General features: G+C 55.5%; 49 protein-coding genes, 5 tRNA genes, 1 pseudogene and 1 riboswitch (2 of these 56 running past the window's edge). Of the genes and pseudogenes, 32 read left to right on the forward strand and 23 right to left on the reverse strand.

Features of this window, described 5'->3' with window-relative positions; genetic code table 11:
- From xylB to AC4IC4_RS00775, 3 genes are all read left to right on the forward strand, one after another.
- Window positions 1-989 carry the 3' portion of a xylulokinase gene (gene xylB / locus AC4IC4_RS00765; RefSeq protein WP_290094261.1) on the forward strand. 466 nt of this gene lie to the left of the window's left edge, so 989 of the gene's 1,455 nt are visible here — the last part of the coding sequence; the start codon falls outside the window, past its left edge; it ends in the stop codon at window positions 987-989.
- Window positions 990-1,092: 103 nt separating this feature from the next.
- Window positions 1,093-1,632, forward strand: a complete 540-nt coding sequence (locus AC4IC4_RS00770; protein ID WP_463727243.1) for an isochorismatase family protein — start codon at window positions 1,093-1,095, stop codon at window positions 1,630-1,632.
- Window positions 1,632-2,552, forward strand: a complete 921-nt coding sequence (locus AC4IC4_RS00775) for a GlxA family transcriptional regulator (protein WP_491472000.1) — start codon at window positions 1,632-1,634, stop codon at window positions 2,550-2,552. The genes AC4IC4_RS00770 and AC4IC4_RS00775 overlap by 1 nt, the downstream gene beginning before the upstream one ends.
- On the opposite strand, the gene AC4IC4_RS00780 is transcribed toward AC4IC4_RS00775, so the two are convergent.
- Window positions 2,545-3,540, reverse strand: a complete 996-nt coding sequence (locus AC4IC4_RS00780; protein WP_491472001.1) for an acyltransferase — start codon at window positions 3,538-3,540, stop codon at window positions 2,545-2,547. The two genes, AC4IC4_RS00775 and AC4IC4_RS00780, sit on opposite strands and share 8 nt — an antisense overlap.
- Before the next feature lie 183 nt (window positions 3,541-3,723).
- On the opposite strand from AC4IC4_RS00780, the gene AC4IC4_RS00785 reads away from it, so the two are divergent.
- The 3 genes from AC4IC4_RS00785 (at window position 3,724) to glyS (ending at window position 7,180) form a co-directional block, all read left to right on the forward strand.
- A complete protein-coding gene (locus AC4IC4_RS00785) occupies window positions 3,724-4,029 on the forward strand; it encodes a YsaB family lipoprotein (RefSeq protein ID WP_024909071.1) in 306 nt (101 codons plus the stop codon).
- A gap of 160 nt (window positions 4,030-4,189) precedes the next feature.
- Window positions 4,190-5,101, forward strand: coding sequence for a glycine--tRNA ligase subunit alpha (glyQ, locus tag AC4IC4_RS00790; protein WP_003860141.1), 912 nt, complete (start codon window positions 4,190-4,192; stop codon window positions 5,099-5,101).
- 9 nt (window positions 5,102-5,110) lie between these two features.
- The gene (glyS, locus tag AC4IC4_RS00795; RefSeq protein ID WP_157188454.1) at window positions 5,111-7,180 is read left to right on the forward strand and encodes a glycine--tRNA ligase subunit beta; all 2,070 of its coding nucleotides are present in this window, start codon (window positions 5,111-5,113) and stop codon (window positions 7,178-7,180) included.
- A 93-nt stretch (window positions 7,181-7,273) separates the two neighbouring features.
- Here the strand turns inward: glyS and AC4IC4_RS00800 are convergent, their stop codons facing one another.
- From AC4IC4_RS00800 to AC4IC4_RS00810, 3 genes and pseudogenes are all read right to left on the reverse strand, one after another.
- Window positions 7,274-7,684: a hypothetical protein gene (locus AC4IC4_RS00800; RefSeq protein ID WP_491472858.1), complete on the reverse strand. Its 411-nt coding sequence runs from the start codon at window positions 7,682-7,684 to the stop codon at window positions 7,274-7,276.
- Window positions 7,612-7,791 (reverse strand): annotated as a pseudogene (locus AC4IC4_RS00805) (hypothetical protein); the annotation flags it as partial. The gene AC4IC4_RS00800 and the pseudogene AC4IC4_RS00805, both read right to left, overlap by 73 nt.
- Window positions 7,792-8,305: 514 nt before the next feature.
- A protein-coding gene (locus AC4IC4_RS00810; protein WP_491471184.1) for an IS3 family transposase occupies window positions 8,306-9,660 on the reverse strand; the annotation gives its coding sequence in 2 pieces (ribosomal slippage) (window positions 8,306-9,210 and window positions 9,210-9,660; 1,356 coding nt in all).
- 414 nt (window positions 9,661-10,074) lie between these two features.
- On the opposite strand from AC4IC4_RS00810, the gene AC4IC4_RS00815 reads away from it, so the two are divergent.
- Window positions 10,075-11,694 carry an ABC-F family ATP-binding cassette domain-containing protein gene (locus AC4IC4_RS00815; protein ID WP_491472002.1) on the forward strand — a complete coding sequence of 540 codons (1,620 nt, stop codon included), beginning with the start codon at window positions 10,075-10,077 and terminating at the stop codon, window positions 11,692-11,694.
- 39 nt (window positions 11,695-11,733) lie between these two features.
- On the opposite strand, the gene AC4IC4_RS00820 is transcribed toward AC4IC4_RS00815, so the two are convergent.
- Window positions 11,734-12,021, reverse strand: a complete 288-nt coding sequence (locus AC4IC4_RS00820) for an HTH-type transcriptional regulator (protein ID WP_008502755.1) — start codon at window positions 12,019-12,021, stop codon at window positions 11,734-11,736.
- Between the two features lie 331 nt (window positions 12,022-12,352).
- Here AC4IC4_RS00820 and AC4IC4_RS00825 point away from each other — a divergent pair, with 331 nt between their 5' ends.
- The gene (locus AC4IC4_RS00825) at window positions 12,353-13,063 is read left to right on the forward strand and encodes a DUF3053 domain-containing protein (RefSeq protein WP_417928011.1); all 711 of its coding nucleotides are present in this window, start codon (window positions 12,353-12,355) and stop codon (window positions 13,061-13,063) included.
- Window positions 13,064-13,308: 245 nt separating this feature from the next.
- The gene (gene cspE, locus AC4IC4_RS00830) at window positions 13,309-13,521 is read left to right on the forward strand and encodes a transcription antiterminator/RNA stability regulator CspE (protein WP_003860775.1); all 213 of its coding nucleotides are present in this window, start codon (window positions 13,309-13,311) and stop codon (window positions 13,519-13,521) included.
- A 58-nt stretch (window positions 13,522-13,579) separates the two neighbouring features.
- Here cspE and ghrB read toward each other — a convergent pair whose 3' ends face one another.
- The 6 genes from ghrB to AC4IC4_RS00860 form a co-directional block, all read right to left on the reverse strand.
- Complete coding sequence (gene ghrB, locus AC4IC4_RS00835) at window positions 13,580-14,554, reverse strand: glyoxylate/hydroxypyruvate reductase GhrB (RefSeq protein WP_491472003.1); 975 nt, start codon at window positions 14,552-14,554, stop codon at window positions 13,580-13,582.
- A gap of 26 nt (window positions 14,555-14,580) precedes the next feature.
- Window positions 14,581-15,861, reverse strand: coding sequence for an MFS transporter (locus tag AC4IC4_RS00840; RefSeq protein WP_024909077.1), 1,281 nt, complete (start codon window positions 15,859-15,861; stop codon window positions 14,581-14,583).
- 117 nt (window positions 15,862-15,978) lie between these two features.
- Window positions 15,979-16,917, reverse strand: coding sequence for a sugar kinase (locus AC4IC4_RS00845; RefSeq protein ID WP_032650801.1), 939 nt, complete (start codon window positions 16,915-16,917; stop codon window positions 15,979-15,981).
- 3 nt (window positions 16,918-16,920) lie between these two features.
- Window positions 16,921-17,670 carry a sugar phosphate isomerase/epimerase family protein gene (locus AC4IC4_RS00850; protein ID WP_491472004.1) on the reverse strand — a complete coding sequence of 250 codons (750 nt, stop codon included), beginning with the start codon at window positions 17,668-17,670 and terminating at the stop codon, window positions 16,921-16,923.
- 103 nt (window positions 17,671-17,773) lie between these two features.
- Entirely contained in the window at window positions 17,774-18,790 is a 1,017-nt protein-coding gene (locus AC4IC4_RS00855) for a LacI family DNA-binding transcriptional regulator (protein ID WP_008502761.1), read from the reverse strand.
- Window positions 18,791-18,935: 145 nt separating this feature from the next.
- Complete coding sequence (locus AC4IC4_RS00860) at window positions 18,936-19,598, reverse strand: OmpA family lipoprotein (RefSeq protein ID WP_024909080.1); 663 nt, start codon at window positions 19,596-19,598, stop codon at window positions 18,936-18,938.
- Window positions 19,599-19,810: 212 nt separating this feature from the next.
- Between AC4IC4_RS00860 and AC4IC4_RS00865 the strand changes: the two genes are divergently transcribed.
- Window positions 19,811-22,090, forward strand: coding sequence for a molybdopterin guanine dinucleotide-containing S/N-oxide reductase (locus AC4IC4_RS00865; RefSeq protein ID WP_491472859.1), 2,280 nt, complete (start codon window positions 19,811-19,813; stop codon window positions 22,088-22,090).
- Here the strand turns inward: AC4IC4_RS00865 and AC4IC4_RS00870 are convergent.
- Entirely contained in the window at window positions 22,053-22,499 is a 447-nt protein-coding gene (locus tag AC4IC4_RS00870; protein WP_024909082.1) for an N-acetyltransferase, read from the reverse strand. The genes AC4IC4_RS00865 and AC4IC4_RS00870 overlap by 38 nt on opposite strands.
- Window positions 22,477-23,058, reverse strand: a complete 582-nt coding sequence (gene tag / locus AC4IC4_RS00875; RefSeq protein ID WP_032650807.1) for a DNA-3-methyladenine glycosylase I — start codon at window positions 23,056-23,058, stop codon at window positions 22,477-22,479. Before tag ends, AC4IC4_RS00870 begins: the two co-directional genes overlap by 23 nt.
- 162 nt (window positions 23,059-23,220) lie before the next feature.
- Here tag and AC4IC4_RS00880 point away from each other — a divergent pair, with 162 nt between their 5' ends.
- The 9 genes from AC4IC4_RS00880 to dppF all read left to right on the forward strand — a co-directional run bounded on the left by AC4IC4_RS00880 (window position 23,221) and on the right by dppF (window position 33,800).
- On the forward strand, window positions 23,221-23,919 hold the full coding sequence (locus AC4IC4_RS00880; RefSeq protein WP_491472005.1) for an autotransporter domain-containing protein: 699 nt from the start codon (window positions 23,221-23,223) through the stop codon (window positions 23,917-23,919).
- A 238-nt stretch (window positions 23,920-24,157) separates the two neighbouring features.
- On the forward strand, window positions 24,158-25,360 hold the full coding sequence (locus AC4IC4_RS00885; protein ID WP_473701891.1) for an L-lactate MFS transporter: 1,203 nt from the start codon (window positions 24,158-24,160) through the stop codon (window positions 25,358-25,360).
- 236 nt (window positions 25,361-25,596) lie between these two features.
- Window positions 25,597-27,291 (forward strand): kdo(2)-lipid A phosphoethanolamine 7''-transferase, encoded by a 1,695-nt coding sequence (gene eptB, locus AC4IC4_RS00890; protein ID WP_032650810.1) that lies wholly within the window; start codon window positions 25,597-25,599, stop codon window positions 27,289-27,291.
- A gap of 91 nt (window positions 27,292-27,382) precedes the next feature.
- Window positions 27,383-27,459: transfer RNA gene (locus AC4IC4_RS00895), tRNA-Pro, on the forward strand.
- A 620-nt stretch (window positions 27,460-28,079) separates the two neighbouring features.
- Complete coding sequence (dppA, locus tag AC4IC4_RS00900; RefSeq protein ID WP_023334096.1) at window positions 28,080-29,687, forward strand: dipeptide ABC transporter periplasmic-binding protein DppA; 1,608 nt, start codon at window positions 28,080-28,082, stop codon at window positions 29,685-29,687.
- A 177-nt stretch (window positions 29,688-29,864) separates the two neighbouring features.
- Entirely contained in the window at window positions 29,865-30,884 is a 1,020-nt protein-coding gene (dppB, locus tag AC4IC4_RS00905) for a dipeptide ABC transporter permease DppB (RefSeq protein ID WP_024909087.1), read from the forward strand.
- A gap of 9 nt (window positions 30,885-30,893) precedes the next feature.
- Window positions 30,894-31,796 (forward strand): dipeptide ABC transporter permease DppC, encoded by a 903-nt coding sequence (gene dppC / locus AC4IC4_RS00910; protein ID WP_024909088.1) that lies wholly within the window; start codon window positions 30,894-30,896, stop codon window positions 31,794-31,796.
- Between the two features lie 10 nt (window positions 31,797-31,806).
- Window positions 31,807-32,790, forward strand: coding sequence for a dipeptide ABC transporter ATP-binding protein (gene dppD / locus AC4IC4_RS00915; RefSeq protein ID WP_008502772.1), 984 nt, complete (start codon window positions 31,807-31,809; stop codon window positions 32,788-32,790).
- On the forward strand, window positions 32,787-33,800 hold the full coding sequence (dppF, locus tag AC4IC4_RS00920) for a dipeptide ABC transporter ATP-binding subunit DppF (protein WP_023309965.1): 1,014 nt from the start codon (window positions 32,787-32,789) through the stop codon (window positions 33,798-33,800). Before dppD ends, dppF begins: the two co-directional genes overlap by 4 nt.
- 42 nt (window positions 33,801-33,842) lie before the next feature.
- Here dppF and coaA read toward each other — a convergent pair whose 3' ends face one another.
- Window positions 33,843-34,793 (reverse strand): type I pantothenate kinase, encoded by a 951-nt coding sequence (coaA, locus tag AC4IC4_RS00925; RefSeq protein ID WP_021242480.1) that lies wholly within the window; start codon window positions 34,791-34,793, stop codon window positions 33,843-33,845.
- A gap of 317 nt (window positions 34,794-35,110) precedes the next feature.
- On the opposite strand from coaA, the gene AC4IC4_RS00930 reads away from it, so the two are divergent.
- The 13 genes from AC4IC4_RS00930 (at window position 35,111) to rpoC (ending at window position 49,175) form a co-directional block, all read left to right on the forward strand.
- A tRNA-Thr gene (locus AC4IC4_RS00930) sits at window positions 35,111-35,186 on the forward strand.
- 8 nt (window positions 35,187-35,194) lie between these two features.
- Window positions 35,195-35,279 (forward strand) — tRNA-Tyr (locus tag AC4IC4_RS00935).
- A 117-nt stretch (window positions 35,280-35,396) separates the two neighbouring features.
- Window positions 35,397-35,471: transfer RNA gene (locus tag AC4IC4_RS00940), tRNA-Gly, on the forward strand.
- A 6-nt stretch (window positions 35,472-35,477) separates the two neighbouring features.
- Window positions 35,478-35,553, forward strand: a tRNA-Thr gene (locus tag AC4IC4_RS00945).
- A 118-nt stretch (window positions 35,554-35,671) separates the two neighbouring features.
- Window positions 35,672-36,856, forward strand: coding sequence for an elongation factor Tu (gene tuf / locus AC4IC4_RS00950; protein ID WP_023326212.1), 1,185 nt, complete (start codon window positions 35,672-35,674; stop codon window positions 36,854-36,856).
- A 225-nt stretch (window positions 36,857-37,081) separates the two neighbouring features.
- On the forward strand, window positions 37,082-37,465 hold the full coding sequence (secE, locus tag AC4IC4_RS00955) for a preprotein translocase subunit SecE (protein ID WP_014068449.1): 384 nt from the start codon (window positions 37,082-37,084) through the stop codon (window positions 37,463-37,465).
- 1 nt (window position 37,466) lies between these two features.
- Window positions 37,467-38,012: a transcription termination/antitermination protein NusG gene (gene nusG / locus AC4IC4_RS00960; protein ID WP_002438628.1), complete on the forward strand. Its 546-nt coding sequence runs from the start codon at window positions 37,467-37,469 to the stop codon at window positions 38,010-38,012.
- 156 nt (window positions 38,013-38,168) lie between these two features.
- Window positions 38,169-38,597, forward strand: coding sequence for a 50S ribosomal protein L11 (gene rplK, locus AC4IC4_RS00965; RefSeq protein ID WP_008503452.1), 429 nt, complete (start codon window positions 38,169-38,171; stop codon window positions 38,595-38,597).
- Window positions 38,598-38,600: 3 nt separating this feature from the next.
- Window positions 38,601-39,305, forward strand: a complete 705-nt coding sequence (gene rplA / locus AC4IC4_RS00970; protein WP_006810530.1) for a 50S ribosomal protein L1 — start codon at window positions 38,601-38,603, stop codon at window positions 39,303-39,305.
- A gap of 292 nt (window positions 39,306-39,597) precedes the next feature.
- Window positions 39,598-40,095 carry a 50S ribosomal protein L10 gene (rplJ, locus tag AC4IC4_RS00975; protein WP_005132895.1) on the forward strand — a complete coding sequence of 166 codons (498 nt, stop codon included), beginning with the start codon at window positions 39,598-39,600 and terminating at the stop codon, window positions 40,093-40,095.
- A 66-nt stretch (window positions 40,096-40,161) separates the two neighbouring features.
- Window positions 40,162-40,527: a 50S ribosomal protein L7/L12 gene (rplL, locus tag AC4IC4_RS00980; RefSeq protein WP_002445276.1), complete on the forward strand. Its 366-nt coding sequence runs from the start codon at window positions 40,162-40,164 to the stop codon at window positions 40,525-40,527.
- Window positions 40,528-40,846: 319 nt separating this feature from the next.
- On the forward strand, window positions 40,847-44,875 hold the full coding sequence (gene rpoB / locus AC4IC4_RS00985; protein ID WP_024908260.1) for a DNA-directed RNA polymerase subunit beta: 4,029 nt from the start codon (window positions 40,847-40,849) through the stop codon (window positions 44,873-44,875).
- 76 nt (window positions 44,876-44,951) lie between these two features.
- The gene (rpoC, locus tag AC4IC4_RS00990) at window positions 44,952-49,175 is read left to right on the forward strand and encodes a DNA-directed RNA polymerase subunit beta' (protein WP_491472006.1); all 4,224 of its coding nucleotides are present in this window, start codon (window positions 44,952-44,954) and stop codon (window positions 49,173-49,175) included.
- Window positions 49,176-49,232: 57 nt separating this feature from the next.
- Here rpoC and AC4IC4_RS00995 read toward each other — a convergent pair whose 3' ends face one another.
- The 9 genes from AC4IC4_RS00995 to thiC all read right to left on the reverse strand — a co-directional run bounded on the left by AC4IC4_RS00995 (window position 49,233) and on the right by thiC (window position 57,275).
- Window positions 49,233-49,550 (reverse strand): PTS lactose/cellobiose transporter subunit IIA, encoded by a 318-nt coding sequence (locus AC4IC4_RS00995; protein WP_008503455.1) that lies wholly within the window; start codon window positions 49,548-49,550, stop codon window positions 49,233-49,235.
- Entirely contained in the window at window positions 49,550-49,858 is a 309-nt protein-coding gene (locus AC4IC4_RS01000) for a PTS sugar transporter subunit IIB (protein ID WP_023334100.1), read from the reverse strand. The genes AC4IC4_RS00995 and AC4IC4_RS01000 overlap by 1 nt, the downstream gene beginning before the upstream one ends.
- A gap of 180 nt (window positions 49,859-50,038) precedes the next feature.
- The gene (locus tag AC4IC4_RS01005) at window positions 50,039-51,580 is read right to left on the reverse strand and encodes a sensor domain-containing diguanylate cyclase (RefSeq protein ID WP_267215402.1); all 1,542 of its coding nucleotides are present in this window, start codon (window positions 51,578-51,580) and stop codon (window positions 50,039-50,041) included.
- Window positions 51,581-51,916: 336 nt separating this feature from the next.
- Window positions 51,917-53,044, reverse strand: a complete 1,128-nt coding sequence (thiH, locus tag AC4IC4_RS01010) for a 2-iminoacetate synthase ThiH (protein WP_491472007.1) — start codon at window positions 53,042-53,044, stop codon at window positions 51,917-51,919.
- Window positions 53,041-53,811 carry a thiazole synthase gene (gene thiG / locus AC4IC4_RS01015; RefSeq protein ID WP_491472008.1) on the reverse strand — a complete coding sequence of 257 codons (771 nt, stop codon included), beginning with the start codon at window positions 53,809-53,811 and terminating at the stop codon, window positions 53,041-53,043. Before thiG ends, thiH begins: the two co-directional genes overlap by 4 nt.
- A gap of 1 nt (window position 53,812) precedes the next feature.
- Window positions 53,813-54,013: a sulfur carrier protein ThiS gene (gene thiS, locus AC4IC4_RS01020; protein WP_024908257.1), complete on the reverse strand. Its 201-nt coding sequence runs from the start codon at window positions 54,011-54,013 to the stop codon at window positions 53,813-53,815.
- A complete protein-coding gene (locus AC4IC4_RS01025) occupies window positions 53,997-54,752 on the reverse strand; it encodes a HesA/MoeB/ThiF family protein (RefSeq protein ID WP_061716173.1) in 756 nt (251 codons plus the stop codon). The genes thiS and AC4IC4_RS01025 overlap by 17 nt, the downstream gene beginning before the upstream one ends.
- On the reverse strand, window positions 54,745-55,380 hold the full coding sequence (thiE, locus tag AC4IC4_RS01030) for a thiamine phosphate synthase (protein WP_061716172.1): 636 nt from the start codon (window positions 55,378-55,380) through the stop codon (window positions 54,745-54,747). Before thiE ends, AC4IC4_RS01025 begins: the two co-directional genes overlap by 8 nt.
- Window positions 55,380-57,275: a phosphomethylpyrimidine synthase ThiC gene (gene thiC / locus AC4IC4_RS01035; RefSeq protein WP_417928013.1), complete on the reverse strand. Its 1,896-nt coding sequence runs from the start codon at window positions 57,273-57,275 to the stop codon at window positions 55,380-55,382. The genes thiE and thiC overlap by 1 nt, the downstream gene beginning before the upstream one ends.
- A 79-nt stretch (window positions 57,276-57,354) precedes the next feature.
- Window positions 57,355-57,417, reverse strand: a riboswitch (TPP riboswitch) (it continues 49 nt past the right edge of the window).

Here is a 57,417-nt window from a genome sequence, read left to right on the forward strand (position 1 = left end):
TGCGTTTTCGCATGACGGGCGATTTCGCCAGCGACATGTCCGATGCCGCCGGCACCATGTGGCTCGACGTGGCGAAGCGCGACTGGAGCGAGGCGATGCTGGATGCCTGCCATCTGACCCGTGAACACATGCCCGCGCTGTTCGAAGGCTGTGAGGTGACGGGCGCACTGCTGCCAGACGTTGCAGAACGCTGGAATATGCCTGCCGTACCGGTGGTGGCTGGAGGTGGCGACAATGCCGCGGGTGCTGTCGGTGTCGGCATGGTTGAGGCGGGCCAGGCGATGCTGTCGCTGGGAACGTCTGGCGTCTATTTTGCCGTCAGCGACGGCTATCGCAGTAATCCCGAAAGCGCTGTGCACAGTTTCTGTCATGCCCTTCCGGGTAAATGGCATTTGATGTCGGTGATGCTCAGCGCGGCGTCCTGCCTGGACTGGGCGGCAAAACTCACCGGCATGGCCGACGTGCCGGCGCTCATTTCTGCGGCGCAGCAGGCGGATGACGCTGCGGGTACCGTCTGGTTTTTACCGTATCTTTCCGGCGAACGTACGCCGCACAACAACCCGGAAGCGAAAGGGGTGTTCTTTGGCTTAACCCATCAGCATGGCCCGGCAGAACTGGCGCGTGCGGTTCTGGAAGGCGTGGGCTATGCCCTGGCCGACGGGATGGACGTGGTGCACGACTGCGGCCTGAAACCGACGAGCGTCACCCTGATTGGCGGCGGTGCGCGAAGCCCTTACTGGCGACAGATGCTCTCGGATATCAGCGGCTTGCAGCTGGATTTCCGCACAGGAGGAGATGTTGGCCCCGCGCTCGGCGCCGCGCGTCTGGCGCAGATAGCCATTCATCCGGAACAACCGCTTTCGCAACTGCTGCCGCAGCTTACCCTTGAACAGGCGCATGTACCTGACGCGGTGCGCCATGCGCGATACGCGGAAAGGCGCGACGTGTTCCGCAAAATCTACCAGCAGCTGCTGCCGCTGATGTCATAAAAACGCTTGTCCGGGAGAGGCACGAGGATGTCCTTTTTTGGTCTGTGCGTGCCTTTATTTCCTTGCCAGTATGGTGTTACACCCACTGGCAAGGAGATCCATCATGTCACGCATTGCATTAATCAACATCGATACTCAGCAGTCATTTCACCACCGCAATTACTGGCAGGAAAGCGATATCCCTGCCTTTCAGCAGGCGATGCTGGGGCTGATTGAAGGCTGCCAGGCGCGCAATATTCCGGTTGTTGATATTTTTCATGTGGATGAAGACGGTCCCTTTACCCTGGAGAGCGGGTTTGTCAAACCGATGGCCTTTTTACGTCATCAGCCGGATGTGGTTTTCCAGAAACACGTCCATAATGCCTTCACGGATACCGGGCTCGATCGCTGGCTGCGCGAGCGTGATATCAACCAGCTGATTATCTGCGGCATTCGCACTGAGCAATGCTGCGAAACCACCGCCCGGGTGGCATCCGATCTGGGTTATGCTGTGACCTTTGTCAGTGAGGCAACGCTGACGTTTCCGATGACGTACAGGGGCATTACCCTTAGCGCAGCGGAAATTCGCCATCGTACCGAGACGGTACTTTCGGGGCGTTTTGCTGAGATTAAAACGGTAGCGGAGACGCTGGAGTCCCTGTAATGAGCATCGACGTTTGGTTCGTGATGTTGCCCGGTGTGCTGTCATTAGACATGACCGGCCCGGCAGAGACCTTTGTGCTGGCTGGCGACGCGTTTCGTCTGCATTACATCGGCCCGCAACCGGAGGTTCCGACGTCGATAGGCCTGACGATGAGCGGCATCCAACCGTTACCGGAAAGGCTTCCTGAGGGGAGCCTGCTGGTATTGCCCGGCGTGAGCGACTCCCGAACTCAGTTTTCGACACCACAGGCGTTACAGATCCAGCACTGGCTGATGCGCCTGCAGCCGGTCATTCAGCGCCGGGATATCACGGTGATGTGCGTCTGTTCCGGAGCCTTACTGGCGGCGAAGTCGGGCCTGCTGAACAATCGGCAGTGCACCACCCACCATGACGTTATCAGCCGTTTACGCACCGCAGCTCCCACGGCGACGATTAAAGAAAACCGCATCTTTGTGCAGGACGAGAACATCTGGACCAGCGCGGGGATCACGTCGGGCATCGATCTGACGCTGCATATGATTAACCGCCTGTGCGGCCCCGAAAGGGCGCTGACCGTGGCGCGTGAGATGGTGGTCTGGTTCCGCCGTTCCGGTGACGATCCCCAGCTATCTCCGTGGCTACGCTACCGCAATCATCTTCATCCGGCGATTCATCGAGCGCAGGATGCGCTCACCGCCGAGCCGCAAAAAACGTGGAGCTTGCCTGACATTGCCGCACTGGCGCACGTTAGCCCGCGTCATCTCACCCGGCTTTTCCAGTCACATTTAGGCATTAGTGTTCGCGATTATCTGGAGCAGCTGCGTCTGGCGGTGGCGGAGCAGTGGCTATTGCAAGGGCGCGGCGTGGAGCAGGCTTCACTGGCGGCAGGGTTTTCCTCCCCGCGCCAGTACCATCGCGCCCGGCAGCGAAGCATTAGCTGACGAAGCGGCGAGCGTCGATTTTTTGCAGCAGCATCGACAGCAGCAGGCTGATCGCCAGCGTGGCGGCAAAAATCCAGACGATATCCAGCGCCGGCCAGCTTTTTAGCTCAATGCCTCTCGTTCGCAGCGCGTGGATCACCAGCGCGTGAAAACCGTAAATTCCGAGAGAGTGCCGGGAGATCAGACTCAGCACGGGCAGGGGACGCGCGTTCAGGGTGTTTTTGGCGAGTGTGAGCAGCGAGACGGCACAGATAAAGACCATCGGCCCGCAATACAGATACCAGGTATCGGCAAAATTGCCGCGCCACTGCAGCTCGTGCAGCGTCCCGCGTGAAATCACCGCCACGCCAGCGATAAACAGCGCCCCGCAGAGCCAGTTCAGACCGCGTTTTTGCGTATCCATCATTCCGATGGCGCGCCCCAGCATGCCGTAAAGCACGTAGTAAAAAGTATCGCCGTTGATATAGAGATTGACAGGAAGCCACTCAAATCCGTCGATTTTCTGTGAGAGCGTATTCGGGTTGGCAATAATGCCAGCCACCACCATCAGGGCCAGCAGCATTTTACCGCTGACGTTTTTTACCTGGATGAGCGGGGAGACCAGATAGATAACGATAATGGCGAAGAAGAACCACAGGTGGTAGAACACCGGTTTTTGCAGCACGTATTTCAGCGATAGTCCGGCGTTTATTGAGGTGAACAGAGTGATATAGAGCAAGGCAACGGCACTGTAGAACCCCAGGCAGGCCGCGATGCGGATGAAGTGCCTCGGCTGCGCGCTGCGCTCGCCAAAAAAGAGAAAGCCGGAAATCATAAAGAACAGCGGCACGCTGACGCGCGACGCAGAGTTGAGAATATTGGCGACATCCCAGTTAACGGGGCTGATGCTGTGCGCATTCGTGACATACCAGGTCGTCGTGTGGATCATGACCACCATCAGACAGGCTATTCCTCGCAGGTTATCAATCCAGTTAATTTTTGACTGCATCAGTTCCTCGTATTCCCTGTAAATTGAGTGTGACTCCCATTGTCCAAATGTCTTCGTTTGGAAAATTCTGAGTTTTATTCCGCAGGCTTGTCGGGAGGCCACGAGATTCGCAGAATGCCGGACCATAATCTATAAAAGCGTTGATACTAAAAATAACAGCCACTGACCAGGGCGGTAATAAAAATGATGATGAAGCGTGTGGCGTCACTCTTTCTGCTGTTGATCCTGGCGGGATGCAGTGCGCCACAGGAAGCCCCTGTGCAAAAAGCGCAGCAGGGTAAAATGAGCCCGGAACGTTCACTGAATATGGAAGCGCTCTGTAAAGATCGGGCTGCTCGCCGCTATAACTCGGACGTGCAGAAAATTGACGTTACCGGCTTCGAACGTTTTCAGGGCAGCTATGAGCTGCGGGGCCATACGTCGCGCAAAGAGGGCTTTGTCTGCTCGTTTGATGCGGACGGTCAGTTTTTACACCTCTCCATGCGTTAGTCTGCTCGTATAATCAACAGCCAGACGCCGTCAGCGTTCTGGCTGCAAGGCTTATTTCCCAATTTTCCCTAAACAACCCCGTTTCGTACTGTATATCTTGCAGCCAGCGGGTATACTGGTCCCTTCCATTTAAAACCACACGTATCCAGCACGAAATACTATGCAAAAGTTTGATACCAAGACCTTCCAGGGCCTGATCCTGACCTTACAGGATTACTGGGCTCGTCAGGGCTGTACCATTGTTCAACCTTTGGACATGGAAGTCGGCGCCGGCACTTCACACCCGATGACCAGCTTACGCGCGTTGGGTCCAGAGCCAATGGCGACTGCTTATGTGCAGCCTTCCCGTCGTCCGACCGATGGTCGTTACGGTGAGAACCCGAACCGTCTGCAGCATTACTATCAGTTCCAGGTGGTGATTAAGCCATCACCCGACAACATTCAGGAACTGTACCTCGGGTCGCTGAAAGAGCTGGGTATGGATCCAACCATCCACGACATCCGTTTCGTGGAAGATAACTGGGAAAACCCAACGCTGGGTGCCTGGGGTCTGGGTTGGGAAGTGTGGCTGAATGGCATGGAAGTGACCCAGTTCACCTACTTCCAGCAGGTGGGTGGTCTGGAATGTAAGCCGATCACCGGTGAAATCACCTACGGTCTGGAACGTCTGGCGATGTACATTCAGGGCGTAGACAGCGTTTACGACCTGGTCTGGAGCGACGGCCCGCTGGGTAAAACCACCTACGGCGACGTGTTCCATCAGAACGAAGTGGAGCAATCCACCTATAACTTCGAATACGCGGACGTGGACTTCCTGTTCACCTGCTTCGAGCAGTACGAGAAAGAAGCGCAGCAGCTGCTGGCGCTGGAGACTCCGCTGCCGCTGCCTGCCTACGAGCGTATTCTGAAGGCCGCCCACAGCTTCAACCTGCTGGACGCCCGCAAAGCCATCTCCGTGACTGAACGTCAGCGCTACATCCTGCGTATTCGTACCCTGACCAAAGCCGTTGCAGAAGCTTACTACGCGTCCCGTGAAGCCCTTGGCTTCCCGATGTGCAACCGAAACAAATAAGAGGCGGCCATGTCTGAGAAAACTTTCCTGGTGGAAATCGGCACCGAAGAGCTGCCACCAAAAGCCCTGCGCAGCCTGGCTGAATCTTTCGCTGCGAACGTGACTGCCGAGCTGGATAACGCTGGCCTGGCACACGGTAACATTGAGTGGTTTGCTGCACCGCGCCGTCTGGCGCTGAAAGTGGCAAATCTGGCGGCGTCCCAGCCAGATCGCGAAGTCGAAAAACGTGGCCCGGCGATTGCCCAGGCCTTTGACGCGGAAGGCAAACCGAGCAAAGCGGCTGAAGGCTGGGCGCGCGGCTGCGGCATCACCGTTGATCAGGCCGAGCGTCTGACCACGGATAAAGGCGAGTGGCTGCTGTACCGTGCGCACGTGAAGGGCGAAAGCGCGGAAGCGCTGCTGCCGGACATGATTGCCACGTCTCTGGCGAAGCTGCCGATTCCTAAGCTGATGCGCTGGGGCGCGTCTGACGTGCACTTCGTGCGTCCGGTTCACACCGTGACCCTGCTGCTGGGCGACACCGTTATTCCGGCCACCATTCTGGGCGTGGCGTCCGATCGCGTGATCCGCGGCCACCGCTTTATGGGCGAGCCTGAGTTCACTATCGACAATGCCGACCAGTATCCGCAAATCCTGCTGGAGCGCGGTAAAGTTATTGCCGACTACGAACAGCGTAAAGCCAAAATCAAAGCGGACGCCGAAGAAGCGGCGCGCCAGATTGGCGGTAACGCCGACCTGAGCGAAAGCCTGCTGGAAGAAGTGACCTCTCTGGTTGAATGGCCGGTTGTGCTGACCGCGAAGTTTGAAGAGAAATTCCTGGCCGTACCGGCTGAAGCGCTGGTGTACACCATGAAGGGTGACCAGAAGTATTTCCCGGTCTACGCCAACGACGGCAAGCTGCTGCCGAACTTCATCTTCGTGGCGAACATCGAATCGAAAGATCCGATCCAGATTATCTCCGGTAACGAGAAGGTCGTGCGTCCACGTCTGGCGGATGCCGAGTTCTTCTTCAATACCGACCGTAAAAAGCGTCTGGAAGATAATCTGCCGCGCCTGCAGACCGTGCTGTTCCAGCAGCAGCTGGGGACGCTGCGCGACAAGACCGACCGCATTGCGGAGCTGTCCGGCTGGATTGCCCGTGAAATTGGTGCGGACGTTAACCACGCGACGCGTGCGGGTCTGCTGTCCAAGTGCGACCTGATGACCAACATGGTGTTCGAATTTACCGACACCCAGGGCGTCATGGGCATGCACTACGCGCGTCACGATGGCGAAGCGGAAGACGTGGCTGTGGCCCTGAACGAGCAGTATCAGCCGCGCTTTGCGGGTGACGAACTGCCGTCCAACCCGGTTGCCTGTGCTGTAGCGATTGCCGATAAGATGGACACCCTGGCGGGTATCTTTGGTATCGGTCAGCATCCGAAAGGCGACAAAGACCCGTTTGCGCTGCGTCGTGCTGCGCTCGGCGTGCTGCGTATCATCGTTGAGAAGAACCTGAACCTGGATCTGCAGACCCTGACCGAAGAAGCGGTGCGTCTGTACGGCGACAAGCTGACCAACGCGAACGTGGTGGATGACGTGATCGACTTCATGCTCGGTCGTTTCCGCGCCTGGTATCAGGACGAAGGTTACACCGTTGACACCATTCAGGCGGTGCTGGCGCGTCGTCCGACCCGTCCGGCTGATTTCGATGCGCGTATGAAGGCGGTTTCCCACTTCCGTACGCTGGAAGCGGCATCTGCCCTGGCCGCGGCCAACAAGCGTGTATCTAACATTCTGGCGAAATCCGACGAGACGCTGAACGAGCGCGTAAACGCCGCGACGCTGAAAGAGCCGGAAGAGATCGCTCTGGCGATGCAGGTTGTGGTGCTGCGCGACAAGCTCGAGCCGTACTTCGCGGAAGGTCGCTACCAGGAAGCGCTGGTGGAGCTGGCCGAGCTGCGTGACGTTATCGACGCCTTCTTCGAGAAAGTGATGGTGAACGTAGAAGATAAAGAGCTGCGCGTTAACCGTCTCTCCATGCTCGAAAAACTGCGCGAGCTGTTCCTGCGCGTGGCGGATATTTCGCTGCTGCAGTAATGTATCCGCTGTTACACATGCTAAAAACCCGCTTCGGCGGGTTTTTTTATGGGTCTTTTGTAGGCCGGATAAGCGCAGCGCCATCCGGCAGGTTTAGCCGATCGCGATTGTGCCTTCGTCTGTCTGCAGCCAGCGCGGTGCCTTCAGCGTATCAGCAAAGTAGCTGACCAGCTCGCACAGCAAATCTTCCATCACGATTTCAGATTGTCGCGGCAGTGAGCCGTTCATCAGCATCTGCGTAAGCTCCTGACAGTAGCGCCCCAGCTGATCGCATTCGGGTTCGAAAGCCGGAAGGCGTGACGGGAGTTCCTTCACGGTCAGGCTGGCTTTTAAAGCGTCCGGAATAGGTTCCAGAAGCGTGGGTTGCAGAAGATTCAGACAGGCATAAAGTCTGCCGTAAAGCGCCATTTTTGGGGCGGGTTCTTCGCAATCTACCAGTGCGTCGGTAAAACGTTCGCAGTTATCCGCCAGTTCGGTGAAGTCGGTGGCGTGGTTGAAGGGCAGGGTGAATAAAGAATGAGCTTGGGTTGGGGTAGTAGCCATATTGGCAGCCTCCGATAAGTGATAAAGCTTCCACCACCGGAAATGCTAACTTCGCTGGTGGTGGACTGAACAGAGTTAGCATTACCGGCCTTATCGGATACCGGCGCATCTTTCGATGCCCCTGCTCAGCCCACCATTGAGATGTAGCAAAGCATGCTGCACATAATGTGCCGCCGATAAGATAAGCCAGGATGCTAAACCCGGCACCTGATTTTGCAGGTGCAAAGAGAACTTACTGCTCATCAAGACAGGCGGCAATAGATTTGAGCTATGCCACTGAGGATATTACCATTTCTGGAAAGAGACTCGCAAAATTACCGCAATGAAAAGCATACTGCGGGCAGAGGTCTTACAGCGACGCTATGGTCCGGCTGTAAATCGCTGAGGCGTTTCCTGCAGGCCGGGGCGAGGCGCATGGATGCGCCGAGAGGGCGGGCTTTACAGGGATGTTACCTCCGCCCGTCCCCGATAAGCCGGAAGGAATAAGCCGAAGGTACCGCGTAGCGGCGATTTACCGCCGGGAGCCCGGGTCGCCAGGGTGGTGGCGACTGCACTGAACCCCTAAACCTGGACACTGCGATTTCATTGTTGCTCTGCCAGCGTCCGGTATTGTACCGGACTCATCCCGCCCGTTTTTAAACTGATTCGTTCGGTGTTGTAATAGCGAATATATCTGCCAATATCGCTTTCCAGTTCTTTCACTGAACTGTACTTTTTCCTGTAATACATCTCTACTTTCAGATGACTGAAGAAGTTTTCCATCACTGCATTATCCAGACAGTTACCCTTACGCGACATACTTTGTGTGATGCCCGCTTCAGCCAGCATTCTGCGCCATACAGGTGTTCGGTAAGCCCAGCCCTGATCGCTGTGTAGCATCGCGCCTTCTTTGTTTCTGCATGCTTTAAGCGCTTTTTTTAGCATCCTGCAGACCAGAGGTTGTGACTGACTGGTTGATGTTTGCCAGGCCACTATTTCATTATTGAACAGGTCCTGAAGGGCTGACAGGAACAGTTTTTGACCACCGGCACGGAACTCCGTCACGTCTGTGCACCACTTTATTCCACTGCATGCAGCAGTGAAGTTACGGGCAAGCAGATTATCTGAAGCCAGTCCGCCTCCAGCCATACAGGAACGGTATTTCCTTCGGCGTAACTGACATGTCAGGCCATACTTTTTCATCAATATGCGAACCGTTTTATGGTTCAGGATGAAGGCTTCATTACGCAGCGCCACCGTCATTCTTCGGTAGCCGTAGCGTTGTGCATTTCTCTGACTGATGGTGGACATAGCACTGACAGCAGATGCATACCGCTCCGACTGAGTGACAGGTCTGGAGAGCTGGTAATAATACGTGCTACGCGCCAGCCCTGCGGCACATAACAGGTAAACAAGTCGGTGGTCTGCAAGCAAACTCTGTATCACTCGCGTTTTTTCTGCTGTTCCCTGAGAGCGTTTTCCTCCCTCAGGGCTTTGAGCTTTTTTAAATATGCATTTTCCGCCCGCAGATATTCCAGCTCTCTCAGAAGTTCTGAGGGAGTCATCTCACTGAGCGGTCTGGAGTCAGGTATAAACTTTTTCTGTGACATAGCGGGCCCGGGTTTGGCTGTATTAAGCGCCTGTGCGCCTCCTTTCCGGTAACGTCTTGTCCAGTCGAGAATGAGCGATTCATTTGGAATGGCAAAGCGCGCTGAAGCTTCCGCATAGCTGCAACCGTGTTCAGTAACATAACGGATTACGCGGAGCCTGAAAGCTGAAGTATAGGCCCGTGCAGGACGGTCCTCCAGCCCGGCCTTTCCCTGACGCCTGTAAGCCCGTATCCAGCGGGTAAGAGGCGTCCGGCCAACACTGAACAGATGTGCTGTTTCTTTAATGCTCGACTCACCAGTCATGTAATGCTGTACAGCCGCAAGACGAATGTGAAAAGGATATCTCATCTGAACCTCCAGATTTTATGATCTGGTGTCCAGGATATGGGGTTCAGTGCAGACTGAGCCACCCTGGCACGTTCACGGGTATTGTCGTTACAGAGTAGCAAGGAACATAAAGTGAACGGAATGACCACCAGAGCCGTATGCTCCCCCTCACCCTAACCCTCTCCCCAAAGGGGCGAGGGGATTGTTCACTGCTCGCATTAATTTGTGGGGATCCCTCAGCCCAAAGGGAGAGGGAGTATAAGTCGCCCAAAATTTAACCTTGAAATGGTCAACCCATTACCGCTATCCTTATCCCGTTAACTTTCTCGCGCTGGAGCGCCCCCCAAAAATGAACAAACACGACTGATGAATTTCGATCCTTGCTAAACGCTACCGCGTCGGCAGGGGATGTTTTGATTTCATTCAGGAGTGCTTATGGCTCATTTTGCGCAGTCCCCTTCTTTTATTTTGCATCAGGTCACCTGTCAGTTTCCGACGGGCGATATTCTTTTTGGTCCTCTGAATCTCACGCTGGAACCCTCCCTGTGTGCGCTGGTTGGCCGCAACGGAAGCGGGAAAACGCGTCTGCTGCGTCTGCTGGCGGGGATGGACGAACCGGCTACCGGTCATATTGAACGCTTTGGCTCGCATGCCTGGGTGGCGCAGCAGCACGTTATTTCGCCGCAGACGACGCTGGCTGAACTGCTCGGGTATGACGCGATGTTTACGGCGCGTAAGCGCATCGACAGCGGCGATTACCAGCCTGACGATCTGGCGTTGCTCGACGGCCACTGGGATGTCGCCGAGCGCCTGAGCGAGGCGTTTATGAATGCGCAGCTCCCACCGTTTGATCCGGATAAACCCGCCATTGAACTCAGCGGCGGTGAGCGCATTCGCGCCCTGCTGTGTGGGGCGTTTACAGCGAAAGCGGATTTCCTGCTGCTGGACGAACCCACTAACCATCTGGATCGACAAGGCCGGGTGTGGTTCTACGACCAGTTGAGTCGGTATCAGGGTGGCGTGCTGGTGGCCTCCCATGACCGCGAACTTCTGAAGCAGGTGCCGCGTATCCTTGAACTGAGCGCCTCGGGTCTGCGCAGCTACGGCGGGAATTATGCGGATTATCAAACCCAGCGCGATGCCGAACAGCAGGCGGCCCGCTCGGCGCTGGAACATGCGGCAACCGAGCGCAAACGTACACGGGCACGGATGCAAAAAGAGCATGACGACAGCCAGCGGCGGTCGGCAAAGACATTGCGCACCGTCGATACCCTGAATATCGCATCGTTCGAGCGGGTCAAATATAAAGGCGCGGCAAAGGAACGTATCGGCTCCTGGAAAAAACAGCACAGCGAGCAAAACGAAGCGCTGAACGCCGCGGTTAACAAGGCGCGTGAACGCGTTGAAGACGATAACCCGGTGATGTTCACTCTGCCGGGGAGTCAGGTTCCGGAGGGCAAAAAGGTACTGGTGCTGGAGGATCTGGTGCTGCCGCATGTGCCTGTTCCCCCGCTCAACTGGCGGATGGATGGACCGATGCGCGTGGCGTTAAAGGGGCCGAACGGCTGCGGCAAATCGACGCTGTTAAAAACCCTCCTCGGCGAGATTGTCCCCCATTCGGGTACCTGTAAGGTATCCGTCAGCTGCGCTTATCTCGACCAACATCTGACCCGGCTCGATCTTTCGCAGTCGGTCATGACGCATCTCAACCTGAGTCATACGCCTCTGGAAGAGGGGGTATTACGAACCCGTCTGGCGCAGCTTCAACTGGGGGCTGACAAAGTGATGCTCCCGCTGGCGGAGCTCAGCGGCGGCGAGCGTCTTAAGGCCGCCCTGGCCTGCGTGCTGTGGCGCGCGGAGGCCACGCAGCTTCTGCTGCTGGATGAACCGACCAACCATCTGGATCTGGCCTCGGTCCAGGCCATTGAAGCCGCGCTGGCCGGTTTCCCCGGGGCTCTGATGGTGGTATCACACGATGAGGCTTTTCTAAGAGGATTAACATTAACGCATGAGCTGGTGTGGGAAGAGGCGGGCTGGCGTTGTGATAGCCTTTAAAACACAAGCCCCCGCAAAGGCGGGGGCATTCAATCTTCACTACGCTATCTGTTTGCTGAGTGCAGGGTTGGCCTGAATCAGGCGCATCAGCCTTAACTCGGTTGGGGTGGGTTTCTCACGTTTTGACTCCCACTCCTGCACCATAGCCACGCTGACACCCATCGCTCTGGCGAATTCTTCCGTTTTCAGTCCTGTCCCTTTGCGCAATTGCTCATATTCTGTAAAGGGATTGGATTTTTGTTGCAGGGTAATCGTCTGCGGTACATCTTTAAAAATGATCTGTTCCAGACTGCTCAGCAGTTCAAACTCAGGATCTTTATATTCCATTGAGGACTCCTCTTAAATCTCACATCGTGATCAAGAACATCAGAGAGCCAATTAAGAATAGTCCCTAATACCAACCCAGGATCGTCACGGGTGTGATTAATCGTGCGGTCAAGATCGCTTTACCCGATTCAGCGATATGGATAGTTATGCTAATTCCCTGATTAGTCATATGTCGGCTTCGCCAGGTATTTTTTTGTAAATGGTAAGAAATAAATCGGCAATAGCCGTTTTGCATGAAAAGAGTATCTTGCAAGGCTGACCTGGACTATCCTTGTCAGCGTCGGGCACGCGTGTGCCGGTGTGCGCTTTTTTGGGTGAAAGGAGTAATAAAATGGCGACAGGAAAGTCCTGCTCTCGCTGGTTTGCGCCTATTGCGGCGTTGTTGATGGTTGTTAGCCTGAGTGGGTGTTTTGATAAAGAAGGCGATCAGCGCAAAGCGTTTATCGATTTTCTGCAGAATACAGTGATGCGCAGCGGCGAACGGTTGCCGACGCTGACTGCGGATCAGAAAAAACAGTTTGGCCCCTTCGTGTCCGATTACGCCATTCTATATGGTTATTCACAGCAGGTGAGCCAGGCGATGGATTCCGGTATCCGTCCCGTGGTGGATAGCGTGAACGCCATTCGCGTTCCGCAGGATTACATGACGCAGCGTGAACCACTGCGCCAGTCCAACGGTGCGCTTGGCGTGCTGAGCCAGCAGTTGCAGAATGCGAAAATGCAGGCTGACGCGTCACGTTCTGCGCTGAAGCAGGGCGACGATCTCAAACCGGTCTTCGACAAAGTGTATGAGAAAGTGGTGACCAAGCCGTCTGAAGCGCTGCAACCGCTGATCCCGGCCGCGCAAATCTTCACGCAGCAGCTGGTCCAGGTGGGTGACTTTATCGCCCAGCAGAATACGCAGGTGAGCTTTGTTGCCAACGGTATTCAGTTCCCGACCTCGCAGCAGGCAAGCCAGTACAATACGCTGATTGGGCCGCTGGCCTCCCAGCATCAGGCCTTTAGCCAGGCCTGGAGTACCGCAGTCACTGCCACAGAATAAACCGAAAAACCCCGCTTCCGGCGGGGTTTTTTATGCATATCGAAAATAACGCTTGTCATTCCTCTACCACATCGGTATAACTATCCCCGTCGGTTTGTTACACAGACCTAAAGCAGTTTAGTAAAGCAGTCCAGATTGTTATCCATAGATACCCTTCGTTGTGACCCTTCCTTCATCGCTTAAAAATCTGTAACGCAATCCATCAAGCCGGAAGGCACAATATATTTGTTAATAAGGTAATTTCTATGTCTGCTAAAATGACTGGTCTGGTAAAATGGTTCAACGCTGATAAAGGTTTCGGCTTCATCACTCCTGACGATGGCTCTAAAGACGTGTTCGTACACTTCTCTGCTATCCAGAACGATGGCTACAAATCTCTGGACGAAGGTCAGAAAGTGTCCTTCACCATCGAAAGCGGCGCTAAAGGCCCAGCAGCTGGTAACGTTGTAAGCCTGTAAGCTTCCAACCCAGTAGCACAAAATTCAAAAACCCGCCTTCTGGCGGGTTTTTTCGTTTCTATCGTTGCACCTGCGGGTTCACGCAGTTTATCTCCACCTTTCCGCTAAGGGCGGCGATGAGATTATCGACCGCAGTGGCCGCCATGTTGTAGCGCGTCTCATGGGTGGCTGAGCCGATGTGCGGCAGCGCAACCACGTTAGGCAGCGAAAGCAGTGGCGAATCCACCGGCAGCGGCTCCTGCTCAAAGACGTCCAGACCTGCTGCATGGATCTCACCGTTCTGCAGGGCCTCAATCAGCGCCTTCTCATCCACCACCGGGCCACGACCCGCGTTAATGAAAATGGCTGACTGCTTCATTTTCTTAAACGCTTCTTTGCCAATCAGATGACGGGTTTCGTCCGTCAGCGGCAGGACAAGGCAGACAAAATCGGCCTCCTGCAGCAGGGTATCTAGCTCGCAGTAACGGGCGTTGAAGCGTTCTTCGGCTTCACTGTGGTGGCGACGCGCGTTATACAGAATCGGCATGTTAAAACCAAAATGCGCGCGCTGCGCCAGTGCCAGCCCGATACGCCCCATACCGACAATGCCCAGCGTTTTACCGTGAACGTCCACGCCGAACCAGTCCGGACCAATGCTTTTTGTCCACTCGCCCGCTTTGACGCGCTCGGCGACTTCCACTACGCGACGGGCCGTGGTGAGCATCAGCGCCATCAGCGTGTCGGCCACGGTTTCCGTCAGGGCATGCGGCGTATGCATCAGCAGGATCTTGCGGACGTTAAGGGCATCCACATCGAAGTTGTCGTAACCCACGGAAACGGTAGAGGTAGCACGAAGTTTCGGCATTTTCTCCAGCAGGGCGACATCCACTTTCTCGCTTGAACCCAGCAGGCCTTCGGCGCTGGCGAACGCGTCGGCGTGCTGCGCCACGGTTTCCGGGCTCAGGTTCTTCACCTGGGTGACGGTGAAGTGTTCTTCAAGACGTTTCTGCAGATCTTCCGGCAGTGCTTTATACAAAATGACGGACGGCTTCATGCTAATCTCCGTTGATTTTTAAGGATTCAGGCGTGTCGAGCGCCGACAGGGTGTTGTTGATTATTAGCAGGCTTAACAACCAGAGTAAGCCACACAGAGGCGAAAAGCGCCACCCCCATAAAGATGTACGATGCGGATGGACTGCCGGTGGCACCGTTCAGGTAACCGACGAACCAGGAGCCGCAGAACGAGCCCAGCGCACCCATGCTGTTAATCAATGCCATTGCACCACCGGCGACGTTACGCGGGAGCATTTCCGGGATGATGGCAAAGAACGGTCCGTACGGGGCGTACATGGCGGCACCGGCAATCACCAGCAGGGTATAAGAGGCCCAGAAATGATTTGCGCCCACGGCCCAGGAGCCAATAAAGGCGAAGGCAGCAATCAGCAGCAGCGGCCAGACAAACAGCTTGCGGTTCTGCAGCTTGTCCGACGCCCAGGAAACGATAATCATCGCGATGGTTGCCGCCAGATACGGTACGGATGACAGCCAGCCTACTTCGACCATGCCGAGGTTTTCACCGCCGCTGCGGATAATGGACGGCAGCCACAGCACAAAACCGTACACGCCAATGCTCCAGGTAAAGTACTGCGCGCAGAGCAGGATTACGTTACGCGAGCGGAAGGCTTCACCATAGTTACGTACCGCCTTCAGACCTTGCTGTTCTTTGTCCAGCTGCGCCTGCAGCGCCGCTTTTTCATCTTCGGAAAGCCATTTCGCCTGGGCAGGTTTATCTTTCACCAGCACCCACCAGCAGAAGGCCCAGATAATCGCCGGCACCCCTTCGATGATAAACATTTCGCGCCAGCCGAAGGACTGGATCAGGTAGCCGGACACCACCGACATCCACAGTACCGTGACCGGGTTACCGAGGATCAGGAAGGTATTCGCGCGCGAGCGTTCAGATTTGGTAAACCAGTTGCTGATGTAGATCAGCATCGCGGGCATAACCGCCGCCTCAACGACGCCGAGGATAAAGCGAATGGCGGCCAGGGCAGGAATATTGTTCACCATGCCGGTCAGTGACGCGCAGGCGCCCCACAGGATCAGACAGATGAAGATCAGCTTACGCACGCTGCGGCGTTCCGCATAAATCGCGCCGGGGATCTGGAAGAAGAAGTAGCCCAGGAAGAAAAGGGCACCCAGCAGGGAGGAGATACCTTTTGTGATGCCAAGGTCCTCTGTGATCCCCGCCGCGGACGCGAAGCTGAAGTTGGCACGGTCAAGGTACGCCAGGCTGTACGTGATAAACACGATTGGCATGATGTACCACCAGCGTTTTACTGCATTGGTCGAACTGTTCATAGGCTTGCCTCTGTTGTTGAGGTTGTTACCGCCGTTGTCTGTAGGGTACACGGTGGCTTAATTATCTGGTGCGGCTTGTTGCCCTCACCCTGGCCCTCTCCCACCGGGAGAGGGAATTCATACTCCGAGCTGTGCTCGGGTGGGTAATCCTTCGCTGTCGCCCTGCACCTGAATGGCCAGCGAGCCAATCTTGTTGCCCCGCGCGACGGCCTGCTGCAGCGTTTTGCCTTCCAGCAGGGCGCTAATTACGCCAACGGCAAAACCGTCGCCCGCGCCGACCGTGTCGACAACGTTCTCAACCTTCACCGCCGCGACCGCGCCCTGTTCGCCGTTGGCCGTCTTAAACCATGCGCCATCGGCACCGGTTTTCAGCACCACCGCTTTTACCCCTTTATTCAGGTAGAAATCGGCAATGCCTTCCGGCGTATTTTCGCCGGTCAGGATCATCCCTTCTTTCAGGCCCGGCAGAACCCAGTCCGCTCTGAACGCCAGACGGTTGAGCTTCTCGACCATTTCCGCTTCGCTTTTCCACAGCACCGGGCGCAAATTCGGATCGAACGAGATCGTTTTGCCCTGGGCTTTCAGAGTGGCTGCCGCATGGTCCAGCAGTTCATACGAGCTGGCAGAGAGCGCTGCCGCCACGCCGCTCAGGTGCAGATGGCGCGCGGAGGCAAAGTAATCGGCGTGGTAATCCGCGACAGAGAGGTGGCTTGCGGCCGATCCTTTGCGGAAATACTCCACGATGGGATCGGTTCCATTTTCGACCTTAGATTTAAGCTGAAACCCGGTAGGGAAGCGTCCGTCGAGGGTGACGCCTGCGGCATCGATACCCTCTTTTTTCAGCGAATCGAGAACGAAATGGCCAAAGCTGTCATCCCCCACGCGGCTGACCCAGCCCACGTTCAGGCCGAGACGTGCCAGGCCGGTCGCGACGTTCAGTTCTGCGCCTGCGACACGCTTGATAAAGTGCTCTACCGCGCTCAGTTCGCCCGTTTCAGTGGCGACAAACATCGCCATGGCTTCGCCGATCGTGATGACATCCAGCGTCTTGTGCATGATTTACTCCTCGCGCAGCAGGTTGACGTAATGGCGGGTAACGGCGGTTAAATCCGTCCCTTCCAGCGGGAACTCGATCCCGCGTGGGGCATCGGCAGGGAGCTGGCCGAGCAGATCCAGCCAGCGCGCATCGGCGTGGTCCGGTGCCACGGCGCGGAAGTTATCTTTATGCGGCACGGCGGCTTTAACGTGGATATAGCTCACCGCAGGGGCCAGATGACGTGCGGCTTCTTCAGGCGAATCGCCAACCCACAGCCAGTTGCCCATGTCGAAGGTCAGCGTGACGGGGAGCGCCATTTCCCGGCAGGCGGCCTGGAAGCGCTGCATGGGGGCGAGCTGTCCGCAGTCGGTCTGATCGTTCTCCACGACCAGCGCCATGCCGCTTGCGTTCAGCAGGCTACGCAGGGCGTCGAGAGGCTGCGCATCGCGGAAATGGCCCAGGGAAACCTTCAGCCACAGGGCGTTCAGGGTGCTGGCCTCAGAGAGATAGTGGGTCAGGTCCGGGTTGAGGGTGCCGTCGGGCATAAACAGGGCGGCGGGGGCGGAGTAGCACGCCAGCAGGCCGAGCAGCTCAATGGATTCGCCCAGCGCCGGCAGCGCCAGCAGCTCGTCGCTGCTGAACAGTTCCCGGCGGATCTCCACGCCGTCTGCCCCTGCGCCTGCAATAACGGGCAGCATCGCCCGCTGACCGCCCGCCTGTCGCACCTGTTCCGCACCGTACGCGGCGGTGACCACCATAATTTTCCTGCCCATCTTCGGACTCCATCGCAACATATCAATACTATTACGCTAGATGGAACCGGTTCCAAAGAAAAGGTCAGGATGTTGAATTTATGATCGCTATCACAAGGGAAATTTAACGTGCGGTGGAGCCGCGAACGATCAGCTCGCCGGAGAAGACCTGCTCGCGAACGGCATCGCTGGTGCCTTCAATACGACGAACCACTTGTTCAACAGCAGCATAGCCAATCTGCCAGGTGGGTTGTTTGAGTGTCGTAATGCCGACGCCGGCCAGCTCCGCCCACTCCAGCTCATCAAACCCCAGCAGACCGATATCGCTGCCCCAGTGCAGGCCAATACGCTTGAGCGAGCGGGCGACCTGGAGCGTCAGCGCCCCGTTGGCGGAGATAACGGCTTTGCGCATCCCGCGATGGCGCGTGTGGAACTGACGCAGGGTGTTGTCGAGCTGCCCCGCCTCGTGAAGCGGCGTTTCGGCATTTTCGGCGATCACGCCGGGATATCGCTCCAGCGTGGCGCGAAATGCGCTCAGGCGCTCGCGACGGGTGTTGACCATCCCCAGCGGTTCACTCAGAAACAGGATGGCCTCGAAGCCCTGTTCGATCAGGTGTTCGGTAGCGGTCGTGGCGGCCTGGGTGTTATCCAGCCCGACCACATCGCAGGCAAATTCCGGGATTTTACGGTCGATAAGGACCATGGGCAGGGAGGATTGCTGCAGGCGGTTTAACCCCTCTTCGCGCATGCCCACCGCGTTAACCACGATCCCTTCCACCTGATAGCTGCGCAGCAGGTCGAGGTAATGCAGCTCCTGATCGACTTCGTTGTTGGTATTACAGACCAGCGGCGTGAAACCCTTCTCGCGACAGGCGGCTTCAATACCGCTAAGCACGTTCACGGAATAGGGGTTGGTGATATCGGCGATGATAAGCCCGATAAGGCGGGTGCGACCGCGTTTAAGCCCGCGCGCCATGAGGCTGGGACGATAGTCGAGATCGGCAATGGCTTGTTCAATACGCGCCAGCAATGCGTCGGACAACAGGTGTTTCTCGCCATTGAGGTAGCGCGAAATGCTGGTTTTACCGGTTTTGGCGGCTTTCGCCACGTCGCTGATGGTGGCCCGGGCTGGTTTGCTCATCGCTGATTTCCCTGAATTTAGTGAGAATACCTTAGCGGGAAAATCGGACGAATCAAGTAATTTGCCTGGTGGTGCTGCGCTTACCTGGGGTGCGGTCTGGTGCCCTCACCCCAACCCTCTCCCACGGGGAGAGGGGGAAATGCGATTACTGAATTGGGCTTAACGTAATCTCAACGCGGCGGTTCTGCGCTTTGCCTTCCGCCGTGCTGTTGCTGGCGATAGGGTTGGCAGGGCCCATGCCGCTGGTGCGGATGCGGTTCGCTTCAACGCCCTGGGTGATCAGCGAGCTGGCCACGGCATCGGCGCGCTGCTGGGACAGACGCATGTTCAGATCCTGGCTGCCGGTGCTGTCGGTGTAGCCCATCACGTTTACAGCGGTCTTGTTGTACTCTTTCAGCACCATCGCCACGCCGGTCAGGGTATTCGCACCCGCCGGTTTCAGCGTTGCGCTGCTGCTGTCGAAGGTCACGTTGTTCGGCATGTTCAGGATGATGTTATCGCCGCTGCGCGTCACGCTCACGCCGGTTCCCTTCATTTTGTCGCGCAGCTTCGCTTCCTGCACGTCCATGTAATAGCCTACGCCGCCGCCAAGCGCTGCGCCTGCCGCTGCGCCAATCAGCGCGCCTTTGCCGCGGTCTTTCTTGGAGGAGGAGAGCGCCCCAACGCCTGCGCCGACCAGCGAGCCGATACCCGCGCCAATGCCGGATTTACCCGCTTCGCGTTCACCGGTGTAAGGGTTGGTTGTGCAGCCAGAAACAGCCAGGGCACCGCTCACCAGAGCGGCAATAACGAGTACGCGTTTTTTCATCTTCTTTCCTTAATCCTTTTTATTCTTTGCCACGGCGAGCGTGGCAGTTGATTATGACGTCCAGATACGGAGAAAATTCCGGGTATAACTCTGAAATTTGTGACAAACCATAAACTGCCTCAGCAAGAAGGCCGTAAAACCTGCACGCAACCAGGAGCGCACGCTTGAGCACCTCAACGAAAACCATTCTGACCGCCGCCCACTGGGGACCGATGCTGGTCGAAACTGATGGCGAAAATGTTCTGTCGTCCCGCGGGGCACTGCCAACCCAACATCCCAACTCGTTACAGACCGTCGTTCGCGATCAGGTGCATAGCAAAACGCGCGTGCGCTGGCCGATGGTGCGTAAAGGTTTTCTGGCCTCGCCGGACAAGCCGCAGGGAGTTCGCGGTCAGGATGAGTTTGTTCGCGTGAGCTGGGATGACGCGCTGGCGCTTATCCACGCCCAGCACAAGCGCATTCGCGACAGTTACGGTCCGTCGTCCATTTTCGCCGGGTCCTACGGCTGGCGTTCTAACGGGGTTCTGCATAAGGCTTCAACGCTGCTGCAGCGCTATATGAGCCTGGCGGGAGGCTATACCGGTCATCTGGGGGATTACTCCACCGGTGCGGCGCAGGCGATCATGCCGTACGTCGTGGGAGGGAACGAAGTATACCAGCAGCAGACCAGCTGGCCGCTGGTGCTGGAGCATACCGATGTGGTCGTGCTCTGGAGCGCTAACCCCCTTAACACATTGAAAATTGCCTGGAATGCCAGCGACGAGCAGGGCATTGGGTATTTCGACGCGCTGCGCAAAAGCGGCAAGCGCATCATCTGCATTGACCCCATGCGCTCTGAAACCATGGATTTCTTCGGCGACAGCGCCGAGTGGATTGCCCCCCATATGGGCACCGACGTGGCAATGATGCTGGGTATCGCCCATACGCTGGTCGAAAACGGCTGGCACGATGTCGAATTCCTGACGCGCTGTACCACCGGCTTCGATAAATTCGCCGACTACCTGACGGGCCAGTCCGATGGGGTGGCGAAAACGGCAGAGTGGGCGGCCAGGATTTGCGGCGTTCCAGCGGAAAAACTCCGCGAACTGGCGGCGTTGTTCCATAAAAACACCACGATGTTAATGTCCGGCTGGGGGATGCAGCGCCAGCAGTTTGGCGAGCAAAAACACTGGATGCTGGTGACCCTTGCCGCGATGCTTGGGCAGATCGGTACGGCGGGCGGCGGTTTTGGTCTCTCCTATCATTTTGCCAATGGCGGTAACCCCACGCGTAAAGCGGCGGTGCTGGCGTCTCTGCAAGGCTCGGTGCAGGGCGGCGTGGATGCGGTGGATAAAATCCCGGTGGCGCGTATTGTTGAGGCCCTGGAGAATCCGGGCGGTTTTTATCAGCACAACGGTCTGGACCGCCACTTCCCGGATATTAAATTTGTCTGGTGGGCGGGCGGGTCGAACTTCACGCACCATCAGGATACCAACCGCCTGATCCGCGCCTGGCAAAAGCCGGAGCTGGTGGTGATTTCAGAGTGCTTCTGGACCGGCTCGGCTAAGCATGCAGATATTGTGCTGCCGGCGACCACCTCGTTTGAGCGTAACGATCTCACCATGACCGGCGACTACAGCAACCAGCATATGGTCCCGATGAAGCGCGTAGTGGCCCCGCGAGATGAAGCACGTGATGATTTTGACGTGTTTGCTGAACTGAGCGAGCTGTGGGAAGCGGGCGGTCGCGCGCGTTTTACCGAAGGGAAAAGCGATCTGCAATGGCTGGAGACCTTCTACCAGATTGCCGGACAGCGCGGCGCAGCGCAGGGCGTGACGCTTCCGCCCTTTGCTGAGTTCTGGGAGGCGAACCAGATCGTCGAGATGCCGGAGAGTGAACAGAACGCGAAGTTTGTCCGTTTTGCCGATTTCCGCCGCGACCCCGAGAACCACCCGCTGAAAACCGAGAGCGGAAAGATTGTGATCCACAGCGAGCGCATCGCCAGCTTTGGTTATGCCGACTGCCCGCCACACCCTATGTGGCTTGAGCCGGACGAGTGGCACGGTAATGCCCAGCCGGAGCAGCTGCAGGTGTTGTCAGCGCATCCCGCGCACCGTCTGCACAGCCAGCTTAACTATACCTCCCTGCGCGAGCAGTATGCGGTCGCCGGGCGAGAGCCGATCACGCTGAATACCCTAGATGCGCAAGCCCGCGGGATTGCGGACGGCGACGTGGTGCGCGTCTGGAACTCGCGCGGGCAGGTGCTGGCAGGGGCGGTGGTGAGCGACGGGATTAAACAGGGCGTGATCTGCATTCATCAGGGCGCATGGCCTGACCTTGAGCTTGCCGAAGGCGGTATCTGTAAAAACGGAGCGGTTAACGTGCTGACCAAAGATCTCCCCAGCTCGAAGCTGGGGAACGGTTGCGCAGGGAATACGGCCCTGGCCTGGGTCGAGAAATATCAGGGGCCCGCGCTTACCTTAACGGCGTTTGATCCGCCTGCCAGCTCATGATCCACGTCGGGTGCTGGGTGTCATCCTGCCAGGCGCTGTCTTCAATGCGAAAGCCCTGAGCATGGTAGAAGTTCACCGCCCGGACATTTTTCTGGTACACCTCCAGGCTTAAGTGCGGGAAGCGCTGTTGAACATAGTTCAGCAGTGCGCGCCCGATCCCTTTCCCGATGCATGACGGCGCCACAAACAGGGCGCCGACAAACTGAGACTGCATCACGCTGATAAATCCGCAAGGTTTGCCATCCTGTTCCCAGACCCAGGTTTCGGCTGACGGCAGGTAAACATCCCGCACCATGGCCTCGTTCTCTTTCCAGTAACCCGGTTCGATAAACGGATGTGCTTCCGTGGTGCTTTCAAGCCACAGGCTCAGAAGCGGAGCGGTATTTTCACTTTGCCATTTGCGGATCATGATGGCCTCCCGGATGACAGAAGCAGCCGGTAACGTGGTCGTTGACCAGGCCGCAGGCCTGCATAAAGGCGTAGCAGATGGTGGAGCCGACAAACTTAAAGCCGCGTTTTTTCAGGGCCTTCGAGAGCGCATCCGAGGCCGGGGTGGAGGCCGGGATGTCCGCGAGCGTGGCGGCCTGGGTAACCTGCGGATCGTTGTTCACAAACGTCCAGACAAAATCTGAAAATGATTCGCCGTTTTGCTCCATCGCCAGATAAGCGCGTGCGTTACCGATGATGGCCTGGATCTTACCGCGATGGCGGATGATGCCGGCATCCTGCACCAGTCGCTCAACGTCCTCATCGGTCATCGCAGCGACGGCGACAGGATCGAACTGGTGAAAGGCGTTGCGATAGTTTTCGCGTTTTTTCAATACCGTAATCCATGATAACCCCGCCTGCTGGCCTTCCAGGCAGATCATCTCAAAGAGTTTTTTGCCATCCGTTTCCGGCACGCCCCATTCCCGATCGTGATAGTCGATATAAAGCTGATCCTGGCTCACCCAACCGCAACGTTCCATCCGTCATCTCCCTTATTGATACTGATTTCGCAAAAATTTCATTCCGTCTGTCTTGACGTGCCTGGTATAAAGACAATAGTTAATACAGGGCCAAATGCCTTCTAAAGTCTTCCTGAATAACGACAAATATCGCCGAATTCGGCTCTCTCTGGGGTCGCGTTGATGATGATAAAAAAAATCAGTGGTCGCCATGCTGCTTCTGGCCTGGTGGGAATTTCAGCCTGCCTGTTTTTTTGTAATACAGCGTCTGCCTGGCAACAGGAATATATCGTTTCAGACGCCCAAAATAATACGGCGGAACGCTATACATGGGACGCGGATCACCAACCGCGTTATGAGGATATTCTGGCGGAGCGTATCCAGTCTTCGCAAAATACGCCAGGTCTTGCCTTGAATATTCCGTCAGGCAGCACCACGGAGGGGGCGATGAGCGTGGGGTGGAATTTTCCGGTTTCAGCGCGTATCACCACCGGGCCGGTAGTGGCGTGGCGGTACGATGGCACGGCTCCCATGATGATCAACGAGTTTGGTGATAGTGCGTCGACGCAGGCTCTCACCGACCCGCTCTGGCATGCCAGCGTCAGCACGCTGGGGTGGCGTGTGAATACCCAGTACGGCGATCTCCGTCCCTGGGCGCAGATCAGCTACAACCAGCAGTTTGGTGAAAACCAGTGGAAATCGCAGTTTGGCATGCCGCAAACGCCAGCCCCTGCCCAAAACGGTAGCTGGATGGATGTCACCGTGGGAACGGATATTCCCTTTAATACGCACATGGCGGCGTATGCGTCGCTGGCTCAGGGGGAACACACCTCCACCGGTGAGGAGTTTTTATACACCCTTGGCGTTAGCGCAAATTTCTAGAGTTGTTACTTTTTTAAACGTTACGATAACATCTCGAATACAACAACCACGGGCTTTACAGCGATAGCAGATACTAACACGCTATCGCTTTATTCCCGTGCCAGGCCATTCATTCCCGATTCCAGGCATTTCATTCCGTTCCGCCTGCATTTCATGCCGTTTTACCCCAGGCATATTAAGGTTTTGTTTATCGTAGTCCTCAGCGAACTTCCTTAATTTCTCTTGCAGGACAACTGCCATGAACACATCAACCTATAACCGCACGCGCTGGCTCACGCTCTTTGGCACCATCGTCACCCAGTTTGCGCTGGGGTCGGTCTATACCTGGAGCCTGTTTAACAGCGCGCTTTCCGACAAACTCGGCGCCCCGGTCAGCCAGGTCGCGTTCTCCTTTGGTCTGCTGAGCCTGGGTCTGGCGATTTCGTCTTCCGTCGCGGGCAAGCTGCAGGAGCGTTTTGGCGTGAAGCGCGTGACCATGGCGTCCGGCATTCTGCTGGGGCTGGGCTTTTTCCTGACGGCGCATTCCAGCAACCTGATGATGCTGTGGCTGAGCGCCGGCGTGCTGGTGGGGCTGGCCGATGGCGCGGGGTACCTGCTGACGCTGTCAAACTGCGTGAAGTGGTTCCCGGAACGTAAAGGCTTAATCTCCGCGTTTGCCATTGGTTCTTACGGTTTGGGCAGCCTCGGGTTCAAATTTATCGACGCCCACCTGCTGGCGTCCGTTGGCCTCGAAAAAACCTTTATGATCTGGGGCGCAATTGTTCTGGTGATGATTCTGTTCGGCTCCACGCTGATGAAAGATGCGCCGCAGCAGGAGGTTAAATCCGTGAACGGCGTGGTGGAGAACGACTTTACCCTCGCGCAGTCCATGCGTAAGCCACAGTACTGGATGCTGGCGGTGATGTTCCTGACGGCCTGCATGAGCGGTCTGTATGTCATCGGCGTGGCGAAAGATATCGCGCAGGGGATGGTGAAACTGGATGCCGCTACGGCGGCCAACGCGGTGACCGTGATATCCATTGCTAACCTCTCGGGTCGTCTTGTCCTCGGTATTCTGTCTGACAAAATTGCCCGCATCCGCGTGATTACGATTGGGCAGGTGGTCTCGCTGGTCGGTATGGCGGCGCTGCTGTTCGCTCCGCTGAATGAAGCCACCTTCTTCGCGGCGATTGCCTGCGTGGCCTTTAACTTCGGCGGCACCATCACCGTCTTCCCGTCACTGGTAAGCGAGTTCTTTGGCCTGAATAATCTGGCGAAAAACTACGGCGTTATCTATCTGGGCTTCGGGATCGGCAGTATCTGCGGCTCGCTGATTGCCTCCCTGTTCGGCGGGTTCTACGTGACCTTCTGCGTGATATTTGCCTTGCTGATTATCTCGCTGGCGCTCTCGACCACGATTCGTCAGCCGCAGCGCGAAGTGTTCAAAGAGGTGCATGCTTAAGATGAATGAAAGAGGCCTCTGCGGCCTCTTTTTTTATGTGAGACACTTCCCGTCTCGATATTTTGTAAAAATTTACACCGATCACACTCTCTGCTGCCACTTTTCTCTCCCGCTGTGGTCTACTTACCGCGCTTGTAGACGTTTCTCATAACGCTTCCTTACGCATTTACTTACTCTGTCCGCTTTCTCTTTGAAATTCGGCGGGTCTTTATACCCCTTTCCCCAGGGTTGTTTGCATGAAATATATCAGGTCTCTTACCCAGCAAAGATTGTGTCTGATGCTGGCTGTCTATATCGGTTTGTTTCTGAATGGCGCGGTGCTGTTCAGAAGAGTGGAAGGTTATTTTGAGCACCTCACCGTAAGAAATGGAATTTTTGCCGCGATTGAAGTGTTCGGCTCGATCCTCGCCACATTCTTCCTGTTACGCCTGCTCTCTCTTTTTGGCCGACGTACCTGGCAAATTTTGGCCTCGCTGGTGGTGATTATCTCCGCCGCCGCAAGCTATTACATGACATTTATGAACGTGGTCATTGGCTACGGTATCGTTGCCTCAGTGATGACCACGGATATCGACCTCTCGAAAGAGGTTGTGGGGAAAGGCTTTATTGTCTGGACGATTTTGACCTGTCTGATACCGCTGTTCTTTATCTGGAGTAATACGTGCCGCTATACGCTGTTACGCCAGCTGCGCACACGCGGGCAGCGGGTTCGCAATATCCTTGTCGTTCTGCTGGCCGGTCTGCTGGTGTGGGCACCTATTCGCCTGATGGAACAACAGCAAAAACGGATTGAAAAAGCGACGGGCGTAGATATGCCAAGCTATGGCGGCGTGGTAGCAAACTCCTATTTGCCGTCTAACTGGCTGTCAGCGTTAGGCCTTTATGCCTGGGCGCAGGCGGATGAATCCAGTGATGTGAAGTCTCTGATCAATCCACTGAAAAAATTCACCTACCAGCCGCCAGCCGACGGGATTGATGATACGTACGTCGTCTTTGTCATTGGCGAAACGACGCGCTGGGATCATATGGGCATTCTCGGTTATGACCGGAATACCACGCCTAAGCTGGCGCAGGAAAAGAACCTGGTGGCTTACCGTGGCTACTCCTGCGATACCGCAACCAAGCTCTCGCTGCGCTGTATGTTTGTGCGCGAAGGTGGGGCTAGCGATAATCCGCAACGTACCCTTAAAGAGCAAAACGTGTTTGCCGTGCTGAAGCAGCTTGGATTTAGCTCAGACCTGTTCGCCATGCAAAGCGAGATGTGGTTCTACACCAACACGCTGGCAGATAACATCGCGTACCGCGAGCAGATTGGCGCCGAGCCGCGTAACCGAGGTAAAAATGTGGACGATATGCTGCTGCTGGAAGAGATGTCGGAGTCCCTTAAAGGCCATCCCAAAGGCAAGCACATGATCATTCTGCATACCAAAGGGTCGCATTACAGCTATTACCAGCGCTACACGCGCGATTTCGCGAAGTGGCAGCCTGAGTGTGTGGGCATTAATAAAGACTGCAGCAAGCAGGAGCTGATCAACGCCTACGACAACTCGGTTCTGTATGTGGATACCTTCCTCAGCCGGGTGATCGACCAGCTGCGCGATAAGAAAGCGATTGTGATTTACGCGGCAGACCACGGTGAGTCCATCAACGAGAAAGAGCATCTGCACGGTACGCCGCGCAAGCTGGCACCACCGGAGCAGTTCCGCGTGCCGATGATCATGTGGATGTCGGATAAGTATCTGGAAACCCCGGAGAAGGCGAAGATGTTTGCTCAGCTGAAGAAAGAGGCGGAGATGAAGGTGCCGCGTCGTCACGTTGAGCTGTACGACACCATTATGGGTTGTCTCGGCTATACCTCACCGAATGGGGGGATTAACGAAAACAACAACTGGTGCAAACTCCCTGATAACACCGCAAAAGCCGCGCAGTAGCTGCTCTGGCGAGAATATCGCCAGTTGAATGGCTTTTTGAAAATAAGGGATTGACGGGGGCGCACCTCAGCAGTAAGATGCGCTCCGCATTCGGCGAGTAGCGCAGCTTGGTAGCGCAACTGGTTTGGGACCAGTGGGTCGGAGGTTCGAATCCTCTCTCGCCGACCACATTCTGAAAAGGGCTAACCGCAAGGTTAGCCCTTTTTGCATTATGGCCTTATCTCGTCAGAGTCTCCAAAACGCCCCTTAGACCTGCTTCCACCTGCCTGTTAACGATTTTGTGACATAATCCATTGTATTTTTTTATATATAGATTGATCTTTTTTCGCGTTGCTTATGGATAACCTCAGCATTTTTCGCTGTGCGTTTTAACGTTCGCGGTATTTAGTGCTCAGATAATCACCATTCTGCAAGAAAATTTACCCATTCTGAATAAAAGTTAATCACTGATTGTTGAGAAATATGAAGAGGCTTGTGCTGCCAGATGGCGAGTAGCATAAATTTCCCTGCTGAAAACTGGCGTACATAGTTTTTTTAATCTTTGTTTGCGGTTTCTCACACTCAGCGTAAATCCCCGTCACCTGTATTGACGTTTTCACATTCTGTTGACAGATTGTAGGGCATGAGGGGCATTTCAGGGACGATCTGCGCTGCAACTCAAACGCTCTTCTGAAAGGATTCTCCATCCCTTTAAAGCCTTCGGGCATCACCGACCGGACCGGGTAAAAAATAAATAAAGGTCTGGCGGCGTAACACAACAAAGCAAAACATCACATTGGAGCAGAATAATGAGTATTTCCTTGAAGAAGTCAGGGATGCTGAAGCTTGGTCTGAGCCTGGTGGCTATGACCGTGGCAGCAAGCGTACAGGCAAAAACCCTGGTTTACTGTTCTGAAGGCTCGCCGGAAGGCTTTAACCCACAGCTCTTTACCTCTGGTACGACTTACGACGCAAGCTCTGTACCGATCTATAACCGTCTGGTTGAATTCAAAACCGGTACTACGGAGGTGATTCCGGGTCTGGCCGAGAAGTGGGACGTCAGCGAAGACGGTAAAACCTATACCTTCCACCTGCGCCAGGGCGTGAAGTGGCAGGACAGCAAAGAGTTCAAACCAACGCGTGACTTTAACGCCGACGACGTGGTGTTCTCCTTCGACCGTCAGAAAAACGCCCAGAACCCGTACCACAAAGTGTCTGGCGGCAGCTATGAATACTTCGAAGGGATGGGTCTGCCGGACCTGATCTCTGAAGTGAAAAAAGTGGACGATAATACCGTTCAGTTCGTGCTGACGCGTCCGGAAGCACCGTTCCTGGCTGACCTGGCCATGGACTTCGCCTCAATCCTCTCCAAAGAGTACGCGGACAACATGCTGAAAGCCGGTACGCCGGAGAAAGTCGACCTGAACCCAATCGGTACCGGTCCATTCCAGCTGCTGCAGTACCAGAAAGACTCCCGCATTCTGTATAAAGCGTTCGAAGGCTACTGGGGCACCAAGCCGAAGATCGACCGCCTGGTCTTCTCCATCACGCCTGATGCGTCAGTGCGTTACGCAAAACTGCAGAAAAATGAATGCCAGGTGATGCCGTACCCGAACCCGGCTGACATCGCCCGCATGAAGCAGGACAAGAACATCAACCTGCTGGAGCAGGCTGGCCTGAACGTGGGCTATCTCTCCTTCAACACCGAGAAGAAACCGTTTGATGACGTGAAAGTGCGTCAGGCGCTGACCTACGCGGTGAACAAAGAAGCGATCATCAAGGCGGTTTACCAGGGTGCAGGCGTTGCAGCCAAAAACCTGATTCCACCAACCATGTGGGGCTATAACGACGACGTTAAAGACTACAGCTACGATCCTGAGAAAGCGAAAGCGCTGCTGAAAGAAGCGGGCCAGGATAAAGGCTTTACCGTTGAGCTGTGGGCGATGCCGGTACAGCGTCCGTACAACCCGAACGCACGCCGTATGGCAGAAATGGTTCAGGCTGACTGGGCTAAGATTGGCGTTCAGGCCAAGATTGTGACCTACGAGTGGGGCGAGTACCTGAAGCGCGCCAAAGCGGGTGAGCACCAGGCAGTCATGATGGGCTGGACCGGTGATAACGGGGATCCGGACAACTTCTTCGCCACCCTGTTCAGCTGCGCGGCGGCAAAAGACGGTTCTAACTACTCTCGCTGGTGCTACAAGCCGTTTGAAGACCTGATCCAGCCGGCGCGTGCGACCGACGATCACAACAAACGTATTGAACTGTACAAGCAGGCGCAGGTTGTTATGCACGATCAGGCTCCGGCGCTGATTGTTGCTCACTCCACCGTGTACGAGCCAGTGCGTAAAGAAGTGAAGGGCTACGTGGTTGATCCACTGGGCAAACACCACTTCGAAAACGTATCTGTTGAATAATTAAAAGCAACGCCAGGCGGCGCTGCGCTTGCACTGGCCTACGGTCTGTAGGTCGGGTAAGCGTAGCGCCACCCGGCAGCAGTGCTTAATTCTCTCTCTGAAAGGAGAGGGAATAAGATTTGTGAGCAATACAGACGTCACGCCACTGGTCGTGCGTCATTAGAGAGAATCCGGGTTATGTTGCAGTTCATCCTCCGACGTCTGGGACTTGTTATCCCCACGTTTATCGGTATCACCCTTCTCACTTTTGCCTTCGTCCATATGATCCCCGGCGACCCGGTAATGATTATGGCGGGCGAGCGTGGTATTTCCCCTGAGCGCCATGCACAGCTGCTGGCGGAACTCGGTCTCGATAAGCCGATGTGGCAGCAGTACCTCCACTATATCTGGGGCGTGTTGCACGGTGATTTAGGGATTTCGCTGAAAAGCCGTCTTCCGGTGTGGGACGAGTTCGTGCCGCGTTTTAAAGCGACACTGGAGCTTGGCGTCTGCGCCATGATTTTCGCCACTGCGGTGGGTATTCCTGTCGGGGTACTGGCTGCCGTCAAGCGTGGCTCTATTTTCGACCATACCGCCGTGGGCCTGGCGCTGACCGGCTACTCCATGCCTATCTTCTGGTGGGGCATGATGCTGATCATGCTGGTCTCGGTGCAGCTTAACCTGACACCGGTCTCCGGGCGCGTCAGCGATATGGTTTTCCTGGATGACACCAACCCGCTCACCGGCTTTATGCTGATTGATACGGCTATCTGGGGTGAAGAGGGCAACTTCATGGATGCCGTCGCGCATATGATCCTGCCTGCCATGGTGCTGGGCACCATTCCTCTGGCGGTGATCGTACGTATGACCCGTTCATCGATGCTGGAAGTGCTGGGCGAGGATTACATCCGCACCGCCCGCGCCAAGGGCCTGACGCGTATGCGCGTCATTATCGTCCATGCGCTGCGTAACGCCATGCTGCCGGTTGTGACCGTTATCGGTCTCCAGGTGGGGACGTTGCTGGCGGGGGCGATCCTGACCGAAACCATCTTCTCCTGGCCGGGCCTGGGCCGCTGGCTGATTGACGCGCTGCAGCGCCGTGATTATCCGGTAGTGCAGGGCGGTGTACTGCTGGTCGCGACGATGATTATCCTCGTCAACCTGCTGGTCGATTTGCTGTACGGCGTGGTGAACCCGCGTATTCGTCATAAGAAGTAAGGGGCCATCATGTCACAGGTTTCTGAAAACAAAGTTGTTGCTGCACCGGTTCCGATGACGCCGATGCAGGAGTTCTGGCACTACTTCAAGCGCAACAAAGGCGCGGTGGTGGGGCTGGTGTATGTCGCAATCATGATCCTGATTGCGGTGTTTGCAAACGTGCTTGCGCCGTATAACCCGGCGGATCAGTTCCGCGATGCGCTGCTCGCTCCGCCTGCGTGGCAGGATGGCGGCAGCCTGGCGCACCTGCTGGGTACCGATGATGTGGGCCGCGACGTGCTGTCGCGTCTGATGTATGGCGCGCGTCTGTCGCTGCTGGTTGGCTGCCTGGTTGTTGTGCTGTCGCTGATCATGGGCGTCGTACTCGGCCTGGTTGCCGGCTACTTCGGCGGCATCGTTGATAACATCATCATGCGTATCGTCGACATCATGCTGGCGCTGCCAAGCCTGCTGCTGGCGCTGGTGCTGGTGGCGATCTTCGGTCCGTCGATCGGTAACGCCGCGCTGGCGCTGACCTTCGTGGCGCTTCCTCACTACGTACGTTTAACCCGCGCGGCGGTGCTGGTGGAAGTGAACCGCGACTACGTCACGGCGTCTCGCGTAGCGGGTGCCGGTGCGATGCGCCAGATGTTCGTTAATATCTTCCCTAACTGCCTTGCGCCGCTGATTGTTCAGGCGTCGCTCGGTTTCTCTAACGCCATTCTTGATATGGCCGCTCTTGGCTTCCTGGGCATGGGTGCGCAGCCGCCAACACCGGAGTGGGGCACCATGCTCTCCGACGTGTTGCAGTTCGCACAAAGCGCCTGGTGGGTTGTCACCTTCCCGGGTCTGGCAATCCTGCTGACGGTGCTGGCATTTAACCTGATGGGTGATGGCCTGCGTGATGCGCTTGATCCCAAACTGAAGCAGTAAGAGGCACGAGATGGCGTTATTAAATGTAGATAAATTATCGGTGCACTTCGGCGATGAAGGCACCCCGTTTCGCGCCGTGGACCGCATCAGCTACAGCGTCAATCAGGGCGAAGTGGTGGGTATCGTTGGGGAGTCCGGTTCCGGTAAGTCCGTCAGCTCGCTGGCGATCATGGGGCTGATTGATTACCCGGGCCGCGTGATGGCGGAAAACCTGCAGTTCAACGGTCAGGACCTGAAGCGCATTTCTGAAAAACAGCGCCGCCAGCTGGTGGGCGCGGAAGTGGCGATGATTTTCCAGGATCCGATGACCAGCCTGAACCCGTGCTACACCGTCGGTTTCCAGATTATGGAAGCGATTAAGGTGCATCAGGGCGGGAATAAGAAAACCCGTCGTCAGCGCGCGATCGATCTGCTCAACCAGGTAGGTATTCCTGACCCGGCATCACGTCTGGACGTTTACCCGCACCAGCTCTCAGGCGGGATGAGCCAGCGCGTGATGATCGCGATGGCGATTGCCTGTCGACCAAAACTGCTGATTGCGGATGAACCGACGACGGCGCTGGATGTGACCATCCAGGCACAAATCATCGAGCTGCTGCTGGAGCTGCAGCAGAAAGAGAATATGGCGCTGGTGCTGATTACGCACGATCTGGCGCTGGTGGCCGAAGCCGCGCACAAAATCATCGTGATGTATGCCGGCCAGGTGGTCGAGACCGGAAATTCACACGATATTTTCCGCGCGCCGCGTCACCCGTATACCCAGGCGCTTTTACGCGCGCTGCCGGAGTTTGCCCAGGATAAAGCGCGTCTGGCGTCGCTGCCGGGTGTGGTACCGGGTAAATATGACCGTCCGCAGGGCTGTCTGCTCAATCCGCGCTGCCCGTATGCGACGGACAAATGCCGGGCAGAAGAGCCAGAGCTGAACCAGCTAGCTGACGGTCGTCAGTCGAAATGCCACTACCCACTCGATGATGCCGGGAGGCCAACACTATGAGTACGCAACAGGCCACCACGCAACAACCGCTGTTGCAGGCCATCGATCTGAAAAAATACTACCCGGTGAAGAAGGGATTGTTTGCCCCTGAACGCCTGGTGAAAGCGCTGGACGGCGTCTCTTTTAACCTCGAACGCGGTAAAACGCTGGCGGTGGTGGGGGAGTCAGGCTGCGGCAAATCCACGCTGGGCCGTCTGCTGACGATGATTGAAGTGCCGACTGGCGGGGAGCTTTATTATCAGGGGCAGGATCTGCTCAAGCACGATCCGCAGGCGCAGAAGCTGCGCCGCCAGAAAATCCAGATTGTGTTCCAGAACCCGTATGGTTCTTTGAACCCGCGTAAAAAAGTCGGACAGATTCTGGAAGAGCCGCTGCTGATCAACAGTAATCTGAGTAAGGAGCAGCGTCGCGAAAAAGCGCTGGCGATGATGGCGAAGGTCGGCCTCAAAACCGAGCATTACGATCGCTATCCGCACATGTTCTCCGGCGGCCAGCGTCAGCGTATCGCGATTGCTCGCGGGCTGATGCTCGATCCGGACGTGGTGATTGCCGATGAGCCGGTCTCCGCGCTCGACGTATCCGTACGTGCGCAGGTACTGAACCTGATGATGGATCTCCAGCAGGAGCTGGGGCTGTCTTACGTGTTCATCTCCCACGACCTGTCGGTGGTGGAGCATATTGCTGATGAGGTAATGGTGATGTACCTGGGGCGCTGCGTGGAGAAGGGGACCAAAGACCAGATCTTTAATAACCCTCGCCATCCGTACACCCAGGCGCTGCTGTCTGCGACGCCGCGTCTCAACCCGGACGATCGTCGCGAGCGTATTAAGCTGACGGGCGAACTGCCAAGTCCGCTGAATCCACCGCCGGGATGTGCATTCAACGCCCGCTGCAGTCGTCGCTTCGGCCCGTGCACCCAGCTCCAGCCGCAGCTGAAGGATTATGGCGGCCAGTTGGTTGCCTGCTTCGCGGTCGATCAGGATGAAAATGGCGAGAAGCCACAGGCATAACGAAAAAACCGGCGTTAAGCCGGTTTTTTTATGTCTGCTTGATTATTTCCGCAGGCGAATCTGGTCTACGGCGTGCTTCTCGCTCTTGGTGAGGATCAGGCTCGCGCGCTCGCGCGTCGGCAGGATGTTCTCTTTGAGGTTCACGTAGTTGATCTCATTCCACAGCCCCGTCGCCACATTGATCGCTTCTTCTTCAGAAAGCTGGGCGTAATGGTGGAAATAGGAGTCCGGATCGGTGAACGCCCCTTCGCGGAACTTCAGGAAACGGTTGATGTACCAGTTCTGCAGCAGGTCTTCCGGCGCATCGACATAGATAGAGAAATCGACGAAATCCGAGACGAATACGTGATGCGGATCGTGAGGATAGTCCATCCCGCTTTGCAGTACGTTCAGACCTTCCAGAATCAGGATGTCCGGCTGGACCACCGTTTTATCCCCACCCGGGATGCGATCGTAGATCAGATGCGAATAGACTGGCGCAGTCACGTGCGGCACGCCGGATTTCAGGTCAGAGACAAATTTCACCAGACGGTGCATATCATAAGAGAGCGGGAAGCCCTTCTTCTTCATCAGCCCGCGTTCTTTTAACACTTCGTTCGGGTGCAGGAAGCCGTCGGTGGTGATCAGCTCTACGCTGCGGTGTTCCGGCCAGCGGCTCAACAGCGCCTGCAGGACACGCGCGGTGGTACTTTTACCCACGGCCACGCTGCCTGCGATACTAATGATATAAGGAATGCGTTGACCGTTCGTCCCGAGAAACTGCTCCAGCACAGCCTGGCGGCGCAGGTTCGAGCTGATATAGAAGTTAAGCAAGCGAGAGAGGGGGAGATAAATTTCTGCCACCTCTTCCAGGGACAGATCTTCGTTTATCCCTTTTAACCGTGCGATTTCACCTTCCGTCAGCGTCATAGGGACGGAATCACGCAGGGCAGCCCACTGGCTGCGGTTAAAGTGAAGATAAGGCGTCATTAACGTTTGCTCTTTTTTGCTCATAAGCATGCTTCAGTGAGCCAGCGCTATACTGCCGGATCGTGGCTCATCACACAGTTAATTTTGGACAATGGGCAGGAGGTTAACACCAGATGGCAGGAATAATAAGAAAAAAGATGGATAGCGCTGCGTTACGCGGAAGCCGTCACGATATGGTGTATACGGTGTAAATCACGCGTGCATGTTGATTATTTGACCCGTAATGTCTACTTTTACAGCGCTTAGCGCTTCGTTCGCATAAAATGTGAGCGAAAGAACGTTTTATGCAAATTTTTAGTTGCATGACCGCGCAGGTATCCATAGAATGCGCGCTACTTGATGCCGACTTAGCTCAGTAGGTAGAGCAACTGACTTGTAATCAGTAGGTCACCAGTTCGATTCCGGTAGTCGGCACCATCAAGTCCGGTGGGGTTCCCGAGCGGCCAAAGGGAGCAGACTGTAAATCTGCCGTCACAGACTTCGAAGGTTCGAATCCTTCCCCCACCACCACTTTCTGGCAGCGTAAATGCCGCCGGAGCTGGTTGGAAAAATTAGCCAGCTCAAACTGAAAAAGAGAGAAATCTCTTTTTTTGTTACAGAAAGAACTGGGTAGCCGAGTTTCAGGATGCGGGCATCGTATAATGGCTATTACCTCAGCCTTCCAAGCTGATGATGCGGGTTCGATTCCCGCTGCCCGCTCCAATACGTGCTGATATGGCTCAGTTGGTAGAGCGCACCCTTGGTAAGGGTGAGGTCCCCAGTTCGACTCTGGGTATCAGCACCACTTCACTTCTCCTTCCCGTTTCTCTCTGTTTCAATTTTACTGTATTCAACAATTCAGGCATTTCGCCTGGTTGATGTGGTGATATCACCGATTTATCCGTGTCTTAGAGGGACAATCGATGTCTAAAGAAAAGTTTGAACGTACAAAACCGCACGTTAACGTCGGTACTATCGGCCACGTTGACCATGGTAAAACAACGCTGACCGCTGCAATCACTACCGTTCTGGCAAAAACCTACGGTGGTTCTGCTCGCGCATTCGACCAGATCGATAACGCACCAGAAGAAAAAGCTCGTGGTATCACCATCAACACCTCTCACGTTGAGTACGACACCCCGACTCGCCACTACGCACACGTAGACTGCCCAGGCCACGCCGACTATGTTAAAAACATGATCACCGGTGCTGCGCAGATGGACGGCGCGATCCTGGTTGTTGCTGCGACTGACGGCCCAATGCCTCAGACTCGTGAGCACATCCTGCTGGGTCGTCAGGTAGGCGTTCCTTACATCATCGTGTTCCTGAACAAATGCGACATGGTTGATGACGAAGAGCTGCTGGAACTGGTAGAGATGGAAGTTCGTGAACTGCTGTCTCAGTACGATTTCCCAGGCGACGATACCCCAATCGTTCGTGGTTCTGCTCTGAAAGCGCTGGAAGGCGAAGCAGAGTGGGAAGCGAAAATCATCGAACTGGCTGGCTTCCTGGATTCTTACATCCCAGAACCAGAGCGTGCGATTGACAAGCCATTCCTGCTGCCAATCGAAGACGTATTCTCCATCTCCGGTCGTGGTACCGTTGTTACCGGTCGTGTAGAGCGCGGTATCATCAAAGTTGGTGAAGAAGTTGAAATCGTTGGTATCAAAGAGACTGCGAAGTCTACCTGTACTGGCGTTGAAATGTTCCGCAAACTGCTGGACGAAGGCCGTGCTGGTGAGAACGTTGGTGTTCTGCTGCGTGGTATCAAACGTGAAGAAATCGAACGTGGTCAGGTTCTGGCGAAGCCAGGCTCAATCAAGCCACACACCAAGTTCGAATCTGAAGTGTACATCCTGTCCAAAGACGAAGGCGGCCGTCATACTCCGTTCTTCAAAGGCTACCGTCCACAGTTCTACTTCCGTACAACTGACGTGACCGGTACCATCGAACTGCCAGAAGGCGTTGAGATGGTAATGCCAGGCGACAACATCAAGATGGTTGTGACTCTGATCCACCCAATCGCGATGGACGACGGTCTGCGTTTCGCAATCCGTGAAGGTGGCCGTACCGTTGGCGCGGGCGTGGTTGCTAAAGTTCTCGGCTAATCGCTGATAACATTTGACGCAATGCGCATGAAAAGGGCATCATTTGATGCCCTTTTTGCACGCTTTCACATCAGAACCTGGCTCATCAGTGATTATTTTTGTCATAATCATTGCTGAGACAGGCTCTGCAGAGAGCGTATAATCCCTAAAGGGATTATTTCGATTTGGCTCGCCTCGCAATCGCGGGGTGAAATTATTTGTAGAATTCTTCTGACAGGTTGGTTTATGAGTGCGAATACCGAAGCTCAAGGGAGCGGGCGCGGCCTGGAAGCGATGAAGTGGGTCGCTGTTGCCGTGCTGCTGATTGTGGCAATCGTTGGCAACTATCTTTATCGTGACATGATGCTGCCGCTCCGCGCGCTGGCAGTGGTGATTCTGATTGCTGCAGCGGGCGGTGTCGCGCTGTTGACGACTAAAGGTAAAGCAACCGTTGCTTTTGCACGTGAAGCGCGTACCGAAGTCCGTAAGGTCATTTGGCCGACTCGCCAGGAAACATTGCACACCACGCTGATCGTAGCGGCAGTTACCGCTGTAATGTCACTGATCCTGTGGGGACTGGATGGTATTCTGGTTCGCCTGGTTTCCTTTATTACTGGCCTGAGGTTCTAAGATGTCTGAAGCCCCTAAAAAGCGTTGGTACGTCGTTCAGGCGTTTTCCGGTTTTGAAGGCCGCGTAGCAACGTCGCTGCGTGAGCATATCAAATTACACAACATGGAAGAGTTATTTGGCGAAGTTATGGTTCCGACCGAAGAAGTGGTTGAGATCCGTGGCGGCCAACGTCGCAAAAGCGAGCGTAAATTCTTCCCGGGTTACGTGCTGGTTCAGATGGTGATGAACGACGCGAGCTGGCACCTGGTGCGCAGCGTACCGCGCGTGATGGGCTTTATCGGCGGCACGTCTGACCGTCCGGCGCCAATCAGCGACAAAGAAGTTGATGCGATTATGAACCGCCTGCAGCAGGTGGGTGATAAGCCGCGTCCTAAAACGCTGTTTGAACCGGGTGAAATGGTCCGTGTTAGCGACGGTCCGTTTGCTGACTTTAATGGCGTCGTTGAAGAAGTGGACTACGAGAAGTCCCGCCTGAAAGTTTCTGTTTCTATCTTCGGTCGTGCGACCCCGGTAGAGCTGGACTTTGCGCAGGTCGAAAAAGCCTAAGCAGCGATCAAAAAAGCGGCGATTTAATCGTTGCACAGGGCGCGAGATTGGAATACAATTTCGCGCCTTTTGTTTTTATGGGCCCCGGCCCGTAAAACGAATTTTATTCACGGGGAGCCTCCCTGAGGCGCTATCACCCAATCAGAGGATTTTAGAATGGCTAAGAAAGTACAAGCCTACGTCAAGCTGCAGGTTGCAGCTGGTATGGCGAACCCAAGTCCACCAGTTGGTCCAGCTCTGGGTCAGCAGGGTGTGAACATCATGGAATTCTGTAAAGCGTTCAACGCCAAAACCGAATCCCTGGAAAAAGGTCTGCCAATCCCAGTCGTAATCACTGTTTACGCTGACCGTTCTTTCACTTTCGTTACCAAAACCCCTCCAGCAGCAGTTCTGCTGAAGAAAGCGGCTGGTATCAAGTCTGGTTCCGGTAAACCGAACAAAGACAAAGTGGGTAAAATTTCCCGCGCTCAGCTGCAGGAAATCGCGCAGACCAAAGCTGCCGACATGACTGGTGCCGACATTGAAGCGATGACTCGCTCAATCGAAGGTACTGCACGTTCCATGGGCCTGGTAGTGGAGGACTAAGAAATGGCTAAACTGACCAAGCGCATGTCCGTGATCCGTGACAAAGTTGATGCGACCAAACAGTACGACATCAACGAAGCTATCGCTCTGCTGAAAGAACTGGCAACTGCTAAGTTCGTTGAAAGCGTTGACGTTGCCGTTAACCTCGGCATCGACGCGCGTAAATCCGATCAGAACGTTCGTGGCGCAACTGTACTGCCACACGGTACTGGCCGTTCCGTACGTGTAGCTGTATTTGCTCAGGGTGCAAACGCTGAAGCTGCTAAAGCTGCTGGCGCTGAACTGGTAGGTATGGAAGATCTGGCTGATCAGATCAAGAAAGGCGAAATGAACTTTGACGTTGTTATTGCTTCTCCAGATGCAATGCGCGTTGTTGGCCAGCTGGGCCAGGTTCTGGGTCCACGCGGCCTGATGCCAAACCCGAAAGTTGGTACTGTAACCCCTAACGTTGCTGAAGCGGTTAAGAACGCTAAAGCAGGTCAGGTTCGTTATCGTAACGACAAAAACGGCATCATCCACACCACCATCGGTAAAGTGGACTTTGACGCTGACAAACTGAAAGAAAACCTGGAAGCTCTGCTGGTTGCGCTGAAAAAAGCAAAACCAACTCAGGCGAAAGGCGTGTACATCAAGAAAGTTAGCATCTCCACCACCATGGGTGCAGGTGTTGCAGTTGACCAGGCTGGCCTGAGCGCTGCTGCAAACTAATGCCTTTACGTGGGCGGTGATTTTGTCTACAATCTTACCCCCCACGTTTGCTAACAAAAGTTAGCGGCTAAAAGATTTGTTCGTTGGAGCCTGGCCTAATCCAGGCCTCCGTCGAAGACCGCAGGTGTTTCGCAAGAGACTTAATCCCCTGCGTAGACGGTGACAGAACGCTAAGATTATTTTTGGATACTCTGGCTTGTTTCTGCTCACCGTATTAAGACGCTCTTTCCATTGGGAAGAGTGAAGTGAGTTCCGGAACATGAGTTCCGGCAAACATCCAGGAGCAAAGCTAATGGCTTTAAATCTTCAAGACAAACAAGCGATTGTTGCTGAAGTCAGCGAAGTAGCCAAAGGCGCGCTGTCTGCAGTAGTTGCGGATTCCCGTGGCGTAACTGTAGACAAAATGACTGAACTGCGTAAAGCAGGTCGTGAAGCTGGCGTATACATGCGTGTTGTTCGTAACACCCTGCTGCGTCGCGTAGTTGAAGGTACTCAGTTCGAGTGCCTGAAAGACACGTTTGTTGGTCCGACCCTGATTGCATACTCTATGGAACACCCGGGCGCTGCTGCTCGTCTGTTCAAAGAGTTCGCGAAAGCGAATGCAAAATTTGAGGTCAAAGCTGCAGCCTTTGAAGGTGAGTTGATCACGGCATCGAACATCGATCGCCTGGCAACCCTGCCGACCTACGAAGAAGCAATTGCACGCCTGATGGCAACCATGAAAGAAGCTTCGGCTGGCAAACTGGTTCGCACTCTGGCTGCTGTTCGCGATGCGAAAGAAGCTGCTTAATCGCAGTTATCTTTATAAAGCATTTGCTTACGTATAAACTTATTCTGATTTTCAGGAACAATTTAAATGTCTATCACTAAAGATCAAATCATTGAAGCAGTAGCAGCTATGTCCGTAATGGACGTTGTAGAGCTGGTTTCTGCAATGGAAGAAAAATTCGGTGTTTCTGCTGCTGCTGCTGTAGCTGTAGCTGCGGGCCCGGCTGAAGCTGCTGAAGAAAAAACTGAATTCGACGTAATTCTGAAAGCTGCTGGCGCTAACAAAGTTGCTGTTATCAAAGCAGTACGTGGCGCAACTGGCCTGGGTCTGAAAGAAGCTAAAGACCTGGTAGAATCTGCTCCAGCTGCGCTGAAAGAAGGCGTGAGCAAAGACGACGCAGAAGCACTGAAAAAATCTCTGGAAGAAGCTGGCGCTGAAGTTGAAGTTAAATAAGCCAACTTTTCTGGTTGCAGCCTAAGTAATTAGGCTGATGGCTGGTGACTTTTTAGTCACCAGCCTTTTTGCGCTGTAAGGCATCAGTAGCATTTCACACTGTTTGACTGCTGATTGTCCTGACAATGCATGTTTCTATCGACGACTTAATATATTGCGACAGGGTGCTCGCTCTGTGTAAATCGCGACGAAATGATTTAAGCGTGATAGCAACAGGTATTGCGGAAAGTATTCAATTTTCCGGTCCACAAAATGGTGTTGCACAAACTGTCCCTTCGTCGGACAGATGGGTCGACTTGTCAGCGAGCTGAGGAACCCTATGGTTTACTCCTATACCGAGAAAAAACGTATTCGTAAGGATTTTGGTAAACGTCCACAAGTTCTGGACATTCCATATCTCCTTTCTATCCAGCTTGACTCGTTCCAGAAGTTTATCGAGCAAGATCCTGAAGGGCAGTACGGTCTGGAAGCAGCCTTCCGCTCCGTGTTCCCGATTCAGAGCTACAGCGGTAACTCCGAGCTGCAGTACGTCAGCTACCGCCTTGGCGAACCGGTGTTTGACGTTCAGGAATGTCAGATCCGTGGCGTGACCTATTCCGCACCGCTGCGCGTAAAACTGCGTCTGGTGATCTACGAGCGCGAAGCGCCGGAAGGCACCGTAAAAGACATTAAAGAACAAGAAGTCTACATGGGTGAAATTCCACTCATGACAGACAACGGTACTTTCGTTATCAACGGTACTGAGCGTGTTATCGTTTCCCAGCTGCATCGTAGCCCGGGCGTCTTCTTCGACAGCGATAAAGGTAAAACACACTCTTCCGGTAAAGTACTGTATAACGCACGCATCATTCCTTACCGTGGTTCATGGCTGGACTTCGAGTTCGATCCAAAAGACAACCTGTTTGTCCGTATCGACCGTCGTCGTAAACTGCCTGCAACCATCATTCTGCGTGCACTGAACTATACCACTGAGCAGATCCTGGACCTGTTCTTTGAGAAAGTGATCTTTGAAATCCGCGACAACAAGCTGCAGATGGAGCTGGTGCCGGAACGTCTGCGTGGTGAGACCGCGTCGTTCGACATCGAAGCCGACGGCAAAGTGTATGTGGAAAAAGGTCGCCGTATCACCGCGCGCCACATCCGCCAGCTGGAAAAAGATGATATCAAACTCATCGAAGTTCCGGTCGAGTACATTGCAGGAAAAGTAGCCGCGAAAGATTACGTTGACGAGTCAACGGGTGAGCTGATCTGCCCGGCGAACATGGAGCTGAGCCTGGATCTGCTGGCTAAGCTGAGCCAGTCTGGCCACAAACGTATCGAAACGCTGTTCACCAACGATCTGGACCACGGTGCGTATATCTCTGAGACTATTCGCGTCGACCCAACCACCGATCGTCTGAGCGCGCTGGTAGAAATCTACCGCATGATGCGTCCTGGTGAGCCACCAACTCGCGAAGCGGCGGAAAGCCTGTTCGAGAACCTGTTCTTCTCCGAAGACCGCTACGATCTGTCCGCGGTTGGTCGTATGAAGTTCAACCGTTCTCTGCTGCGCGACGAAATTGAAGGTTCCGGTATCCTGAGCAAAGACGACATCATCGAAGTGATGAAGAAGCTCATCGATATCCGTAACGGTAAAGGCGAAGTGGACGATATCGACCACCTCGGCAACCGTCGTATCCGTTCCGTAGGCGAAATGGCGGAAAACCAGTTCCGCGTTGGCCTGGTACGTGTAGAGCGTGCGGTGAAAGAGCGTCTGTCTCTGGGCGATCTGGATACCCTGATGCCTCAGGATATGATCAACGCCAAACCGATTTCTGCAGCAGTGAAAGAGTTCTTCGGTTCAAGCCAGCTGTCTCAGTTCATGGATCAGAACAACCCGCTGTCTGAGATTACGCACAAACGTCGTATCTCTGCACTCGGCCCAGGCGGTCTGACCCGTGAGCGCGCAGGCTTTGAAGTTCGAGACGTACACCCGACGCACTACGGTCGCGTATGTCCAATCGAAACGCCTGAAGGTCCAAACATCGGTCTGATCAACTCCCTGTCCGTGTACGCACAGACGAACGAATACGGTTTCCTCGAGACCCCGTACCGTAAAGTGACCGACGGTGTTGTAACCGACGAAATTCATTACCTGTCTGCTATCGAAGAAGGCAACTACGTTATCGCTCAGGCGAACTCCAACCTGGATGACGAAGGCCACTTTGTAGAAGATCTGGTTACCTGCCGTAGCAAAGGCGAATCCAGCTTGTTCAGCCGCGACCAGGTTGACTACATGGACGTATCCACCCAGCAGGTGGTATCCGTCGGTGCGTCCCTGATCCCGTTCCTGGAACACGATGACGCCAACCGTGCATTGATGGGTGCGAACATGCAACGTCAGGCCGTTCCAACTCTGCGCGCTGATAAGCCGCTGGTTGGTACCGGTATGGAACGTGCTGTTGCCGTTGACTCCGGTGTTACTGCGGTTGCTAAACGTGGCGGTACTGTTCAGTACGTCGATGCATCCCGTATCGTTATCAAAGTTAACGAAGACGAGATGTATCCGGGCGAAGCAGGTATCGACATTTATAACCTGACCAAATACACCCGTTCTAACCAGAACACCTGTATCAACCAGATGCCTTGCGTATCTCTGGGTGAGCCAGTTGAGCGCGGCGACGTGCTGGCAGACGGTCCGTCCACCGACCTCGGTGAACTGGCGCTCGGTCAGAACATGCGCGTAGCGTTCATGCCGTGGAACGGTTACAACTTCGAAGACTCCATCCTCGTCTCCGAGCGTGTGGTTCAGGAAGATCGTTTCACCACCATCCACATTCAGGAACTGGCATGTGTGTCCCGTGACACCAAGCTGGGGCCAGAAGAGATCACCGCTGACATCCCTAACGTGGGTGAAGCTGCGCTCTCCAAACTGGATGAATCCGGTATCGTTTACATCGGTGCGGAAGTGACCGGCGGCGACATTCTGGTTGGTAAGGTTACGCCTAAAGGTGAAACCCAGCTGACGCCAGAAGAGAAACTGCTGCGTGCCATCTTCGGTGAGAAAGCGTCTGACGTTAAAGACTCTTCTCTGCGCGTACCAAACGGTGTTTCCGGTACGGTTATCGACGTTCAGGTCTTCACCCGTGACGGCGTTGAGAAAGATAAGCGTGCGCTGGAAATCGAAGAGATGCAGCTCAAACAGGCGAAGAAAGACCTGTCTGAAGAACTGCAGATCCTCGAAGCGGGTCTGTTCAGCCGTATCTATGCGGTGCTGGTTGCCGGTGGCGTTGAAGCTGAGAAGCTCGACAAACTGCCACGCGATCGCTGGCTGGAACTGGGCCTGACCGACGAAGAGAAACAAAATCAGCTGGAACAGCTGGCTGAGCAGTATGACGAACTGAAACACGAGTTCGAGAAAAAACTCGAAGCGAAACGCCGCAAAATCACTCAGGGCGACGATCTGGCACCAGGCGTGCTGAAGATTGTTAAGGTGTATCTGGCTGTTAAACGTCAGATCCAGCCTGGTGATAAGATGGCAGGTCGTCACGGTAACAAGGGTGTTATCTCTAAGATCAACCCGATCGAAGATATGCCGCACGATGCTAACGGTACGCCGGTAGATATCGTACTGAACCCGCTGGGCGTACCGTCTCGTATGAACATCGGTCAGATCCTGGAAACCCACCTGGGTATGGCTGCGAAAGGTATCGGCGACAAGATTAACGCCATGCTGAAGCAGCAGGAAGAAGTCGCGAAACTGCGCGAATTCATCCAGCGTGCCTACGATCTGGGTACCGACGTGCGTCAGAAAGTCGACCTGAATACCTTCAGCGATGAAGAAGTGCTGCGCCTGGCTGAGAACCTGAAAAAAGGTATGCCAATCGCAACGCCGGTCTTCGACGGTGCGAAAGAAGCTGAAATTAAAGAGCTGCTGCAACTGGGTGGTCTGCCAACGTCTGGTCAGATTACGCTGTTTGACGGCCGTACCGGTGAACAGTTCGAGCGTCCGGTAACCGTAGGTTACATGTACATGCTGAAACTGAACCACCTGGTCGACGACAAGATGCACGCTCGTTCTACCGGTTCTTACAGCCTGGTTACTCAGCAGCCGCTGGGTGGTAAGGCGCAGTTCGGTGGTCAGCGCTTCGGGGAGATGGAAGTGTGGGCGCTGGAAGCATACGGCGCGGCATACACCCTGCAGGAAATGCTCACCGTTAAGTCTGATGACGTGAACGGTCGTACCAAGATGTATAAAAACATCGTGGACGGCAACCATCAGATGGAACCGGGCATGCCAGAATCCTTCAACGTACTGTTGAAAGAGATTCGTTCGCTGGGTATCAACATCGAACTGGAAGACGAGTAATTCTCGCTCAAACAGGTCACTGGTGTCGGGTTAACCCCCGGCACCGGATTGTGCTAACTCCGACGGGAGCAAATCCGTGAAAGATTTATTAAAGTTTCTGAAAGCGCAGACTAAAACCGAAGAGTTTGATGCGATCAAAATTGCTCTGGCTTCGCCAGACATGATCCGTTCATGGTCTTTCGGTGAAGTTAAAAAGCCGGAAACCATCAACTACCGTACGTTCAAACCTGAGCGTGACGGCCTTTTCTGTGCGCGTATTTTCGGGCCAGTAAAAGATTACGAGTGCCTGTGCGGTAAGTACAAGCGCCTGAAACACCGTGGTGTGATCTGTGAGAAGTGCGGCGTTGAAGTGACCCAGACCAAAGTGCGTCGTGAGCGCATGGGCCACATCGAGCTGGCGTCTCCGACCGCTCACATCTGGTTCCTGAAATCTCTGCCGTCCCGTATCGGTCTGCTGCTGGATATGCCGCTGCGTGATATCGAACGTGTTCTGTACTTCGAATCTTATGTGGTAATCGAAGGCGGGATGACGAACCTGGAACGTCATCAGATCCTGACTGAAGAGCAGTATCTGGACGCGCTGGAAGAGTTCGGTGACGAATTCGACGCGAAGATGGGTGCGGAAGCTATTCAGGCCCTGCTGAAGAGCATGGATCTGGAGCAAGAGTGCGAGCAGCTGCGTGAAGAGCTGAACGAAACCAACTCCGAAACCAAACGTAAAAAGCTGACCAAGCGTATCAAACTGCTGGAAGCGTTCGTTCAGTCTGGTAACAAACCAGAGTGGATGATCCTGACCGTTCTGCCGGTTCTGCCGCCAGATCTGCGTCCACTGGTTCCGCTGGATGGTGGTCGTTTCGCAACGTCCGATCTGAACGATCTGTATCGTCGCGTTATCAACCGTAACAACCGTCTGAAACGTCTGCTGGATCTGGCTGCGCCGGACATCATCGTACGCAACGAAAAACGTATGCTGCAGGAAGCGGTAGATGCCCTGCTGGATAACGGTCGTCGCGGTCGTGCGATCACCGGTTCTAACAAACGTCCTCTGAAATCTTTGGCCGACATGATCAAAGGTAAACAGGGTCGTTTCCGTCAGAACCTGCTCGGTAAACGTGTTGACTACTCCGGTCGTTCTGTAATCACCGTAGGTCCATACCTGCGTCTGCATCAGTGCGGTCTGCCGAAGAAAATGGCACTGGAGCTGTTCAAACCATTCATCTACGGCAAGCTGGAACTGCGTGGCCTGGCCACCACCATCAAAGCCGCGAAGAAAATGGTTGAGCGTGAAGAAGCTGTCGTTTGGGATATCCTGGACGAAGTTATCCGCGAACACCCGGTACTGCTGAACCGTGCACCAACCCTGCACCGTTTGGGTATCCAGGCATTTGAGCCAGTCCTGATCGAAGGTAAAGCTATCCAGCTGCACCCGCTGGTTTGTGCGGCATATAACGCCGACTTCGATGGTGACCAGATGGCTGTTCACGTACCGCTGACGCTGGAAGCCCAGCTCGAAGCACGTGCGCTGATGATGTCTACCAACAACATTCTGTCTCCAGCGAACGGTGAGCCAATCATTGTTCCTTCTCAGGACGTTGTATTGGGTCTGTACTACATGACCCGTGACTGTGTTAACGCCAAAGGCGAAGGCATGGTGCTGACTGGCCCGAAAGAAGCTGAGCGTATTTACCGCGCTGGCCTGGCCTCTCTGCATGCGCGCGTTAAAGTGCGTATCACCGAATACGAAAAAGATGAAAACGGCGAATTCGTTGCGAAAACCAGCCTGAAAGACACGACCGTTGGCCGTGCGATTCTGTGGATGATCGTACCGAAAGGTCTGCCTTTCTCCATCGTCAACCAGGCGCTGGGCAAGAAAGCGATCTCCAAAATGCTGAACACCTGTTACCGCATTCTGGGTCTGAAGCCGACCGTTATCTTCGCTGACCAGACAATGTATACCGGCTTTGCTTATGCAGCGCGTTCAGGTGCATCTGTTGGTATCGATGACATGGTCATCCCAGAGAAGAAACACGAGATCATCTCTGAAGCGGAAGCCGAAGTTGCTGAGATCCAGGAGCAGTTCCAGTCTGGTCTGGTTACCGCGGGCGAACGCTATAACAAAGTTATCGATATCTGGGCAGCGGCGAACGATCGTGTATCCAAAGCGATGATGGATAACCTGCAGACCGAAACCGTGATTAACCGTGACGGCGTAGAAGAGCAGCAGGTTTCCTTCAACAGCATCTACATGATGGCCGACTCCGGTGCGCGTGGTTCCGCAGCACAGATTCGTCAGCTGGCAGGTATGCGTGGTCTGATGGCGAAGCCAGATGGCTCCATCATCGAAACGCCAATCACCGCGAACTTCCGTGAAGGTCTGAACGTACTCCAGTACTTCATCTCCACGCACGGTGCTCGTAAAGGTCTGGCGGATACAGCACTGAAAACAGCGAACTCCGGTTATCTGACGCGTCGTCTGGTTGACGTTGCCCAGGATCTGGTTGTGACCGAAGACGATTGTGGCACCCTCGAAGGTATCACCATGACCCCGGTTATCGAGGGTGGTGATGTTAAAGAGCCACTGCGCGATCGCGTTCTGGGTCGTGTGACCGCGGAAGACATTCTGAAGCCGGGTACTGCAGACATTCTGGTTCCACGCAACACGCTGCTGCACGAGCACTGGTGTGACCTGCTGGAAGCGAACTCTGTTGACTCCGTGAAAGTGCGTTCCGTTGTATCCTGTGACACCGACTTTGGTGTATGTGCGCACTGCTACGGTCGTGACCTGGCGCGTGGCCACATCATCAACAAAGGTGAAGCAATCGGCGTTATCGCGGCACAGTCCATCGGTGAGCCGGGTACACAGCTGACGATGCGTACGTTCCACATCGGTGGTGCGGCATCTCGTGCGGCTGCTGAATCCAGCATCCAGGTGAAAAACAAAGGTAGCATCAAGCTCAGTAACGCGAAGTCTGTTGTTAACTCCGCAGGCAAGCTGGTTGTGACCTCTCGTAACACCGAGCTGAAACTGATCGACGAATTCGGTCGTACCAAAGAGAGCTATAAAGTGCCTTACGGTGCGGTTATGGCGAAAGGTGATGGCGAGCAGGTTGCCGGCGGTGAAACCGTTGCAAACTGGGATCCACACACCATGCCGGTTATCACCGAAGTAAGTGGTTTCATCCGCTTTACTGACATGATCGACGGCCAGACCATTACTCGTCAGACCGACGAGCTGACCGGTCTGTCTTCTCTGGTGGTTCTGGATTCTGCTGAACGTACTACCGGTGGTAAAGATCTGCGTCCTGCGCTGAAAATCGTTGATGCTCAGGGTAACGACGTTCTGATCCCTGGTACCGACATGCCTGCTCAGTACTTCCTGCCGGGTAAAGCGATCGTTCAGCTGGAAGATGGCATTCAGATCGGTGCGGGTGATGCTCTGGCGCGTATTCCACAGGAATCCAGCGGTACCAAGGACATCACCGGTGGTCTGCCACGCGTTGCGGACCTGTTCGAAGCACGTCGTCCGAAAGAGCCTGCAATCCTGGCTGAAATCAGCGGTATCATCTCCTTCGGTAAAGAGACCAAAGGGAAACGCCGTCTGGTTATCACTCCAGTAGATGGTAGCGAACCGTACGAAGAGATGATTCCTAAGTGGCGTCAGCTCAACGTGTTCGAAGGTGAACGTGTAGAACGTGGTGACGTGGTTTCCGATGGTCCAGAAGCGCCGCACGACATTCTGCGTCTTCGTGGCGTACACGCGGTAACGCGTTACATCACCAACGAAGTGCAGGACGTTTACCGTCTGCAGGGCGTTAAGATTAACGATAAGCACATCGAAGTTATCGTTCGTCAGATGCTGCGTAAAGCAACCATCGAAAACGCAGGCAGCTCTGAGTTCCTGGAAGGCGAGCAGGTTGAATACTCACGCGTCAAGATCGCTAACCGCGAACTGGAAGCGAACGGCAAAATCGGTGCGACCTACTCGCGCGATCTGCTGGGTATCACCAAAGCGTCTCTGGCAACCGAGTCCTTCATCTCTGCAGCATCGTTCCAGGAAACGACTCGTGTCCTGACCGAAGCCGCTGTTGCTGGTAAGCGTGATGAACTGCGCGGTCTGAAAGAGAACGTTATCGTGGGTCGTCTGATCCCGGCCGGTACCGGTTATGCGTACCACCAGGATCGTATGCGTCGTCGTGCTGCGGGCGAACTGCCAGCTGCACCGCAGGTGACTGCTGAAGATGCATCCGCGAGCCTGGCAGAACTGCTGAACGCAGGTCTGGGCGGTTCCGACAACGAGTAATCGTTGAGTCGCTAATAAAAAACCCGCCTCGGCGGGTTTTTTTACATCTGCATGTTTTCAATTCACCAGCGGGATCCGACGATAAAGCTCAATCATATCGCCCGCCAGATCCTGAATGACCATCGCGTTCATCAGGTGATCCTGAGAGTGAACGGTGATCAGATTAACCGGAAGCTTCCCGGTCCCTTCATCAAGACCGATAAGCTGCGTCTGGATCGTGTGCGCATGCTTCACATATTCACGCGACTCTTCCATCGCTTTTTCAGCTTCGTCAAACTCACCTTTACGCGCCATCTGTAACGCCGTCAGGGCCGCACTGCGCGCCGCGCCTGCGTTGACCAGCAGTTCCATAATCGTGGTTTCTAAGTCTTCCATTATGACTCCAGAAGTTTGAGCGCTTTTTCCAGTACGGCATCACCTTTCATCATGCCGTAATCCATCATGTCGATCACCGCGACCTTTTTACCTAGCGGCTCGGCCTGTGCCTGGAGTTTGGCCTGCTCGTATTTAACCTGTGGCCCCAGCAATACGATGTCGGCCGTTGCGATGTTGTCTTTAAACTCCGCAACCGGAACGGCTTTAATCGTGACTTCAACCCCTTTTTTCTGCGCGGCGTCTTTCATACGTTGAACCAGCATGCTGGTTGACATTCCCGCTGCACAGCATAAAACGATGTTCTTCATAATCAGCCTCGATCTACATGTGTTTATTGATAATTATCCCGTGCAGACCGCTTCAACAACCGGTTTACCGCGATTGTGTGTCAGGCATCACAAAGAAACCGGCGATTTTCTGAAACCGGTTACAATTTTGCATTGTCGGGTACCCGGCCCGTGGAAACGGGACGGGTGAAAGAGGGAGGATTAGCTGATGGACGTTCGGTTGATGCGGTTTTTGCCCTGCTGTTTGGCGCTGTATAGGGCGTTATCAACGCTTCCGATAAAGTGCTCCAGCGGTTCAAAATGCCACTCCCCAAGACCGCCGCTGAACGTAACCCGCAGGTTTTCTTCCCGCCAGACACGTTTTTCAACAGCGGTACGCCATGCTTCCAGTAATGAGAGCGCAGAAGTCATCTGCTCAGCCTGGAAGATGACCGCAAACTCTTCTCCACCATAACGGTAAAGCGAGACGTGATGTGGCTGCATGATCTGGAGCCCTTCGCGGGCCACGTTACGCAGAACGATATCACCGGTCAGGTGGCCCAGCGTGTCGTTAATCGACTTGAAGTTATCAATATCCACCAGCGCCATCGCGAAAGGCTGCTGGGCATTCAGTAGCTCCGCGATATCGCTATCGAATGCGCGGCGGTTTTTACAGCCCGTCAGCGCATCGTGAGTGGCCTGACGCACATAGGCCATCTCACGCTCTTTATTGGACTGAATCGTGTGGCTCAGCATCGCTTCCAGGCGCGGCGCCTCGCTGACGTCGCCGGTTTTGATGGCATTGATAATGTGCATCAGCACGCTACGCGAGGCGTGGCGGAGGTATAAGCCGAAGAGGATGATGATGATGGCCGCCAGCGCAAACCCCCAGCCAACAATCGTCGTTTCGTGGCGGGTAATATCGGTGAGCGTCGCATCCGATACCCGGTAAATGACAAACCAGTCCGGGTTGGTAAACGAGTAGTAGTAATACCAGGCGTTGCTTTTCTTGTCGTAAAGGTGGCCTTCACCGCTGGTCATTTTGTCCATCAGCGCTTCGCTCACGTACTGCTTGAAGAGCGCGCCGGTATCCGGATGCAGCACCACAGCACCGTCACGCTCGACGACGAAGAATTCCCCCTGAACGGGCGCCACCATCTGACGCAGGGTGTAGCCCATTGATGTCAAATCGAGATGAAACGCGAGCGTTCCCTTCAGTCTGCCTTCTGGTGAAATCACTGGCTTATAAAGAGTGACCGTGGGGTGCCCCGTAAAGTAATCCATATAAGGACGGGTATAGTGGCTGAAGATGCTGGCTTCCGCCTGAGCGACAAACCACGGCCTCGTCCTGGGATCGAAGGTTTTACTCGTCTCCGTGGGGAGCACTTCCGGTGCGCGGAGGTAATGCCCCTGCGTGTCCGCCAGCGAGATGGAGGAGACGGTCGGCATCAGGTTCTGCAAATGCATCATCATCTGCAACCCCTGCGTCGGGTTGACGTTGAGCGTCTCGTTTAGCCTGTCGTCACGCGCAAAGTACATCGCGGAACGGCCCAGGATATAGTCGTTTTCACGCAGGATAGATTCGGTGTAGTTCACCGCCAGGTTGTGCGTGAAATTGCTATTGATCTTATGATAATCCTCAAGAAAATCCTTTCGTTGCGAAAGCGTCACCGCGATCGCGATCACCGCAAAACTGCAGAGGATCCCCGCGAAGCTGAGCATGATTGGCCGGGTAAAAGAGAGCTTTTTGCTGTGAAGTGCCATGAGCTGTACATCGTTCCTGATGGTGAATACTGTTCGTCTGCCGATATCCTCTCAGCATAGTCGCTGTCCTGCGGTTAGCGGTGAATTATACGGCACACGATTTCTGGCGGGATGATTTATCTTAAGAACCATTAAGAAAATACTTATTCACCTGGCTGGGGCCGTTTGTGCAATGAACCAGAGGCAGGGCGAAACGAGGAAGAAGCTTTTCGCCCTGGTCAGCATCCGTTGCTGACCGTGTGACAATAAAAAACCGGACGATCGCTGACAATCCTCCGGTTTTGCCTTTTCGTCGCGCCTCGACAATTTTTTATGATGTTGCAGTGCGTTTCAACGTCACTGCGAGGCTCTTCCCAGCCAGCTGTCCCAGTCTTTCCAGACAGGCTGAAGACCCTGCGCTGTCAGAGCGGCGGCGACCGCTTCCGGACGTCGTCCGTCATGCGGCGCAAACTGCTCGAGCTCCGGATGATCGTCGGCGTAGCCGCCAGGCTGTGTTTTGGAAAACGCGCTGACGTTGTTAATCGCAAGCGGGATAACGCGATCGCGAAACGCCGGGGACTCACGCGTTGAGAGCGATAATTCCACTTCCGGAGCGAGCAGGCGAAACGCGCAGATGGTTTGCACCAGCTGGCGTTCATCCATCAGAGAAGCCGGTTCAATCCCGCCCGCGCAGGGCCTCAGACGCGGGAAGGAGATGGAATAACGGCTCTGCCAGTAGTGCTGCTGAAGCCACAGCAAATGTTCCGCCACCATGTAACAATCCACCCGCCAGCTGTCGGAGAGCCCGATCAGCGCACCCAGACCGATTTTGTCGATGCCCGCGCGACCCAGCCTGTCCGGTGTTTCCAGCCGGAAAAAGAAATCCTGTTTCTTACCCTTCAGGTGGTGCCGGGCGTACGTCGCCTCGTGGTAGGTTTCCTGGTAGACCATGACCCCGTCCAGCCCGAGCGTTTTGAGCTCCGCGTACTCCTCCTGCGCCAGGGGCTGTACTTCCATATGCAACGACGCAAACTGACGACGGATGGCGGGAAGGTGCTGACGGAAATAGTCCATTCCCACTTTTCCCTGATGTTCGCCCGTGACCAGCAGAAGATGTTCAAAGCCCATTTCACGAATAGCCGCACACTCACGGGCAATCTCACCTTCATCGAGCGTTTTACGTTTGATGCGGTTGCTCATGGAGAAGCCGCAATAGGTGCAGTCATTGGCGCACAGGTTTGAGAGATAGAGCGGCACGTAGAAACTCACCGTGTTGCCAAAACGCTGGCGGGTGAGCCGCTGTGCTCGCTGGGCCATCGGTTCGAGGTACGCACTGGCCGCCGGGGAGAGCATGGCCATCAGATCCTCGCGGGTCAGATGGCGGGCATTCAGCGCACGCTCCACGTCAGCCGCCGTTTTGCTGTTGATGCGCAGGGCAATGTCGTCCCAGTTAAGCTGCCGCCAGCGCTCGGTAAACGTGCTCATGAGATCGCCTCCAGAAAACCGGTCAGCGGGCTGGTGGCCTGCGCCTGGAAACTGCGCGAGCCGGGGCCGGACTCCCTTGCCAGCAACCCAGCCTCTACGGCCATGCGGAACGCACGCGCCATCATGACCGGATCGTCGGCAACCGCGATGGCCGTATTCACCAGCACCGCGTCGGCGCCCATCTCCAGCGCCTGTGCGGCATGGCTGGGCACGCCAATGCCCGCATCAACCACCACCGGCACGGTAGCCTGCTCAATAATGATTTCCAGCATCGCACGAGTTTCCAGCCCCTGGTTGGAGCCAATGGGGGCGCCCAGCGGCATGACGGCGGCGCAGCCGACCTCTTCCAGCCGTTTGCACAGGACAGGGTCGGCGCCGCAGTAAGGCAGGACGGTAAACCCTTGCTGCACCAGCTTTTCAGCCGCTTTCAGCGTTTCGATAGGGTCGGGCAGCAGCCAGCGGGCGTCAGGATGAATTTCCAGCTTCAGCCAGCGGGTGCCGAGCGCCTCGCGGGCCAGCTGCGCGGCGAAAATCGCCTCTTCGGCCGTTTTGGCACCGGAGGTGTTGGGCAGCAGCGTGACGCCTGCCTCCAGTAAAGGAGCCAGAATGGCATCGCTGTGATGATGCAGATCCACGCGCTTGAGCGCCAGCGTCACCAGCTGGCTGCCGCTTTCGCGAATGGCATCCACCATCAGCTGCGGCGAGGCGAATTTTCCGGTTCCGGTAAACAGATGTGAATCAAAGACTTTATCGGCAATACGTAACATCTCAGCCCCCTGCGATAACCTGAAACAGCAGGATCTGGTCGCCGTCATTGACCTGCTGATGTTCCCACTGCTCGCGCGGCAGGATCTGTTGATTGAGCGCCAGCGCCGTTCCCGGCTTGAGCTGACGCAGCTTGTCGAGCAGTACCGCAACGGTGAGCCCGTCTTCGCATCTCATCGGCTCATCGTTAAACAGAATGCGCATCGCGGCCTCCACATACCGGGCAGCGGCTGGCGCGGCGTAACGCCAGCTGGCGCCAGCCGGCTGAGCGGGCATCAAACAGCCGCAGCGTATTGCGTTCCGTCTCCATGCCGCTAAGCAGCTTGATGGCTTCCAGCGCCTGCATGGTGCCCATTACGCCGACCACCGGACCCAGAATGCCCGCCGTCCGGCAGTTGCGCGCTGGCTCGGCATCATCCGGCCACAGACAGCGATAGCAGCCCTGCGTCCACGGTGGCGTCAGAACCATCATCTGCCCGCCGAACCCCACCGCGCTGGCGGTGATAAGCGGCGTATGATTTGCCACGCACGCGGCGTTAATCGCCTGGCGCGTCGCCATGTTGTCGGTACAGTCCAGCACCACGTCGGCAAGGGCGACTTCACGGTGCAGGCTTTCACCGCTAAGACGCTCCTGTAAGGCAATCAGCTCGATATCCGGGTTTAGCTGGTTCAGCCGCTGCCGGGTGATTTTTGCTTTCGGCTGGTTGATATCCTCGGTGGTAAAGAGGATTTGTCGCTGCAGGTTGCTGAGGTGAACCTCGTCGTCATCGGCCAGCACCAGCGTACCGATGCCCGCACCTGCCAGATAAAGCGCGGCGGGCGCGCCTAATCCGCCCAGACCGACAATCAGCACCCGGCTGGCGAGCAGTTTTTGCTGGCCATCGATGGCGATATCCTCCAGCAGGATCTGACGGCTGTAGCGCATAAAGTCGCGATCATTCATCGCCAGCTCCTGCCAGCTGTAACAGCTGTTCGGTGGCGGACTGCCAGTCTGCAGCCTGGGTGATGGCGCTGACGACGGCGATGCTGCCGACGCCGGTCTCCAGCACCGCCGGGGCGCGTTCAAGGCTGATTCCGCCGATGGCGACGGTGGGGTAATCGGCAAGGCGTTTAACGTGACTCGCCAGCTGTGTCAGACCCTGCGGTGCGGAGGGCATCTGCTTGGTTTGCGTCGGGAAGACGTGGCCCAGCGCGATGTATGAGGGACGGGCCGCCAGGGCCACGTCGATCTCCATGTCATCGTGCGTTGACACGCCAAGACGCAGCCCGGCTTCACGGATAGCGCTCAGATCCGTTGTTTCGAGGTCTTCCTGACCCAGATGCACGCCGTACGCCTGGTGCTTAACGGCCAGCCGCCAGTAGTCGTTGATAAACAGGCGGGCGTTATACCGACGCCCCAGCGCGATGGCGGCAACCACATCGGCTTCCACCTCGTCATCGCGCTTATCCTTGATGCGCAGCTGGAGGGTGCGAACGCCTGCCTCCAGCAGTCGCTCTATCCACGCCACGCTGTCCACCACCGGATAGAGCCCTAAACGGTAGGGGACGGGTGGGAAATCGGGCTGATACATTACGCCTCCTCTTTTTTGAGGTAGATTTCGCCGCCTTTGGCGCGGAAGGTTTCAGACATGTCCGCCATGCCCACTTCAATGGTTTGCGCTGCGGCGTAGTCACGCACTTCCTGGCTGATTTTCATCGAGCAGAATTTTGGCCCACACATAGAGCAGAAGTGCGCGACTTTGCCTGATTCCTGCGGCAGGGTCTCATCGTGATAGGCGCGGGCGGTGAACGGATCCAGCGCCAGGTTGAACTGGTCTTCCCAGCGGAATTCAAAGCGCGCCTTCGACATGGCGTTATCGCGGATTTGCGCCCCCGGGTGGCCTTTGGCCAGATCCGCCGCGTGGGCGGCAATTTTGTAGGTAATCAGCCCCTGCTTCACGTCCTCTTTGTTTGGCAGGCCGAGGTGCTCTTTCGGCGTCACGTAGCAGAGCATGGCGCAGCCGAACCAGCCGATCATCGCCGCGCCAATGCCTGACGTGAAGTGGTCGTAACCCGGCGCAATATCGGTGGTCAATGGTCCCAGGGTATAGAACGGGGCCTCATGGCAGTGCTCCAGCTCTTCGGTCATGTTGCGGCGGATCATCTGCATCGGCACGTGTCCCGGGCCTTCAATCATCACCTGCACGTCATACTCCCAGGCGATTTTAGTCAGCTCGCCCAGCGTGTGCAGCTCGGCAAACTGCGCTTCGTCGTTGGCGTCGCGGATGGAGCCCGGACGCAGGCCGTCGCCCAGCGACAGGGAGACGTCATAGGCGGCGCAGATTTCGCAGATCTCGCGGAAGTGTTCGTAGAGGAAGTTTTCCTGGTGATGGGACAGGCACCACTTCGCCATGATGGAACCGCCGCGCGAGACGATACCGGTCAGACGCTTCGCCGTCATCGGCACGTAGCGCAGCAGCACGCCCGCGTGAATGGTGAAGTAGTCCACGCCCTGTTCAGCCTGCTCCAGCAGCGTGTCGCGGAACGCTTCCCAGGTGAGGTCTTCGGCAATGCCGTTGACCTTCTCCAGCGCCTGATAAATCGGGACGGTGCCAATCGGCACCGGGCTGTTACGCAGGATCCATTCGCGGGTTTCGTGAATATAGCGGCCGGTGGAGAGGTCCATTACCGTGTCCGCGCCCCAGCGCGTGGACCAGACCAGCTTTTCCACCTCTTCTTCGATGGAGGAGGTCACGGCCGAGTTACCGATGTTCGCGTTGACCTTCACCAGGAAGTTGCGGCCGATAATCATCGGCTCGGATTCCGGGTGGTTAATGTTGGCGGGGATAATCGCGCGCCCGGCGGCCACTTCGTCACGCACAAACTCCGGCGTGATGTTCTCCGGCAGGCGAGCGCCAAAGCCTTCACCCGGATGCTGATAGCGCAGCACTTCGCTACGGATGCGCTCGCGACCCATGTTTTCGCGGATGGCGATGAATTCCATTTCCGGCGTGACGATGCCCTGGCGGGCGTAGTGCAGCTGGGTCACGCATTTGCCCGCTTTAGCGCGTTTTGGCGTCAGCAGGCCGGTAAAGCGCAGCTCGTCCAGACCGTCGTCGGCGAGGCGCTCTTTGGTGTACGCAGAGCTGCGCACGCTCAGTTCTTCGCAGTCGTTGCGCGCATTAATCCACGGCTGGCGCAGCTTAGCCAGACCCTGCTGGACGTTGATGGCAACATCAGGGTCACCGTACGGACCGGAGGTGTCATACACCGGCACGGCTTCGTTGTCTTCGTATTGCGGGTTATCTTTGCTGCCGCCAATAAGCGTCGGGCTGAGCTGGATTTCGCGCATCGGGACGCGGATATCGGCCTGCGAGCCGGAAATGTAGATGCGTTTCGAGTTCGGGAAAGCGGTGCCTTCCAGGGTGTCGATGAAGTGTTGGGCCTGTGCGCGCTGTTCGCGGCGGGTCAGTTTTGCAGTAGACATAGCTCATTCCAAAAGTGAAGGACATGGCTTGTCAGACGACGGATGAAGCAAGAGAGGATCGCCCGGGGGGCGATACAACAGCAGTGTGACTCTTGTTCCCTTCGCAGGTATTAACCTGATCAGGTTCCGCGGATCCCGAATT

It is taken from the genome of Enterobacter sp. Taxon_2, assembly GCF_058355295.1.

Bases quoted from the DNA above. Each gene is read 5' to 3' on its own strand.
- AC4IC4_RS00770 (WP_463727243.1), top strand. From the start codon at position 1,093: ATGTCACGCATTGCATTAATCAACATCGATACTCAGCAGTCATTTCAC.
- AC4IC4_RS00785 (WP_024909071.1), top strand. From the start codon at position 3,724: ATGATGATGAAGCGTGTGGCGTCACTCTTTCTGCTGTTGATCCTGGCG.
- AC4IC4_RS00995 (WP_008503455.1), bottom strand. From the start codon at position 49,550: ATGGAAGACTTAGAAACCACGATTATGGAACTGCTGGTCAACGCAGGC.
- cspE (WP_003860775.1), top strand. From the start codon at position 13,309: ATGTCTGCTAAAATGACTGGTCTGGTAAAATGGTTCAACGCTGATAAA.
- AC4IC4_RS00780 (WP_491472001.1), bottom strand. From the start codon at position 3,540: ATGCAGTCAAAAATTAACTGGATTGATAACCTGCGAGGAATAGCCTGT.
- AC4IC4_RS00870 (WP_024909082.1), bottom strand. From the start codon at position 22,499: ATGATCCGCAAATGGCAAAGTGAAAATACCGCTCCGCTTCTGAGCCTG.
- eptB (WP_032650810.1), top strand. From the start codon at position 25,597: ATGAAATATATCAGGTCTCTTACCCAGCAAAGATTGTGTCTGATGCTG.
- dppD (WP_008502772.1), top strand. From the start codon at position 31,807: ATGGCGTTATTAAATGTAGATAAATTATCGGTGCACTTCGGCGATGAA.
- coaA (WP_021242480.1), bottom strand. From the start codon at position 34,793: ATGAGCAAAAAAGAGCAAACGTTAATGACGCCTTATCTTCACTTTAAC.
- AC4IC4_RS00845 (WP_032650801.1), bottom strand. From the start codon at position 16,917: ATGCACAAGACGCTGGATGTCATCACGATCGGCGAAGCCATGGCGATG.
- AC4IC4_RS00865 (WP_491472859.1), top strand. From the start codon at position 19,811: ATGCTGGTCGAAACTGATGGCGAAAATGTTCTGTCGTCCCGCGGGGCA.
- AC4IC4_RS00775 (WP_491472000.1), top strand. From the start codon at position 1,632: ATGAGCATCGACGTTTGGTTCGTGATGTTGCCCGGTGTGCTGTCATTA.
- dppF (WP_023309965.1), top strand. From the start codon at position 32,787: ATGAGTACGCAACAGGCCACCACGCAACAACCGCTGTTGCAGGCCATC.
- dppA (WP_023334096.1), top strand. From the start codon at position 28,080: ATGAGTATTTCCTTGAAGAAGTCAGGGATGCTGAAGCTTGGTCTGAGC.
- rplA (WP_006810530.1), top strand. From the start codon at position 38,601: ATGGCTAAACTGACCAAGCGCATGTCCGTGATCCGTGACAAAGTTGAT.
- glyQ (WP_003860141.1), top strand. From the start codon at position 4,190: ATGCAAAAGTTTGATACCAAGACCTTCCAGGGCCTGATCCTGACCTTA.
- dppB (WP_024909087.1), top strand. From the start codon at position 29,865: ATGTTGCAGTTCATCCTCCGACGTCTGGGACTTGTTATCCCCACGTTT.
- thiS (WP_024908257.1), bottom strand. From the start codon at position 54,013: ATGCGCATTCTGTTTAACGATGAGCCGATGAGATGCGAAGACGGGCTC.
- rpoB (WP_024908260.1), top strand. From the start codon at position 40,847: ATGGTTTACTCCTATACCGAGAAAAAACGTATTCGTAAGGATTTTGGT.
- AC4IC4_RS00825 (WP_417928011.1), top strand. From the start codon at position 12,353: ATGGCGACAGGAAAGTCCTGCTCTCGCTGGTTTGCGCCTATTGCGGCG.
- nusG (WP_002438628.1), top strand. From the start codon at position 37,467: ATGTCTGAAGCCCCTAAAAAGCGTTGGTACGTCGTTCAGGCGTTTTCC.
- AC4IC4_RS00880 (WP_491472005.1), top strand. From the start codon at position 23,221: ATGATGATAAAAAAAATCAGTGGTCGCCATGCTGCTTCTGGCCTGGTG.
- thiC (WP_417928013.1), bottom strand. From the start codon at position 57,275: ATGTCTACTGCAAAACTGACCCGCCGCGAACAGCGCGCACAGGCCCAA.
- AC4IC4_RS00820 (WP_008502755.1), bottom strand. From the start codon at position 12,021: ATGGAATATAAAGATCCTGAGTTTGAACTGCTGAGCAGTCTGGAACAG.
- thiH (WP_491472007.1), bottom strand. From the start codon at position 53,044: ATGAGCACGTTTACCGAGCGCTGGCGGCAGCTTAACTGGGACGACATT.
- AC4IC4_RS00855 (WP_008502761.1), bottom strand. From the start codon at position 18,790: ATGAGCAAACCAGCCCGGGCCACCATCAGCGACGTGGCGAAAGCCGCC.
- AC4IC4_RS00840 (WP_024909077.1), bottom strand. From the start codon at position 15,861: ATGAACAGTTCGACCAATGCAGTAAAACGCTGGTGGTACATCATGCCA.
- AC4IC4_RS00860 (WP_024909080.1), bottom strand. From the start codon at position 19,598: ATGAAAAAACGCGTACTCGTTATTGCCGCTCTGGTGAGCGGTGCCCTG.
- secE (WP_014068449.1), top strand. From the start codon at position 37,082: ATGAGTGCGAATACCGAAGCTCAAGGGAGCGGGCGCGGCCTGGAAGCG.
- dppC (WP_024909088.1), top strand. From the start codon at position 30,894: ATGTCACAGGTTTCTGAAAACAAAGTTGTTGCTGCACCGGTTCCGATG.
- AC4IC4_RS00885 (WP_473701891.1), top strand. From the start codon at position 24,158: ATGAACACATCAACCTATAACCGCACGCGCTGGCTCACGCTCTTTGGC.
- glyS (WP_157188454.1), top strand. From the start codon at position 5,111: ATGTCTGAGAAAACTTTCCTGGTGGAAATCGGCACCGAAGAGCTGCCA.
- AC4IC4_RS00850 (WP_491472004.1), bottom strand. From the start codon at position 17,670: ATGGGCAGGAAAATTATGGTGGTCACCGCCGCGTACGGTGCGGAACAG.
- rplL (WP_002445276.1), top strand. From the start codon at position 40,162: ATGTCTATCACTAAAGATCAAATCATTGAAGCAGTAGCAGCTATGTCC.
- AC4IC4_RS01005 (WP_267215402.1), bottom strand. From the start codon at position 51,580: ATGGCACTTCACAGCAAAAAGCTCTCTTTTACCCGGCCAATCATGCTC.
- AC4IC4_RS01000 (WP_023334100.1), bottom strand. From the start codon at position 49,858: ATGAAGAACATCGTTTTATGCTGTGCAGCGGGAATGTCAACCAGCATG.
- tuf (WP_023326212.1), top strand. From the start codon at position 35,672: ATGTCTAAAGAAAAGTTTGAACGTACAAAACCGCACGTTAACGTCGGT.
- AC4IC4_RS01025 (WP_061716173.1), bottom strand. From the start codon at position 54,752: ATGAATGATCGCGACTTTATGCGCTACAGCCGTCAGATCCTGCTGGAG.
- ghrB (WP_491472003.1), bottom strand. From the start codon at position 14,554: ATGAAGCCGTCCGTCATTTTGTATAAAGCACTGCCGGAAGATCTGCAG.
- thiG (WP_491472008.1), bottom strand. From the start codon at position 53,811: ATGTTACGTATTGCCGATAAAGTCTTTGATTCACATCTGTTTACCGGA.
- tag (WP_032650807.1), bottom strand. From the start codon at position 23,058: ATGGAACGTTGCGGTTGGGTGAGCCAGGATCAGCTTTATATCGACTAT.
- thiE (WP_061716172.1), bottom strand. From the start codon at position 55,380: ATGTATCAGCCCGATTTCCCACCCGTCCCCTACCGTTTAGGGCTCTAT.
- rplK (WP_008503452.1), top strand. From the start codon at position 38,169: ATGGCTAAGAAAGTACAAGCCTACGTCAAGCTGCAGGTTGCAGCTGGT.
- rplJ (WP_005132895.1), top strand. From the start codon at position 39,598: ATGGCTTTAAATCTTCAAGACAAACAAGCGATTGTTGCTGAAGTCAGC.
- AC4IC4_RS00815 (WP_491472002.1), top strand. From the start codon at position 10,075: ATGGCTCATTTTGCGCAGTCCCCTTCTTTTATTTTGCATCAGGTCACC.